Raw genomic sequence first — 57,671 nt, 5'->3', positions numbered from 1 at the left:
AAGCGGAACGCATTCCTGCTGCGCAAGGAGCGCTATGACGGAAAGTTCCAAGTCCGCCGCTTCCTGGCCAAGAAGGGCTTCGTCTGCCAGTTCACCAAGGGAATGAAACCGGGATCCTTCGGAAACCCCGCAACAGAAATCAGTCCTCCGAAGCCCGGGAAAGACCACGCCGCTTACATGGCGCTCCTCGACCTGTACCGCTCACTCGGGATCATCGACCAGCGCCTCGCACGGGCCATCGCGAAGGACAGGAAGGGCCACGAAGCGGGGAAACTCGTCTACTGCGGGATCCACGCCCGCCGACAGGCCAAGACCGCCGACGGCAAGCACACCAAACGCATCATCGTTGCCACCGCCCTGTTTCCGCCGGAGGAGGAGGGCGACGCCTGGACGATGCGAGCGTGGACACCCCAAATCGGGGCCTGGGTGCCCTACCGGGAGGCAATCGCCGCCTTCCACGCCAGTGACTACGCACTCCACGTCGACGGCAAGGGCGAGACGGACAAGGAACGCTGGGCGGAAGCAGCAGCACACGTCGAAGACGCCCTCTCCAGCCTCGTCCGCGACGAGCTGGAACCCGGCATGGGCTATGTCGTCATGGTCGACGGGCACGCCTGCCGACGGATGTGGACGGGCCTGCACAACGAGAATCAGAGCTACCAGGAAGAGGACATCACCGATCCGCGCACCTGGCTGCCGGGATACGGCAAAGGCAGGAACGCACCTCGCAAGAAGCCGAGCGCGGTCATCCGGATGAACGTCGCCGCAGACGAGGTGCCCCAGTACGTTCCCGTCCCTCGCGAGAGCGATCCGGACACCGAGAAGGAATCCATCCTGTTTGCATCGGCCAAACTACACCGCGCCGACGTGGACTTCGGAAATCCCTTCTGGATCCTGTTCAACATCCCGCGCAACTATCAAGCCAAGGGCGGCGACCTGGGCAAGACCATCACTCGCTGGGACGCCGACCCGGGCAAGGGCGGAGAGGAGGGGGAGCGGGAGACGAATGAGCTCAAGGCTCCGTGGTGGGCCGTCACGGCGACCGAGATCTACCCAGTCGGTGTGGCCGATGGGGTCGACCGGACGATGCTCGCACGGGCGACCGCGCGCTTGTGTCACCAGACCATCGCCTGGTCCGACCGCTCCCGCTACCCCGTCCCGTTGCACGCAGCCAAACAGCTCGACCTCGACCATCCCCAGTACCGGCGGTCGGCGCCGCCCGAGGAACAGGGAGATGAAGCCACCGACGAGTAGCCGAAGATGCGTTTTCGGGAGTGATGCAGAGGAGGGGCGGCGGATCGCCTCCTGGGCCGGCTGATGGTGATAAGCGATGGCGCACTTATTCACTCGCCCAGGTCGTGTGACTGGGCGGAGGCGCTGTGAGCCGCCGCTGCTCGCGGCTGATGCCAGGGCCAGACCGGCTGATCACCAGCACCGCAAAGTGGGGGAACATAGCGCGGGATCGCCGGTTGGCCAAACCGGCAATCCCGCGCACCATTGATAGTCCACCGCCACGCCCTGTCCCTACGTCGAAAGGCGCCTCCCGACGACCACAGACCAGCCACGAAGCGCGCACGGCCGAGGGACCGTCCAGCGATCACGCCGCCGCGTAGCTCGCCCGGAACAGATCCTGCGCCCGCTCCACGTCCCTCGGCGTACGAAGCTGCACCTCCAGATCACCCGTCCCGTGGTGACCAAGACCGGACACATCCCGGGTAAAGCCCGGAACGAGGTCGGTGTCCCTCGGGTCGACCTTCAGGTAGACGAGGAGCTTGCTCCGCTGAGGCGGACAGACGCAGGCGAAGTTCCGCAGACGCTGATACGCCCAGTACTGCTTGCGTTCAACGCGGTTCACCCCGTCCCCGAGCCCAAGCAGTGCCTCGTCGACCGCGCTCGCCAGCTCCATCATCGACGCGCCCTGGACGTCGGCTGCCGCCCGGGCAACCGCCTGTCGGCGCATTCGGCGGGTGACCCGCATACCGCCGCTGACGGATGCCACACTCTCAAGCCCGAGCAGAGCGCTGCCGAAGAGTCGGTAGCGGACCAGGTCGATCGAGCGCCGGTACTCGCGCACGGCGTGAACGTCGTAACGGGTGAAGTCGCCGGCGATACAGATCAGACGCGGGCCGCTCCACAGGACCTGGCCCGCGGCTGTCACCCCGAGGCAGTCGTGGACCAGGCGCTCAAACTCCGCGCGATGGTCCATCAACCACGCCAGATAGAAAAGGCCCTGGTTGATGACGCCGGCGTCGACGCCGCGCTTGTACTCGATAATGACCGGCGAGCCATTCTCGTCCAGCCCGAGCGAGTCGATCCGGCCCCCGTGGACCGGCCCGGTGCCGTACTCGCTCGCCAGGAACCGGACGCCCAGCAGCGTCTCCATGTGTGCTTCGATGAGGCCCTGCACGTCTGCCTCAACCTCAGCAAGACGCGGCGCGACCTCGCTCATACCTTCATTCGTCGTGTGAAACAGCTTCAGGCTCGACACCTTCCCCTCCTCGGCTCGAAGATCGAGAACACCGGGCGGGTCAGGATTGTTTCCGTCAGGGGCTTCGGCGCCGTGAAGAGGATGTGAGATTCCGGATTAGTAGCCCACCCCTGGCCACCATGTCCACACACATCTACTACTGCCGCAAGCAACACAGAATCGAAAGGCACCGCCGACAAGAATGCCCAGCCAGAACAGCGCAATGCAGCACGGGCAGTTCAGCCCGGCACATATACGAGCCACCTGGAGCGGAACCGCGAGCGTCGAAGAGGCTGCCCAAGCGTTTGGGCTGTCCAGGTCGAAGAGCTACGACCTCGTCCGCCGCGGCGAGTTTCCCTGCCGCGTGCTCCGGATCGGCCGCGCCACCCGGATTGTCACCGCATCACTGCTCCGAGTCCTGGAAAGCGGCGAACCGGAATACAACACCGTCGACACCAGGCACCTCACGGGCTCCTGACCCAACGTGTCCATGCCCTCGATGGCCTATTGCCCCTCGCCCCGTGACCAGTGCGTGTTCCCAAGGCGAGCCGGTGCCGTCGCCTCAGTGAGGTCAGAAACCGAACGATGGTCTGGGCCGCTCTACGTCGTGCTGTAGGGAACGCCCTTGACATCGAGTATCGCAGCAACTCGACTCGTGTGCTTACGATGCAGGGCGCAGACGAGCAGTTCCTGCGCTCGGGAGCCAGCCACGTAGAGGACACGCCGGGCCTCGGTGTTGTGGGCGCCTTCCCAGTCGTCCAAGACCGTCCGCCCAGTCACCGGGTCTACCCGCAACCTGTCTGGCAGGACAAGTACGACTCCGGGGAATTCCATGCCCTTGACGCCGTGGACAGTGGAGTGGCGGATGGACGGGCTGTTACCGAAGCTGGAGACGCTGGCCCAAGCGGCCTCCGGTGGTGCTTTGAACAGCTTGCCCAGATCGCTGCAGGCCGGGGCTGGCCCGTCTCCCCAGCTGGCTTGTTTCAAGAACTCACGCACCTCGGCTGCGAATTCGAGCCTGGTCTTGCCTTGAGCGTCGAGCCCCAGAGCCATCCGTACCGCGAAGCTCTCCAGCCACCGAGGGTCGACGCTGATCTCTTCGCAGGCCGCTGCAAAGCTGTGATGCTGTGTGTCCCGCCCAGCGGTGAGCGTCGCCAGGATGGCTCGCTGCACCTGTTCGACGGCCTTCCGACGGGCCTTCGGGTCCGTCTCCCGCGACCGGAGCGTAGATCCGGCGTTGGCGATGGCCATCACGCGGTAGCTCCCAGCGGCTTCTTGGCTAGCAACGCCGGCCGCCTTCATCCCGTGAGCCTCGGCGTGGGACAGGACGACGAGATCGTCTGCTGCGAGCTTGTATCGCTCAGCGACTTCCAGCGCCGCAGGCACGATCTGGTCGAGAGCCGAGAACTCGATCAGGTGGACCGGGGTCTGGACGACGGAGTTCTCGCCGCGAGCCGTCTCTACCAGTTGCCCGGACCTCAGGGCACTGTTGAAGGCACAAATGGCCGGCGAGCTGCGCCAGTTGTCGTCGAGTTCGAGTTGGACAGGGAGGTCGGCGGCGAACTCCTGGACCGCGGCGGGAGTCGCGTTGCGGAACTCGTAGATCGATTGGTCGAGGTCTCCCACCATGACCACGCGGACGCCGCTGTCTCGAAGGAAGCGGAGGATGTCGAGCTCTTCTCGGCCACAGTCTTGCGCTTCGTCCACGATGACCTCGGCGAAACGAGCCCGCAGCAGCCCTGCAAGGATCGCCCGCTCATTGGAGCTGTTGAGCCAGAACGCGGCCAGCAGACGGGCAGCCTCGCAGGTGATGGTCCCGACCTTGAGCAGTTGGCCAAAGATGTGCGACGCCTTGGCTTCCGCCTCGTGTTTGCGTCGCGCCAACTGATGGTGCACCGCGGCATCGCCGAACGCCTTCGGCACTCGGCTCAGGTCCAGATGAGCGCGCCCGTCCGGGTCGAAGTCGAACCAGCGGAACTCCAGGTCTTTGGCCCTTCCTAGATCAGGGACGAGGCGAAAGCTCGTACTGGTCACGTCCTGCCAGGACTGTACGTAGTGGGGCCTCCGGTTGTACGCCTTCACGTACAGAGGGGTGACGATGAAGCGGTGGATGAACGTGTCGAACGTGCCGACGAAGTGGGGTGCCCGCAGGGCCTCCGTCTGGCTGCCACACCTGTGTCGGACCTCGTCCACCGCGGCGTTGGTGAAGGAGATTAGGGCGATCCCGCGTCGGGGTTCCTCGGCGGTCCGCTGGAGGAAGCGGGCGACCATGGCCCGGGTCTTGCCGGCCCCAGGGCAGGCCGCCGCGAACAGGCTGTCTGTGGCGTCGACGAGAGCCTGCTGGCCGTCGGTGAGCTTCACCTCGTTCAACGTGCCTCACCCGAGGTGTCCGCCAGGACGCCGCGGATGGCGTCGGCGAGGTACTGCGGGGCTTCGAAGGTCTCCCCGTTCTCGATCGCCAAGGCCACGTCGTGCGCGAACTCGCCCTTGCCGATGAACTTCTTATGCTTGCGGAGTTTGAGGTAGAAACCCCAAGCACGCCCCCGCTCATTGTCGAGGATCTCCTGCCACTTCTTCTTGGAGCGCGTCTTCTGCTTAAGGAAGGCCGCTTTGAGTACGGGCTCGTTGACCTCGGGCGTCAGGAGGTCGGCTTCCAGGGTGTGGGGAGCCTCGGCCACGTGCAGGTGGCCCTTGGCCCCGATCAACTCGGCGTGGGCTGTCAGCCGGTCCTTGCGGTTGTTCACCGCGCTGTCGTCATCGTCGTCGTCCGGCTCGTCCTCATCGGTTTCAGCGTCCGCTTCAGGATCGTTTCCGGTCGGGGCAGCGGCTGCCGGTTCCTGGACCTCGCCCTGGCCGTCCTCGCTCTCCCCTTCCTCTGTCTTCTTCTCCTTGGGGATGTCCGGGTCGCCGTCGGTGATGACGGTCAGCTTGTCCAGGAGCCGGCACCCGTTGACCTCCGACAGCAGCAGCGTGATGTAGGGGGCGAAGTCGACGCTGCCGACGTTGATGATCGTGACGCCGTGGAAGTCCCGGCGCTGCTTGGCCTGGGCCTCGCCGCCGAAGACGCAGTGACGGGCGATCACCGGCAGCAGGACGGCCTCGGCGATCCCTTCGACGAGGATGACCCGACGGGCAAAGAGCAAGCCGGCCCGGGTGGCATCCAGGTACTGGTTGATCTTCCGCCGCTCGGCCTCAGAAAGCTCGATCTTGGCCAGCGGGAGTGCCTGGCTCTTCCGGCGCAGCACGTCCTTGTCCTGGCCCTGGCCGTCCTGGACAGTCTCCTGGTCCACTCGTGTGCGCAGCGCGACAACGTTCTCGATTCCGACGCTGCTGGCCAGGTTGGGCGAGTGTGTGCTGGCGATGACCTGGATCCGGCCGGCCGGGCCCTGCGTGTCGTCCTTGAGAGAAGCCTCGGCCTGTTCCTGCAGGTAATCCAATAGGACTGCCTGAAGCTGCGGGTGGAGGTGCGCCTCGGGCTCCTCGACGAGGAAAAGCGTCAGCTCCATGTGCTGGGCCTTGCGTAGTTCCAAGATGACGGTCGCGATGAACAGCAAGTTGGCGTAGCCCAGACCCGACTCGGTGAGGTCGGCCGGCGGGATGCCGGCCTCGGCCATCTTCACTCGCAAGCTGCGCGCCAGGCGGTGCAGTTCGTACTCGGCGAAGGTGACCTCGACCGTCTGTCCGCGGACGGAGTCGGTCAGCTCGCGCAGGTGGCCCTGGATCTCCTTGGTCGTGGAGGTCAGGACGGGATGTTCCTTGAGCTGCGTGAACGAGTCGTTGGCCTGCGCGCGAAAGGCTTCCTGTTCGTCTTCCTCGGTGAGGTAGCGGATGATCCTCAGCAGCCGGTTCCCATCCGAGGAGTCCAGCTCGCGCTGCGCATCTCTCAGCGGTGCCAGGTAGACGTGCGCGATCTGGTCGCGCTTGTCGGGTTCAGCGTCTGGACCGTCCACCGGACCCACAGTCACGGTCGGACGCATTTGCTGCCGGGCTTCGTCCCGCTTGTACGTCGTCGTGTAGGTGGCCTGGTTTGATCCCACGTCGAGGGCAGCTATGTAGTGGGCCCGCTGGGCTGCCGTCAGTCCGTCGTACGTCGCACGGAACTGAACCTCCTGGCCTTCGCGTCCGTGGGACAGGTCGACCTCATCGAACCAGCGCGTCGAACGACGGTTCAAGGGCGTCGTGGCCAGCCTCAGCGCTTCGATCACGTTAGACTTGCCGGAATTGTTCTCGCCAACGAGGAGCGTGATGCCGGGTTGAAAATCGAGTTCGAGGTCATAACACGACCGGAAGTTCTTGATACCGAGCTGCCGCAGATACATTCCGGCCTTCGGTCCGTCCTGGCTCACTAACGCGCCCCCGCTAATCCATAAAGCCATTCTGCAAAATCGGCCACCTGCACCATGCGTCACATAGAGCAGCCATTGCGTACTTTGGCACATGATCCACAAGGGGATCATGCGAACCGGCCGGTAACACAGAGTGGCTTCGGTCACGTTGCGTTGCCGCCGGGCTGCTCGCGACCGGCCATCCTGCGCATCCTTGCCAGGGCCCCTGCGCCGCCCCGCACTCGGGCGGCGCAATGGTCGTTTCCGGCAGGCCCATAAATGTCAGTGGCACGAGATAGCGTTCCCCCACGGTGAGTTGGGAGGGGACCCATGGCAGGTGTCGACCGTGCGGAGCAGCTACGCAGATTCGGGCGATTCGTGTTGGAGGGGGCGCGGTCGGAGCAGGTGCGGCGGCTGGCACGGCAGGTGAATGCCGTGTCTTACACGAGTGCGCGGGAGTACGCCGGGCGTTCGCTCTTCGAGCTGCTGCAGAACGGTTATGACGCACACCCAAGGGGCCGGTGTGACGGCCAGGTGCATGTGCTGCTGGATGAGGAAGAGGGCGAGTGGGGGACGTTGTACGTCGCCAATGGCGGCACGCCCTTCACGTGGAGGAACGTCGAGAGGGTCTGCGAGCTGGCGCAGAGCTCCAAGGCGGTTGGGGAGGGGATCGGGAACAAGGGCGTCGGGTTCCGAAGCGTCCTGTTGATCAGCGACGCGCCCGAGATCTTTAGCGCCGATCCTGACGGCCCCAACGGTCGTGAACTGGACGGCTATTGCTTCCGGTTCGCGCACAGGGGCAATGTTGAGGCGTTCCTGGGCGATGAACCAAACGCCCACGAGGTGGCCGCTGAGTTTCCGCCGCTTCAGGTGCCCTTGCCGCTGGACGAGGTGCCGACGATCTGTCGGGAGCTCGCCGCCGAGGGGCATGTGACCGTTGTGCGACTGCCTCTTCTGAATGAGGCGGCCCGGGCCGAGGTCCGGCTGCGGCTTCGCGAGCTCGCGGAGGCGAAGGCGCCCGTGATGCTGTTCCTCGACCGACTCGCGAGCCTGACGCTGGAGCGACGGGCCACCGGCGGCGAGGCCGCTGAGCGGTGGGAACTGACCCGGTCCGAGGAGCGATTCGCCACGACGGGCACGGCGGGAGAGCAGCTTGCCGTCTCCTTCGCGACTGTGGATCTGGGGCTCTCTGGAACGTTTCTCGTGGCCCGGGGCAGCGTGGAGAAGAAGCGTCTGAACAGCGCGCTCGACGAGGCCGTGGGCCTAGGGCTCCTCGACGACACCTGGCAGCGGTGGACTTCGTCCGCAGCAGTGGAGATTGCCGTTCCGCTGCCCGCCGTGCGACGGCCGCGACGGGGGCAGATCTATACCTTCTTGCCGATGGGCGAGGATCTGACGGCGCCGTTCCCCGGTCATGTGAACGCCCCGTTCTTCACCAAGATCGACCGCACCGGCCTGCCCTCTGAACACCCGCTCAATACGCTGCTGTTCGACTCCGTCGCCGAGACCTGCCTCGCGGCTGCAGCGATGTTGCGCGCGGTGCCGCAGGCCGAATTGGGGCGGCTGGCCGTGGATCTCGTGAGCTGGGAGAGCGGCAAAGGCTCAGCCGGGCTGCTGCGCGCGGCAGCCCGGCGAGTACACGGCAGCGATCTCGCCGACGTGCCACTCGTACCTGTTCACGCCGCCGATGACGCCAAGCGGGATGCGGCCTGGGCATCCCCCCGGGTCGCGATCCTGTGGCCTGACCTTGAGTTGACCGTCCTCACAACACACCGCGCCCACGCATCGGGAGTCGTGGTGGCGGACCCGGCCGTGGGCGGCGAACGCCTTCATCGGCTGGCGGCCACGTGCAAGTCCCTCGCCTGCCCATTGGAGCCGGACCGGGAGACACTAGCTGGGCATGTGGAGCGGATCGTCGCAACCCTCCCCCGTCCGGCCTCCCGCCCCGCTCCTTCATCCCCTGCCGCACCCCGTCCGCGTTCCGCGCCCCGTCCCGACGCGGTCCTCGACCAGTGGAGCGAACTGTACGAGGATCTGGCCGTGCTCTTCCAAGACGACGGGCACGTCCTGCGCGGCAGGAAGCTGCTGCTTGCGGAGGACGAAACGCTGCGCCACGCCAACCACCCTGCGGCCAGGTCGAGTTTCCCGCGCAAGGTGAGTGGTCGCGGAGCCCGGCGCGAGGCATTCTTCCAACCGGTGCGCGCGGACATGAACCTCGCAGAGGCACCCTCCGTCCCTGCCCTCCTCGGCAAGCGTCTCTTCTCCCTGCATCCCGGGCTGGTCTGGAACGACCACAGCAAGCGTGGGCGGAGGCTACCCGCCCGCGCGTTCCTCGAGGACGCGGGGATTGTCCGGCCGTTCGACATGAGGGGCCTGCTGGACCACGTCCGGCAGGCGCTCGGTGCGAGCACCGACCACCGGCTCCGGCTGCAGACCCTGCGGTTCGTCTTCCGGCTGTGGCAGCCGCGGCGTTCGTTGGGCGGCACGACGGTCTCGTCGCTGGGGCTGTACGTACCGTCCGTGGACGGCAGGCTGATCAAGGCGAGCGACGGTGTGTTCGGCAAGGGCTGGGGCCGTGGCTCCGTTGGCGAGGACCTGGCAACGGTGGTCGCTGCTGGGCAGGACGTGTCAAAGAACCTCAAGGTGATCGCTGAGCACCTCATCGCCGCGCCGGATGAGTTCGTGAAGCGGGGCGATACCTCGGACGAGTGGCGGGCATTCCTTTCGGAGTCAGGGGTGGCCGACGGACTCGTGCCAGTTTCCTCCCCCGACGCCCAAAGGTGGGCGGACGGCCAGGATCTCACCACCCGGCAGTTGGTCCGCATGGCCAAGGTGGCCTTGACGGTGCGGGAGCAGTGGGAACCGTATATCGACCGCCCTTGGTCCCATGCTTCCTACCCTCGGACGTCCTACCAAGGTTCCCCCGCCTATCAGCTTCCCGGTCAGGACGTCGTCGAACGGCTCGGCCACAGTGCCCGGCTGGCCTACGCGCGCCTGGTTCTGCATGGCCTGGCGCACTGGGAAGACATGTATTTCACCAGCACCTGGACCAGTGCGGGGAGCCGAAGCACGGACAGGGAACGGGCGCTGACCCCTCTCGCCGCCTTCGTTCGGGAGCAGCCATGGCTTCCGGTGCGGGGGCGTGACCGCGCCGTCAGATTCGTACGGCCGGCCGACGCGTGGCACTGCCCGCCCGGGCTGGAAGAGGAGCCCGCCTATGCGCCAACCGTCGACCACCGAGTGCGCCATCTGCTAGAGCTGGACAAGGCCCGTGACCGGCTGCGTGAGATGAGGATGCCGACCTGGGACGACCCCCGCGACAGCGCTCGCGCCCTTGCCGCGCTGGGTCTGCTCGCGTCGCAGGGCGCGCTGGGGGCCGAGGACCGGCCTGCCGTGCAACGCGCCAACGAACGCGCCTGGAAGCACCTGGTACAGCACCCACGCCCGGCACTGCCCAGCGACACGACTCTGCTCGTCGAGTCCCGGGAACAGCTCATCGGCATGCCGTTGCCCGGCCTGGACGACGGGCAGACCGTGCTCTACATCAGCGACCAGCGCGATGGCCTGACCGCGCTGCTGGTACGCGAAATGGCGCGCCCCTTGCTCGTCGTTCCCGGTGTCGCAGCGAAGGCTGCCGGACTGCTGGCACCTGGCCATCCCGAGACTGTCCGTCACACCGACGATGTGACGTTCACCGTGACCGTGGACGGCCAGCAGGTAGACCCCGTCACCATGGGAGAGCCCCTGGTCGATCAACTGCCCTGGCTCGCCCTGGCGGTGGGTGTCCTCGCCGATCACCTGGCCCGCGGCCCCCGGGCGAGTGAGGCGGAACTGAACGAGCTGACCTCTGCAGTGAAGAGCGTGCGCCTGCACCGCTACCGCTCCTGGAAAATCGAGCTGGACGGCCAGCCCGTGACCTTGCCGACCCGTCTCGGCGGAGTGCTGCCGCTGCCGGATCCGAAGTACCCCCTTCTCCTCGCCCCGGAGTCCGAACCGAGCTGGCACGAGACGACCCGCATAGTGGAGGCAACGGCCGAGTTGTTGAAAAGGCGGGAGTTCGGCATCCGGCTCCGCCTGGCCACCCACGTCCTCGCCGCCCGCCACGCCAACCTCACCGACCCCGGCCAGGACGAGCTCGCCGATGCCCTGGAAGTCACCGTCCACCAGATCGAGGAGACGAGGCGACGCATCGACGGGGCCATCGGCGTGGTTGTGGAGCGCTGCCGCCCCTTCCTCGTCCACCTGCTCGGCGCGACGACAGCTGACACGCTGCTCGTGCCGCCACCGGCCGACACGCGGGAGCTCCAGGCCGGCCTGGAGAAGCATGCCACTCAACTCCCGCTTGATGCATCGGAGTTCATAGCCCAAGCCCGTGCGGCGCGCAGCACGGACGAGCTGCGGCACGCTCTGGGCGTCGGCTTCGCCGAGCTGAACGACACCCTGCGCTCCATGACACCGCCCATGGAACCGATCAGCCACGCGGACGAGCACCAGGAAGCGCTCCACGCCTACCTGGACCTCCACAGGAAGGATCTCGTGAACCGGCTGCGCTGGGCGGCACTGAACGATTTCGACGCCCGGCGCCCGATGCCCCACTGGCCGTTGCTGAGCGCCCTGAAGTGGATCAGCGTACCTGCGGCATGGGCCTGCACCGTGGATACGGCCGGCTCCGAGCGCCTGGAGAGGCACATCGAGGAGGAGCTGACACGGAAGCTGGGCCGCCCGGCGCCCCACGCGGGTGAACGCCTGCCCGCCCTCGACCAGGTCCGCAGCGCGAACCTCCGTACGATCACCGACCTGGCCGCCGACCTCGCGGTCCTGGTCAATGCCGCCCGGCACCCATTGCCACCGGCGCTGGCCGGCTCCGAGCCCGCCACCGAGGTCACTGCACGGCTGGAAGCGGCGGGCGCACTGGACTTCCGCCCGCTGGCTGCCGCAGATGTCGTCGCCTGGCTGGCCGTGCTCGGCCAGTGGCCCGCCGGGATGCCTCCGACAACGGATCTCGACCGGCATGGGTTGACCGAGACTGACCTGGACCGCGTACGCAACGCGGCCGAACACGCCCGCCGCGAACAGGAGCGTCGACGGCGGTCGATCTCCGTCGGCGGCCGAGCCTTCGACGTGTATGACGGCGACTTCACAACCCTGACCCGCGAACTCCAGCGCGTCTTCGAAAACGGGGCCATACCGGGAGTCGCCGCCGGGCCGCTCCGCTTCACCGATCCCCAGACGCTGACCGGCGCCCGGCGGGCATCCTCCACCGGTCGTTCGCGCGGCGGGCGATACGGCGGCAGCCCGGACAGCGGACTGACCGCGGCTCAGCGGGAGGCCATCGGATACCTAGGTGAGTGGTACGCCTACCAGTGGCTGTGCGCGCCTACCCGGACAGCATGGACGAGACCAGCTGGGTGTCGACGAACCGCCGAAAGGCTTTCCCCGGCCCGCCCGGTGACAACGGTCTCGGCTACGACTTCCGGATCGGTTCCGGCCGGCGACCCTACATGTTCGAAGTCAAGGCGACCCAGGGCGACGGCGGGCGCTTCGAGCTGGGAGAGAGCGAGGTACGCGCAGCCCAGCAACACGCGGGCAACGACCGCTGGCGCCTCCTCATGGTCACCCACGCCCTTACCCCGGACCGGATGAACATCCGCATGCTCCCCAATCCCTACGCGAAACGCGGACGCGGACGCTACCGGGAGGAAGGCGGCTCGCTGCGCTTCTCGTACCGGCTTTGAGCTTTATAGCCCCGCCGGAGTACACGTCCCCCGACCGGCATCGGGCACTGGCCCGTTTGTCACACGCGACCCCTCCAAGCCTGAGTCGTTACATAGCCAGCTGGGCTAACAGACGTTGTCATTTGTACCGGTACAGCTGGTGAAGGTGGAGGACGTCGGCTTGCCACTGCGAGCGCGCGTCCTGGGCATTGCCGGACACGTACCCGCCCAGCCGGCCTCCAGTGCAAGCGCTACCGGGCACGAATCAATCATGATCGGTTCGGCCGACTTCACCGACCTCGCCGCCGCATTCGCACGCCAGCACCGCATCACCGTTCTCGGCCGCGCCGAGATCAAGAAGTAGGCCCACGGCACCCACCTGTACCGAGCCGTCGACATCCTGATCTGACCTGTCTCCACCCGGCCGTCACGGATGTTGAGGGTTCAGACCTGTACGCCAGCCCAAGTCCAGGCCCGTCGAGTCCTTAAGGACCTTGTTCAGCGCCCCGACCTCGGCGCGGTCCTCGAAGAGGGCACGGGGAAGGTGATCCGAGGCGAGAGGGCCGGTGCCGTGCAGTACGTCGTCGTACGCGGACGCCACGGCGGCGCTGATCAGCAGGTCCGTGGCCTCGTTGAGGTTCACGTGCTCCGCCGGCCATCGGTACTCACCCTGGCTCACCCGGAACATGGGGAACAGCCACCACATGTCCGGGTCGGGGTCGATGAACCTGAGTGCCCGGTCATTGAGGAAGTTGACGCCGTAGTGGGTGAGCGCGCAGGCATCCTGCTCGCGGAGATCGAGCAGGCGTGAGGCGCACAGGAAGGAGACGGCCGGGGTGCGTCGGGCCAGGTGCATGGGGATGGTGGCGGCCTCCCGCAGCGTGGAGAGTCCGGACAGGCGGGAAGCCACGCGCCCCATCCGGAGCCCGCTGCGTTGGGCCAGCATGTGCTGGAAGTGAACCGTCATCTCATGACTCGGGTACTGGAATTCCAGGTCGCTTTTCCAGTCCGCCATCGCCTTTGCCGCCGCCGCGAAGCGGTAGGGAGGGTACAGCTCCCTCCAGTCGACGGACGGGTCGGCAGAAGTCAGGCCCGGGACCACCGGGTTCAGCGCGAAGTCGATGAGCGCCAGGACAACGCTCCCACCAAGCTCCCTTCCCGCCAGGGCGCTCGCCAGGCGCCACGGAAGCCCGTACTCGCCACTCATCTCCTCAAGCAGCAACTCCCGCAGTGTCGGGTCGGCCATCCGCAAGAAGGCGCCCTCGAACTGGAAGAGCTCGTCGATCACCGCCGCGCACTCGAACAAGGTGCGTGTGCTGAGCGGGCCTTCGGAGGTGTCTATGAGCTTCAAGGCCCCTGTAATACTGACGGGCGTGTCCTCAGGGCGCTCCACCATCTCCGCGCCCGCGCTCTGGCGCCACGCGTCTTCCAGGGAGTGCTCGAACGCCGCCTGGGTGTCCCAGGACGTGGCATCGGACTCCCTCAGGCCCTCCGGGTCCAGCAGAACGTAGTAGGCATGGTAGAGATTGAGCCAGTCCAGCTCGTTGTATCTCAGCTCTCCGCTTGTGTACTGGGGATAGCGCTTGAAGGAGAGGAAGGGCAGCCCGTTACTCCGGGCCCCATGGAGGAGCTCGGTTTGCTGCCGGCTCATCCGGGAGATCGTGTAAGCGGCCAGTTGGTCTCTCGTTCGCCGTAACAGGCTCAGCAGGACGCCGACGGTTGATCCGTGATAGCGCGCCCAGTGGCTGCTCTCGTGCACGTAGGTCTTGTGCCAGGAGGCGACTGAGGTGACGAGGCCCTTGGTGCGCGTGCGGGTCGGGTCCTGGAAGAGGATTTGGCTGCGCAAGTTCAACTCGGCGCCGCTGGAGTTCTGCAGGCGGGGGGAATGGACGGTCATTGGGCTGCGCCTTCCGGGCTTTCCGGGTCCTCGTCGGCGCTTTCGGGACGAGGACCCAACTCGTCCACTGGTCCGCGGTCACGTGCGCGCTCGACCAGGGCCTTGAGAGCGTCGTGCAGCGTGTTCGTAGCCAGTCCGGCAACGACGGAGACGGCGATCTCCGCCCACTGCCCGTGACGCAAGGAATCGCGTCTGTCCTGGCGCAGGGGTGTGAGTGTGAGGGTGCATTTTCCTGCGAGGTGCGGATCTGCCTCGATCTCCCGCGCGAGCACCTTCAAGTTCGCGGTCTCGCCCCGGTATTCAAAGATCAGCATGGCGGGAGCCTACATCGGCCCCCAACCCTTGGGACGCCCGGACATCGCGGCGCCTATGACCGGGGCGTGCGGGTGTGGTGCAGATCGCTGCCTGGCGGGTGGTGGAGGGGCGTGAAGTTCGAGACGTCCCAAGTCACGCTGGGCTCGCAGTAGCATCCGGGCAAGACACGGCGTGCCCGCCACTCACGGCTCGGTGACCTCGTCACTAGAGCTGCCGTCAGGTGCTCGGCCAGTAATCCGCCCCGGCTGATTCCGATCGCAGCACGAAGCGCCAGCCTGTTTCCTAAGGGACCATTGCGGCAAGCTGAAGCCATGGGGGAATCTACCAGTCGCGTGTCGTTCCGCATCAGCTTCACCGAGTTCATATCCGACCCAGACGACGATGACTGCCGACGCCGTGCAGTGACCATCCCGGCCGACCGGATCACGTTCGATAACGACCACCTGATCCTGTGGGTCGGCGACACGGAGCGCGTGCGCTTCCCCATGGGCACCGTCAAATCCATCGAAGTCGTCCACGCCCCCAGCACCAGCCAGCGCGTGGATCCGGATCAACTCCGCGCCCGCTACCCGAACTTCGGCAAGGCGTGGAGCAGCGCCGACGAAGAGAGACTCCTCTCCCTGTACCGAGCGGGGCAGCGCGACTACGACGTACTGGCCACCGAATTCGGACGACAGCCCTCCGCAATACGCTCCCGTCTCGGCCGGCTCGGCCTGGAACAGCTATGACCGAAGCGGGACCAGAAGCCGCGATCCGCAACGTGGCAGAACTCGCCCACCACGTCCATTGGATCCACGCGTGGCCCGAGAAACCGACATGGCGCGACCGACTCCGCCGATGGGCATATCCCGAGATCTATCGCTTCGACCCAACCGCCACCCCACCGAGGCCGTGGCTGGACCGGCCTGCCGGGGCGTACGAACGGACAGGCTGGCGTATCCGAGTCGCCTACGTGGGGGACGAAGTCGCGTTCGAGGTCGAATACGTGGTGTGCCGGCCTTGCGCGATCGGCTGGGTGGAATCACCCGTCTCCTATCCTGGCTACAAGCGGTTCGGACTCGCCTCAGCCGCGCTTCGATCTCTACGCCACCAATACCCCGGACTGGAGTGGCACACGGGCGGCGGGCACTTCCGCGATTCCGAACCCTTCTGGATCTCCGTCGGCGCGGACGTCCCCGGCGGTTACACCCAGCAGGAAAGGTGTCACCACGTGGAGCCAAGGCGAGTGAAACGCACCTAAGAAGGCTGGGAGAGCTACCTCCATCGCCCGGGAGGAGCGTGCCGATGGTTCATGCAGGGCGGAGGGTGCCTGTGGTCATCACCCACGGGCGGCCGGGACGCAGCGTGCCTTGGCATGCTCGGATGGCCCCGGCTCGTCTACCAGTCCGCCACGGGACGGAATGCTTGTGCATCCGAGGTCCGGGCAAGCAAGGAGGCACTGACAACGCACGCCAGGAATACATAAACTCCTCTCCCAACGAGTGCAATCGCAAAGTATGCGCACCCTGGAAGCGTCACAGGAACACGGACCGCATGAAGCGCCAGCCGCATCGTGCGCGCCAGCGCAGCCGATCTCAGACGAAGCCGCACCGGAGCGCTCCGATGACTTCGTCGTCTCACGGCTCGACTCAAAGTCCCGTCAGGACGGACCCCGGCGGGGCCTCGCCGTATCACTCGCCTATCACGCAGCCATCACCAACTGTGCGGCCTCTCCCGGACCAGAAGGCCCTGACCTGGTACTTCGTGCCCGCGCTGGACCGGCATAGACGCCCCCGGACGGTCTTTACAACCTGTGCCATGTAGCACCGAGGGACGGCCCCATGACGAGGACCGGGGCCTGTTCCGGCCCGTCAAAGCGGTATTGCATGGTGTCGACGTTCTTCTCACTCACCCGTTCACGCTCCCACATCTCACATTCTCTTCGTGAACGGGGGCGGAGCCACTCGCCAGACCTCCCCACGTGTCCGCCGTCGGCCGCAGGTCCTCCACATCCGGCTTCACGTACCAGCGTTTCGTGGTCCGGACGTCGGCGTGGCCGGCCCACCGGGCGAGGAGATGGTCGGGGACCCCGTGGTTCGCCAGGTACGTCAGGCAGCTCGCACGGGCGTCGTACAGACGGACCCGACGCAGCCCGCTGCGGTCCATGACCTTGTAGGCCCGCTCACGCAGCTGACGTCCGTTGAGCGCCCTGCCCCGAGCGTCTACGAGAACGTAGCCGCTGCCTTCGTACCCCTGCCCCGCCGCCGTCATTTCGTCTGCCTGAACATCCCGGAACGCGGTCAAGGCAGCCGCCACCGGAGCCGGCAGAGGAAGCTGCCGCTCACCGGCGAGCGACTTGGCGTCCTTCTCCACCACGATGTCGTTCCCCATGACCGTCCGGGTGTTGGTGATGAACACCGTGGCTTCGTCCAGGTCAACGTCCGCCCAGCGCAAGCCACAGATCTCCGCTGGCCGAAGACCCATCAGAGCGAGAAAGAACGGTGCCTGCAGGCGGTCACCTGCGATCGCACGAACGAAAGCGCGCACTTCCGCGACGCTCCACGGCGGCACTGCCGCCCTGGCCCTGCGCTCTGCCTTGCGTGCCATACGGGGAACGGTCACCTCCCGAGCGACGTTCACCCGGACCAAGCCCCGTGTCACTGCCCGGTCAAGCGCCTCCTTCAGCCGAGCCAGCGACATCTCGACCGAGGTCACCCCCAGACCGGTGCCCGGCTTCCCTCCCCGCCCACGCCCCTCCTGGAGCGCCCATCGCATCCATGCCTCGACATGGTCCTCGGTGAGGTCCTGGAGCCTGATATGCCCGAGCCTTCCGCGGACCCGGGCCAGGGTCATGGTGTAGCTGTAGGCAGTGCTCTCCTCCAGATCCTCCGCCTTCATGGATAGCCACTGCTCGAGCCACTCGCCCACCGTGACCTGACTGAACGGTGCTCGCGCCGCCTCGTAGCGACGATGCACGATGCTCGCGTACTCCGCCTTCGCCTCCCTCAGCGTCCCGAACGTACGCGTCACCTGCTTGCGTTTCCCGGTAACCGGATCGGGGCCTGCATCGACCACAAACCGGTACCGAACCTTCCCCTTGGCATCCGGGGCGAGCTTCTTGATCGGATAAGACAGGACTACTCGCTTTCCTTGGAGTGTGGGAGCCCCAGCGCAGCCTTCTGTGTTCATGTCGAACACCAAGCCCGGGGGGCTGACGAGCTCCTCCAAGGATTGCCGTGATCGCCGGTTTGGCCAACCGGCGATCACGGTCTATGTTCCGCTCGTCACCAACCAGGACCGGGCCTCAGCACTCTCATGAGAGTGGGCATCCCATCGACGCTGTGCGGGTGCGGGCCCTCCCGGTGGGCTTGGTGTGGTCCACCCGCCACCTCCGGCTTCGCACCCGCTGCTCCGCGCTCCGGCGTCCGAGCTGACGCGGCGTCGCGACAGCCGGTGGACCGGGAGCTCAGGCGCTTGTCAGACCTCGTCGTTCCCGTCCAGGGTTTCCGTGTCGCACACCTCGCCATGTCCGCAAGGCCAGTGGCGTTCCAGCAGGTACCGGGCCGGTGCCGATGTCCCGCCGCAGTCAGCGTGCGCCCTCTCCTGGTCGTTTCGGCTGTCGTACGTCTTCGCGTGCCGTTGTCATTCGGTTCCGGGCCGGACGACCACGGCCAGGGCTTCCACCCGTCCGCTGTGCTCGAAGTGAAGGGTGAAGGGCACGAGGTCTCCGGCCTCCCAGCGTGCCGTGGCCGGGACGGTCACGTCGCTGGTGAACGGGGACATGTCGAGGGTACCGCCCGCGGGAATCGGCAGGGAGTCGGTGGGCCAGCGGTAGGCGGCGCCGGTCGCGGTCATGCGGTGGCTGCTGAGGGAGATGTCCTCGGCCACCTCCGGCGAGGTCACCTCGACCAGGCGGTCCCGCGCGCCCCCTGTGTTGGTGATTCTGAAGAACGCTGCGGTTTCCGGAACTCCCTGGGACGGGAGGTAGAGCTGCGCGTCAGCGACGCCGATGCGCGCGGGGGTACCGGCGTTGCCCGTGGCGGTCCAGACCGCGAGGCCGCCCAGAGCCAGCACACAGGCGCAGACCGGGGCCAGGGCGGTCAGGGCGGTGTCCGCGAGTCGGCGGCGGGTGGGTGCCCAGGCGGGGGATGTCATCGAGAGGTCTCCCCACTCGGTGTCGGGTGGCGGGCAGGGGACACAGGTCCGGGCTCGGGCGGTTCGGGCGTCACCGTGCGGTCCGGGCCGGCGATGCGGACGGACGGCTGCCGGCCGGTGACGGCCGCCAGGCACGCAGCCGCAGGCTGTTGCCGACCACGAGGAGTGAGCTGACGGACATCGCGGCGGCGGCCAGCATCGGGTTGAGCAGGCCGACCATGGCCAGGGGCACGGTCACGACGTTGTAGCCGAAGGCCCACAGCAGGTTGACGCGGATTGCGGCCAGCGTGCTGCGGGAGAGGCGGACGGCGTCCGCGAGGGCGTCGATGTCTCCGCGGACCAGGGTGACGTCGGCGGCTCCGATCGCCACGTCGGTGCCGGTGCCCATGGCGATGCCGAGGTCGGCCCCGGCCAGGGCGGCGGCGTCGTTGACTCCGTCGCCGACGACGGCGACCCGGTAGCCCCCTTCCCGTAGTTCGCGGACGAGCCGGGCCTTGTCCTCGGGGGCGCAGCGGGCACGTACGTCGTCGATGCGCAGGGCGGTGGCGACGGCGCGGGCGGGTGCCTCACGGTCTCCGGTGGCCAGCACCGGCCGTACCCCCAGACGCCGTAGCCGGTCCACGGCCCGGTAGCTGCCCGGCCGCAATACGTCTCCGATCTCGACGAGCGCCTCGGTCACACCGTCGACGCGGACCACGACGGGCGTGTGGGCGGCCGTCTCGGCGGCGGACAGCGCCTTGTCCAAGGGGGCGGGCAGCTCGTCGTCCGGGGCCAGCACCTCCACCAGCCGGCCGTCGACGTTCCCGCGCACGCCGCGTCCCGGCAGTGCCGCGAAGCCGGTCACGTCCGGCAGCGTGCCGTCCGGTGCGGTGCGTCGGGCGTGGGCCGTGACGGCCTGGCCCAGCGGGTGCTCGGAGCCCTGCTCGACCGCGCCCGCGAGCCTGATCGCCCGTTCCTCGCCGATGCCGCCGGGGGCGGCCGTGACCCGGGCGACGCTCATGTGCCCGGAGGTCAGGGTGCCGGTCTTGTCGAGGACCACGGCGTCGATGTGCTGCAGTCCTTCCAGAGCCTGTGGGCCGCTGACCAGGACGCCCAGTTGAGCACCACGGCCGGTGGCGGCCATCAGGGCGGTCGGGGTGGCGAGGCCGAGGGCGCAGGGGCAGGCGACGACCAGGACGGCCACGGAGGCGGTGATCGCGGCCTGCGGGTCGGCGCCCGCGCCGAGCCAGAAGCCGAGGACGGTGGCGGCCAGGGTGAGTACGACCGGTACGAAGACGCCGGCGACCTTGTCGGCGAGGCGCTGTGCCCGCGCCTTGCCGGCCTGCGCCTCGGTGACCAGGTGGGTGATGCGGGCCAGCCGGGTGTCGGCGCCGACCGCGGTGGCCCGCACCGCCAGCAGGCCGCCGACGTTCACGCTGCCGCCGATCACGGCCGTGCCGGGACCGACCTCGGCCGGCTCGCTCTCCCCGGTGACCAGGGAGAGGTCGACGGCCGAACTGCCTTCGACGACGGTGCCGTCGGTGGCCACGCGTTCCCCGGGCCGTACGACGAAGATCTGGCCCGCCCGGAGGTCCTCGATCGCGATGCGGCGCTCGCCCGTGTCGTCGCGTACGGCGACCTCCTTGGCGGCCAGTTCCGCCAGTGAGCGCAGGGCCGCTCCGGTGCCGCGCCGGGCCCTCGCCTCCAGGTACCGGCCCGCCAGGACGAACAGGGGGACGCCGACGGCGGCCTCCAGGTAGATGTGGGCGACGCCGTCCGATGCCGTCGGCACCAGGCTGAAGGGCATCCGCATGCCCGGGGCGCCGGCGCCGCCGAGGAACAGGGCATAGGAGGACCAGGCGAAGGAGGCCACGACGCCCAGCGACACCAGGGTGTCCATGGTCGAGGTGGAGTGCCGCAGTGCCCGCGCCGCCCGCTGGTGGAAGGGCCAGGCGCCCCAGACCACGACGGGCGTGGCGAGTACGAAGCACAGCCACTGCCAGTTGCGGAACTGCCAGGCGGGCACCATCGACAGAACGAGCACGGGGACGGCGAGCAGGACGGTGACCCTCAGCCGGTGGCGTTCCTGCTCCGTCTCCGTATCCTCGTCGTCACCGTCCTCGGGGCGCCGCGCTTCGGGCGGTTCGGGCAGCGTTGCGGTGTATCCGGCCTGTTCGACGGCGGCGACGAGCTGTTCCGGGAGCACGTCGGGCGGATGGTGCACGCGGGCCCGTCCGGTGGCCAGGTTCACGCTCGCGGTGACGCCGTCCAGCTTGGCCAGTTTCTTCTCCACCCGCTTCACGCAGGCCGCGCAGGTCATGCCGCCGACCACGAGGTCGGTCGCCTCCACCACGGACGCCGGTTCGCCGGCCATCAGTGTCCGCTCCCGTGGTTCATGTCGCCCATGTCGTCGTCTTCCGTGTCCGTGCCGCCGCCCTCATGGTCGTCCTGGGTGATCCTGGGGCCGTGCATCCCGGGCGCGACGGGGCCGACGCTCCGGCCGACGGCGTAGGAGACGGCGAAGACCAGCACCAGCAGCACGAGGAACCCGCACAGGGCGGGAGGGGGCAGGACACGGCGCAGCAGGCCGGCCGGCGTACCGGAAGCGGGTTGCCGTGTCTGGGCCATCTGTCGACTCTCCCGATCGCGTCGCACGCCGCACGGCCTCCACTGGACCGAGCCGCACCGGTACAGGAGTCGGTGCCGCAGGCGCTCCAGTTCCTCAGGGCAAGTGTGACGCCCGTCACTGGAGAGACCCGAGAGGCTCCAGGAAGGCCGGCAGCCGTCGGCCGCTGCCCTGGAGCGGCGGCCGACGGCCGGAACGGCGCCCGGTCGTGTCGTCAGGCCACGGCGGGTTCCGCCAGGTGGCGGGTGACGGACCCGTCCGCCGCCCACTCGGCCAGGGCCGTCCGGGCGCGGGACACCCGGGAGCGCACCGTGCCGACCGGGCACCGGCTCAGCTCGGCGGCCTCGGCGTACGGCAGCCCGAGGAGCTGAGTCAGCACGAACGCCTCACGACGGTCGCCGGGCAGGGAGTCGATCAGCTCCATGAGGGCGACGCCCTCGTCGAAGCCCGGCAGTCCCGTCGGCTGGGCGCGTTCGGCCGCGGCCTGCCAGTCGTCGGTCCATGCCGTAAGGGGACGGCACGCGGCGCGGCGCAGGCTGTCGATGACGGCCCGGCGGGCGATCGACAGCAGCCAGGTGCGCGCCGAGGAACGCCCCTCGAACCGGGGCAGTGCCGTCAGGGCGCGCAGGAACGTGTCCTGGGTCAGGTCGTCCGCCGCCTGCGCGTCGTCGGCGAGGTACATCACGTAGCGGCGTACGTCGCGTTGCAGTGCCCGGACGAAACGGTCGACCGCTTCGCTGTCGCCGTCAGCGGCGGCGAGCGCCCAGGCGGTGACCGTCTCGTCGGTCGCGGTGGGCAGGGCAGGGGTCATGGTCCTGTGGTCCTTCCTTCAGTCCCGCGCGGACGGGCCGGGCACAGCACAGGTGCCGTCGGCGGTCGCACGGGCGATGGGGAGATCCGGCCGCGTGGAAGCGCGGACGGGAGACCGCCGCCGCGTGGAAGGCGGTGGCGGTGATCCGGCTGTCAGACGACAGCGGTCTCCCCAGGAGGCCCCCGGGTGGTGAGGGCGTGGGCGAGCAGGAGTTGCCGCAGGCGCCGCCTCGGCCGCGGAGCCGGCCGGAAGGAGGGCTGGGTGGAGGAGGGTGGGCAGAGCACGGCCAGTACCAGCCGCAGCGGTACGAACGCGCGGTCCGCGCAGGCGCGGAGCATCTTGAAGACCGCGGTTTCGCCCTGGGCCAGCCAGAGTCCGCACAGGACGGCGGCCAGCACGTGGGCGGCCAGCATGCCCCAGGAGGACGAGCCGGCCAGGTGCGTCATGTCGTGGCCCGTCGATGCCATGCTGTGGACGCCGTGAGAGGCCAGGTGATCCGTGGGGTGCAGCCCCGCCGCCACGGCGATGTCATAGGCCCGGGCAACCCGCTCGGGCGTGGGGGCCGCACCGCAGAGAAAGCGGTCGGCCCATTGCCGAAGGGACTGCGCGTCCCCCGGGGCCGCCGCCATGGCGGGCCGGTTGCCGGACTGCGCGAGCGTGAAGGCGATGTGCAGGCAGGTCTGGACGGCGACCGTCAGGCCGGCCACCGTACGGCGGCGACGCTCGTGGGCCCCGAAGGCCCAGCCGACGGCACCGACCACGACGGCGCCGGAGAGGAGCACCCACCAGGGCAGCCCCTCCCCCGACATCAGCACGTGGCCGAGGGCGGCGAGCACCACGCAGACGGCCGCGAACACCGCGGCCCGCAGCACACGCAGAAACCCACCGGCGGACATGGCGCCCCATCCTGGCACTCTGCGGACGAACCGCTGACACCAGGGATACCCACCCGACCGGACCGCGGCCGGGAGCGAGTCCCGCACGGCCCGGTTGCGAGGCTCCCGGCGGTCGGCCCGAGCCGCTCAGGACACCTTGTCAGTCCGGAGCCCCCACCGGGTCGGCTCGTTCCGCCTCGTGCAGTAACTGCGTCAGCGCGGCACGGGCCCGGGCGACCCGGGAGCGGACCGTACCGATCGGGCAGCCGCTGAACTCGGCCGCCTCCGCGTAGGGGAGGCCGACGAGTTGGGTGAGGACGAACGCCTCGCGGCGTTCGGCGGGCAGCGCGTCCAGCAGTTCGGCGAGGGCGATGCCGTCGTCGAAGCCGGGCAGACCGCGCTCCTGGGCACGCTCGGCGGCGGCCTGCCAGTCGTCGGTGTCGGCGAGACGCGGCCGGGCGGACGCGTGCCGGCAACTGTCGATCACCGCCCGGCGGGCGATGGACAGCAGCCAGACGCGGGCGGAGGAGCGGCCCTCGAAACGGTGCAGGCTGCCCAGGGCCCGCAGGAAGGTGTCCTGCGCCAGGTCGTCGGCGGCTTGGGGGTCGGCGCCGAGGTAGCCGACGAAGTGCCGGACGTCTCTTTGGAGGGCGCGAACGAACTTCTCGACCGCTTCCGGGTCACCACTGCGGGCGGTGAGCGCCCAGGCCGTTATCAGCTCGTCGGCCGACTTGCGTTCCTCAGGTGTTCTCGTGGGGTGCGAAGCCCTGTCGCATGCGGCAGGAGGAGCGGGACTGATCACCTGGTGTCCTTTTCGGGGTCCGGAGGGCCGGCACGCGGACATCCGGAGACCGGACCGGGCGGCTCGGGGCACACTGCGGATCCGGTGTGGGCAGGGGGTGGCAGGAGTACGCCTGTACTGCGGCGCACTCCTGGTGCCCGAAGCCGTTCGGGCGTGAGAGACCCGGAACGGTGTCGGGGAACCGGCTGTCTCAGAGGACAGCGGTTCTCACGGGCGGACCCCGAGAAGTGATCGCGTACACCAGGAGCAGCCGGCACGGACTGCGGTCCGTGCGGCTACGGCGCAGGACGATGCCTGGGCGGCGCGGAGGTGCCGGGAGGGCGAGAAGCAGTCGCAGCGGGGCGGCCAGCCATCCGGCGACGGTCCGCAGGATGCGGAAGGCCGCGCGTTCGCCGTGCGCGAGCCACAGGCCGCTCAGCAGCGCGGCCAGCAAGTGGGCGGCGAGCATGCCCGGGGAGGACATCTCGCCGCCCATGATGTGGCCGGTTCCCGTCACCGGGTCCATGGCACCCGTCGGCTCCAAGGCGGATCCGTCATGGGTCATGGAGTGCATGGCGTGACCGGTGTGAGCCATGGAGGCCGAGTGGTGTGCGGACGGCGTGCCATGAGCCGTACCGCCCCCGGACATCGACGACGTCGACAGTTCCTGCGCGTAGGAGAACCATTCGTGCAGTGCCGACTGGGTGGCCACCACGACGGAGGAGACGAGGAGGAGTCCGCGTTCCCGGCCGGCCAGGCACCACGCCGTCCCGCCGCACGCGACCACCGCGACGGCGAGGGCCCACCAGGGCACGGAGGCGTCCGACATCATGACGTGCCCCAGGGCGGCGAGCAGCACGCAGACGGCCGCGAACATCGCGGCCCGTGTCGTGCGGAGACACCACCCAGCACCCATGGCGGCTCATCCTTGCATTTCCGGCGCACCGTCTTGAGCGAGTACGAGAAGTTCCCGGACCTGCGACTCAACCCGCCCCCGGTGATTCATGTCACGTCAACCCACGGGAACCCAAGGGGAGTTGAACTCGACTGCCTCCCCAAGGAGGTGCGTCTGTGACGACGGGACGGACAGAACAGGCCGGGCGGAACGGAGCGGGTTCGGCGACCGGGGAAGGAGCGACAAGGGCTCTGACCGCGCTGCTGACGTGTGCCATGGCCTTCTCGATGATGCAGTTGTTCCTGCTCGGGGCGCTCGGCCCGCGGCTCGTGGCGGACCTCGGCGTCTCACCGACGGTGCTCGGGCTGACGACCACCGTCGGGTTCGCCACGGCGGCCGTGCTCTCACCAGTCGGCGGCCGGGTGGTGGACCGGGTGGGGCCCCGGCGCTGTCTGGTGGCCCTGCTCGCGGTGGCCGCGGTCGCGCTGGCGCTGATCGGAACGGCTCCGGGCTCCGGGTTCCTGCTGGCCGCCGTCGCGCTCGGCGGAGTGCCGCAGGCGCTGGCCAACCCCGCCACGAACAAGGCGATCCTCGCCGCCGTACCGCCTGCCCGGCGTGGCTCGGTGACCGGCATGAAGCAGTCGGGGGTGCAGTTGGGGGCGTTCGCGGCCGGGCTGCCGCTCGCGGCGCTGGCCGGTCTCACCGGGTGGCGGGGCGCTGTCTGGACCGCTTCGGGCGCCGCGGTGGTGGCCGCCGTGTGGGCGGCACGTACGCTGCCCGCCGACCCGCCCACGAAGTCCACGCCGGCCGTCTGGGTACCGCGCGGGATGACCGCGTGGCTGATGGTGTTCTCGCTGCTGCTCGGCTGCGGGATCGCCTCGGTCAACACCTACCTGTCGCTGTACGGCACCGAGCGTCTGGGGCTCGGTCCCACGGCTGCGGGCGCGCTGGTGGCCGTGCTGGGCGTGTCCGGGATCGCGGGCCGGCTGGGTTGGTCGAAGGTGGCGGGGCGGCCCGACCGGGCGGTCCGGCTGCCGGGCTCGCTCGCTGTGGGAGCGGTGGCGGCGGCCCTGCTGTTGGCGGGCTCGTCGTCCGCTCGCCCGCTGGTGTGGGTGGCGGCCCTGGCCGTCGGGGTGTTCGCCGTGGCGGCGAACGCGGTATCGATGGTCCTCGTCCTGCAGCGCGCGGAGCCGGGACGGGCGGGCCAGGACTCCGCGCTGGTCTCCGCGGGCTTCTTCGCCGGGTTCGCGGTCGGCCCACCGCTGTTCGGAGTACTGGCCGAGGCGGGCCGGTACGGAAGCGGGTGGCTTCTCGTGGCGGCCGAGTTCGCGGGGGCCGGGGTGGTGGCGTTGCTGTGGTCCGTGCGGGAACGCCGGTCGGACGTGCTGTCATGAAGGCACGCCCGGACGGGGACGCTCCCCCGTCCAAGGACCGGCGGGCGGGCTGCCTGAAACCGGGCCCGGCACCCGGCTGGGCCGCTCCGGCGCTCGGCTCCGTCCTCGCCAGGGTCGCCGTCACCCGCGCCGAAGTCGGCGACCGGTTCCCCCTCTACGCGGACCCGGGCACCGGCGCGTGGAGGACGACGGCGCGCGGCTCCTGGACCGGCGGCTTCTGGGCGGGGCTGCTGTGGCTGCGCGCCCGGCACACCGGCGATCCCTCGGACCGGGAGGCCGCACGGGCGTGCACGGCACGTCTGGCCGACTGGGCCGGGGCGGACACCTCCACCCGGGGGCTGATCCTCTGGTACGGCACCGTCTTCGCCGACGACGGGGAGCGGATCCGGTACCAGGGCGCGCGTGCCTGCCGGGACTCCTTCGATCCGGAACTGGGTCTCGTGCCGTGGGGTTCGGCGTTCGGCGGGCCGCGGCTGATGGCCCGTGTGGACGGCGTCCCCGGCATGGTGCCGTTGCTGGCCACGGTGGACGTGGAGGCCGCCCGCTCCCATCTGCGCCGACACCTCGACCTGCGCCTCGGGAGCCAACCGTCCTCCTGGTCGTGGCTGCACACCGAGACGACCGGCTGGACCGCCTGTGCCGACCCGCCACCGGGCTGGAGCCGTGGTCCGGCGTGGCTGCTGCTCGCCCTGGCCGAAGGCGCCTGTCTGCCGGACGGCGACTCGTACGCCGCACTCGCCGACACGTTGACGCCGGCCTCTCCCGTGCCGCTCGCCGACACCGCTCACCCCGGCGGCCCCCTCGACACCTCCGCCGCCGCCGTCACAGCGCTGGCTCTGCTGCGACTGGGACGCCGGGACCGGGCCGTCGGTGTCCTCGAAGTGCTGGTCGACCGGCACCTGACCGCCGACGGGCGCCTCCTGGATGGCTGTTACGACCTCCCGGCCGGAACAGCCGTCCGGCACGAGCTGATCTGGGGCGACTTCTTCCTGGCCTACGCCCTAGCGGAACTCACCGGCCAGGTGGCCGGTGGCACCGGCTAGGCCCGCTCCGGACGCAGCACACGCCGCGCCACGGAGGTGATGTGCAGTTCGTCGGGGCCGTCGAGGATGCGGGCCGCGCGCCCCGCGCGGAACAGCGCGGGGAGCACGGTGTCCGGGCCGAGTCCCGCCGCGCCGTGTACCTGTATCGCCGCGTCGGCCACCTGTTGGAGCGTGCGGGCCGCAGCGACCTTGGCCAGCCCCACTTCCACATGGGCGTCGGCGCCCGCGTCCAGCCGGGACACGGCCTCGTGGACCAACGGCCGGGTCGTCCGCAGGGCGAGCAGTGACTCGAAGACGTGGCGCTGGACGAGTTGCAGCTCACCGAGCGGACCACGGGAGCGGGAGCGGGTGACGGCACGTTCCCGCATGAGGTCGAAGGCTCGGCCGGCCTGGCCGAGCCAGCGCAGGCAGCGCAGGGTCCGGCCGAGCTGGAGCCGTTCGGCGGCGACGGCGAGGGCCTTGCCGCGTTCGCCGATCAGGTGGTCGGCGTCCACCGCGACCCCGTCGAGTGCGATCTCCGCCTGCCCGGCGGCGCCGAGCACGGGCAGCTCGCGCACCACCCGGAAGCCGGGAGACGCGGTCGGGACCAACAGCAAGGACAGGCCCTCCCGCTCCGGGGGCTGGCCGTCCGTGCGCGCGAGGACGGTGACGAGGTCGGCGGCGTCGCCTCCGCTGACGAACCACTTGTCTCCCGTCAGCCGCCAGCCGTCCTCGGTTTCGGCGGCGCGGGTGGCGGTGAGGAACGGGTCGGTGCCGGGGGCGTCCTGCTCGGTCATCGCATAACTGGCCCGCAACTCCCCCGCGACCAGCGGCGCGAGGTATCGCTCGCGTACGCGCGGGCTGCCGTGTCGCGCCAGCATGAGCGCGTCCAGCAGGGAAGCCGAGCCGAGGGCCGCCGGTCCGTGATCGCTGGCGCCCTCCGCCTCCGCGACATGGGCGTACGAGCGCAGTCCGAGCCCCTGACCGCCCAGTTCGACCGGAAGGGGCAGTGCCCACAGGCCCTGTTCCTTCGCCTCCCGGCGCAGCCGGTGCAGCGTCCGGGCCGCGTCCGGGCCACCGCTGTCCAGGACCCGTTCGCAGGGCACGACCCGGGCGCGGACGAAGTCCGCCACCCGGTCCTTCAACTCCCGTACCTCCGGCGGGCACTGCGGGTCACCGAGCGTCTCGTCCAGCACGTCTCCCCCACCTTTCAGGGAACTCCGGCTCTCGCCGGTCCGACTGTCTGTTCGTGGAACCGGTCGGGGGTGATCGCCCCCGGGTTCCCGCGCGTCAGGAAAGGAGAGGCATGGCACCACCAGCCACACCGGCCATCGCGCAGACGTCCCGGCCCCTTGACGGACTGAGTCTGGAAGCCTCGGGCCCCCCGGGACCGGCGGACGGACTCGTCGCGGAGCACCTGCGGCTGCTCGGCGCGGAGGAGACCGGGCGCTCCGGCGAACGCATGACACTCGTCGGACCGGAGGGCGGCGGCATCACCGCCCACGTGACGTGGGGCGACTTGGCCGTCGACGAGGCGACCGTGCAGGCGGTGACGGGCATCATGGCCGTGCACGGCCGCCGGGACGGGGCGCCTCGCGGGCTCGCCGCCGACTACGCCGCCACCGCAGCCGGTGTCCTGACCGTGCAGGGCCTGCTGGCTGGGCTCCTCGCCCGGGCGCGCGGCTCACAGGTGACGAGCACCGAGGTGAGCGTCGAGCGGGCCGGGCTGCTCGCCGTCTCGCAGTATCTCGCCGCGGCCGGGGCGGAGGAGGCCGAGGCCGCGGAGACCGCACCGGGCGGTCCGCCGTTCACCTCCGCCGACGGGGTCGTCTTCGAGCTGGAGACGCTCGATCCGGGCGCGTGGGCCGCTTTCTGGCGTGCCCTCGGCGCACCGGCGGACGCGGTACGGCGCGGCTGGCGGCCCTTCCAGTTCCGGTACGCCACGGCCTGCGCGCCCTTTCCGCAGGAGCTGCATACCTCGGCCGGCGGCCACGGCTGGGAGCGCGTCCGGGAAGCGGCCCGGTCCTCCGGAGCCGAGGTGTGCGCCCTGTACACGCTCACCGAACGGGCCGTCGAGTACGACGGGGCTCCGCCCTGGAAGCTGACGGCGCACGAGGCGTCGTACTCCGGATCCGGCGCACCACCACCGCGGACCGACGCTCCGCTGGACGGGCTGACCGTCCTGGAGGCCGGGCGCCGGATCCAGGCGCCGCTCACCGCGCATCTGCTGGGACTGCTCGGCGCCGAAGTGGTGCGGATCGAGCCGCCGGGCGGTGATCCGCTGCGCGGCATGCCACCGACCTGCTCGGGGGTCTCGGCCCGCTGGCTCGCGCTCAACCGGGGCAAGAAGGCCGTCGAGGTGGACATCAAGTCCGCCGGGGACCGCAAGCGGCTGCGCGCGATGGCGGCGGACGCCGATGTGTTCCTGCACAACTGGGCGCCCGGCAAGGCCGCCGCGCTCGGCCTGGACCACGAGGACCTGTCCGCCGGCAACCCCGCGCTCGTCTACGCGTACACCAGCGGATGGGCCGACCGGCTGCCCGGGGCTCCGATGGGCACCGACTTCATGGTGCAGGCCCGCACCGGAGTGGGGGAGGCGGTGCGGCCCGCCGACGAGCCGCCCGTGCCGTCCCTGATGACACTGCTCGACGTACTCGGGGGGCTCCTCGGGGCCGAGGCCGTCCTTGCGGGGCTGCTGCTGCGTCAGCGCACGGGAGCCGGTGTGCGGGTGGACTCGTCCCTGCTGGGGGCAGCCGACGTACTGACCGCGCCGGCCCGGATCCGCGCGGCCCGGGGCCTCGACACGCGCCGGCCGGCTGGATTCCGCCGGCCCGTGCCCACGGCCGACGGCTGGATCGCCCTGCCCGACCACGCGGCGCACCCGCACGACGTGCGTCACCTGTCCGCGGCACAGGCGCTGGAGCGGCTGCATGAAAGCGGCACGGCCGCCGTCCCGGTCGTCACCGACCTCGCCGACCTGCTCTCCTCCGGCCCGATCAGCCGCGACGCCCACGGCTCCCCCGCCGTTCCCGCCCCCTGGAGGTTCGCATGACCGTCGCCCTGCACGACCTGCTGCCCGCCACGCTGCGCCGTACTTGGGCCGTGGAGGGGACCTGCCCCGACCTGGATCTCTACAGCCTCTACCGCGCCCGTCAGATCGCCGACCCGCATCGTACGGCGGTCCTCGACGCCAAGGGGAAACTCTGTTATACCGCTCTGGACCGCAAGGCCCGATGTCTGGCCGCCGGGCTCTCCGGCCTGGGGATACACGCCGGTGACGTCGTCGGCGTCCAGTTGCCCAACGGCCGCGACGCCGTGGTCGCGGACCTGGCGCTCGCCGCTCTGGGTGCGGTGGCGCTGCCCTTCCCGGTCGGGCGGGGCGGGCGTGAGGCGGCCTCGCTGCTGCGCAGATCGGAGGCGGTCGCGGTGATCGCGGCAGCCGAGCACCGGGGCAACCATCATGCGGCCGACCTGCTGGCGCTGACGGGTGAGCTGCCCGCCCTGCGTACGGTCGTCGCCGCGGGGCCGGCGGGCGCCGCACCGGAGGGAGCCGTCCCGCTGTCGGCTCTGACGCGCACCGACCCGAAGACGTTCGTGCCGGCCCGCCCCGATCCCGACACCGCCGCCCGCATCCTCGTGTCCTCCGGGTCGGAGTCCGAGCCGAAGATGGTGGCCTACTCGCACAACGCCCTGGCCGGCGGCCGGGGCAACTTCCTCGGCTCCCTCATCCCGGACGGGCGCCCGCCGCGTTGCCTCTTCCTGGTGCCGCTGGCCTCCGCCTTCGGCAGCAACGGCACCCCGGTCACCCTCGCCCGGCACGGCGGAACCCTGGTCCTGCTCGACCACTTCACCCCCGAGGCCGCCCTGGAGGCACTCGCCGCACACGAACCGACCCATGTCCTGGGTGTACCGACCATGATCCGCATGATGCTCGACCGGATCGCGGAGGGCGGGCACCGGACGTTCACTCCACCGACGGCCGTGGTCGTCGGCGGCTCACCACTGGACGAGGCCACCGCGACCGAGGCCCGCCTGGCCTTCGGCTGCCCGGTCGTCAACCTCTACGGCTCCGCCGACGGCGTCAACTGCCACACCGGGCTGACGCACGGCTCCCCCGACGGCGACGGACGGCCCGGCATCGCCGCGGGACAACCCGACCCCCGGGTCGCCGACATACGGATCGCCGTCCCCGGCACCCGTGAGCTGCGGGAGGTCAGCGGGGGCACGGTCGGTGAGATCGTCGCTCGTGGCCCGATGACACCGCTGTGCTACGTCGCCGCCCCCGACCTCGACACCCGCTACCGCACCGAGGACGGCTGGGTGCGCACCGGGGACCTCGGTCTCATCGACGACGACGGCACGCTCCGGGTCGTCGGACGGCTGAAGGACGTGGTGATCCGCGGCGGTGTGAACATCAGCCCCGCCGAGGTCGAGGTCGAACTGGCCGCGCACCCGGCGGTCCGGGACGTGGTCTGCGTCGGCGTGCCCGACCCGCTGATGGGCGAGCGGCTCGCGGCCTGCGTCGTGCCCAGGGACGAGGCGGCGCCCACGCTGGAGGAACTGTGCGCCCACCTGGACACGCGAGGTCTGGAACGACGCAAACACCCTGAGCGCCTGCTGGTGCTGAGTGAGCTGCCCCTGACGCCGGCCGGCAAGCCGGACCGGGCGGTACTGCGGGAACGGTGCACGCCCGAAGCGGAGCGACAGCAGCAGCCCTTGGCTTCGGCCGGCTGACCCGCCGGACGACAAGGGCCGCTCGGAGTGTTCCCCGAGCGGCCCTTGTCGTCCGGTGCCTCGGCTCAGGAGGCGTTCATCGCCTTCTCCAGCGTCGTCGCCGCGTTCTTGTAGACGGTCAACAGATCCAGGTCCTTGTCCGGGTAGTTGACGATTCCCACCTGGCGCGCGCCCGAGTCGGGCAGCACGGTGCCGGTCGTCATGTGCACGTTGTCGAGCACCAGTCGCGGCTTCTTCTTGGACAGGTCGGACAACTGCTTGGCCGTCACGGCTTCCGGTCCGTACGTGCCGACCACCTCGGCCCCGGCCAGCTTCGCCGACCAGGCGGAGAAGACCTGGGCGACGACGGTGGGCGCTTTGCCGTCCGGCCAGGCGCTCTTGAGGTCCTTCTGCAGCTTGCCGTACTCGGTGTCGAACGAGGTGATCCACTCGGCGGCGGTGTCCTCGGTGCCGAACATCTTGCCCAGCCGGGTCACCTCGGCCTTGGCCTTGTCCGCGTCGTTGTCGAGATTGACCTCGACCAGTTCGGCGTCGCCTCCGGCGGCCTCCTTGAACTTCTCCGCGTACGGCTCGAAGGGCGCGTACAGCACGAAGTCGGCGTCCGCCACGGCCGCGAGATCGGAGGGTTTCGGGTCGTAGTCGGGGGCGTGCTGCACCGACTCCGGCACGATGACCGTGACGTCCTCGGCGCCGGCGGCCTTGGCGAACGCCCCTTCCCAACTGGTCGTGGCGACCACGACCGGGCCAGTGCCCTTCCCCGCCGCGTCCGCGTCGGACGAGGAGGACGACGTGTCGCTTTCCCCACCGCAGCCGGTGGCCGTCAGCAGGAGGGCCGCGCTGAAACTCAGTGCGAGGAGGGGAGTGATGCGGACGCGGGTGCGCGCCATGAGCTGATTCTCCGTTCGGGTACGAGATGGACGGCGAGGACGACCACGCCGGCCGTGAGGACGAGGACGGGACCGGGCGGCCAGTCGAACCGGAGTGCGACCAGGAACCCGGTCAGGTTCACGACCACGCCGATACCGACCGCCCACACGGTGATGGACAGCAGGGAGCGGCCCAGCCGCCGGGCGGCGAGGGCCGGAAGAAGCGTCAGCGCGTCGACGAGGAGAGCACCGGTGAGCTTGATGGCTCCGGCGACGGACACCGCGACCAGGACCAGCAGCACGAGGGTGAGCCGGTCGACCCGCACGCCCGAGGCCAGGGCGAGTTCACGGTCGTAGAGGAGGAGCGCGATGTCTCTACGACGCCACCAGAAAAGAGCCGGTACGACGACAGCCAGCGCGACGAGCAGCCACAGGTCGGCGGTACCGACCGACAGGATGGACCCCCAGAGCAGGGAGAAGGCGCCCGCCGCGTTGACGCCGGAGACGGCCAGCACGAGCAGGGCGGCGGCGATCGCCAGACTCATCAGCAGACCCATGGCACCTGACAGACCGTCCGGGGTACGGGCCAGCGGAGCGACTCCGGCGCCGGCGAGCGCGCAGGCCACCAGCGCACACAGCATGGGATCGAGCCCGGTCAGCAGAGCAACGGCGATCCCCAGGAGTGCGACATGCATCATCGCGAACCGCACCGGCATGATGTCGAGGCCGACGATGACGACACCGATCACCGGAAGTCCGACCGCGGCCACCAGCAGGGCGACACCAGCCCGTTGGACGGGCACGAGCTGCAGGAGCTGACCGACGTCGGCCGCGGCCAGGGCGCTCACCGGACCTCCCGCAGACGTCCCGCGGCCATCTCCAGCACCCGGTCGCAGCGCTCGGCCAGAGCCCGGTCGTGGGTGACGACCACGACGGTCACCGGCAAGGAGAGCAGGACGTCGGCCGCCTCCTCCTGACCGGAGAAGTCAAGGGCGGCGGTGGGCTCGTCGGCGAGCAGGACGCCCGCCCCGGCCGCCACACAGCCGACCGCCCGCGCCAGGTACATACGCTGAAGCTGACCACCGGACAGAGTGTGCAACGGCCGGTCGGCGAGATGCCCGACCCCGAGCTTGTCGGCCGCCTCCACCGCCTCGGCACGCGCACCGCCACTGGTCAGCAACTCGCTTGCCAGCAAGGGAAAACGGCCGGTCGCCGGCTTCTGCGGGATCCACGCGCACGCCCGTCGCCGCCACGCCCACTCGGCAGCACTCCCGGTGTCCCGGCCACCCACCAGGATCCGGCCCGCGACATGCCGGTGCAGCCCCAGAACAGCACGCAGCAACGTGGTCTTGCCCGACCCGTTGGTACCGGTCAGCGCCACTCGCTGCCCGCGCACGATGTCGAGATCGACGTCGCACACGGCCTCGACCCGGCCGTGCCGGCACACGACGCCCGACATCCGGACATCCAGCCCTTCCATGCCACCTCCCTGCCTCCTCACAGCAGTCGGACGGGAGAGGCGGTCGGTTCCCGGACAGGACGAAGGAGCTGCGACGGCAGCGGACTCGGTCTCCCGGGCGGGCCGCCGCGCGTTCGGCCCCGCGATGGCTGGGCACGGGAATCACGGCGCCATGGGCGCCGGCTGGTTCGAACGCATCCAGGACGTGTACCCCGGACACGCCGGAAGGGCCTCCGGCCGGGTCGTCCCGGCCCAAGGCCCTTCCTTGTGCCGCCTGCAGGTGAAGGGTGAGAAGACGATCACGAGCAGGACGTCATACGGCCCCCGCGGTCAGGGGTTCAGCAGCAGCACGTCGGCGCGGGCCTTGGCGGCCTCGTAGCGCTTCGCCACGTCCTGCCAGTTCACGACGGCCCACATGGCGTCGATGAAGTCGACCTTCTGGTTCTTGTACTGGAGGTAGAAGGCGTGTTCCCAGGCGTCGAAGACCAGGATCGGGGTGGAGCCCTGGCCGACGTTGCCCTGGTGGTCGTAGACCTGCTCCACGATCAGCCGCCCGCTCAGCGGCTCGTACGCCAGGACGCCCCAGCCCGAGCCCTGGGTGGTCGCGGCGGCCTTGGTGAGCTGCGCCTTGAAGCCGGCGAAGGAGCCGAAGGACTCGGCAATCGCGTCGGCGAGGTCACCGACACCGTCGGCGGCCAGGGGCTCGCCGCCGCCGTCACCGGTCATGTTGTGCCAGTAGATGGAGTGCAGGATGTGACCGGAGAGGTGGAAGGCCAGGTTCTTCTCCAGGCCGTTGATCGAGCCCCACTGCTCCTTGTCCCGCGCCTCGGCGAGCTGCTCCAGCGTGTCGTTGGCGCCCTTGACATACGCGGCGTGGTGCTTGTCGTGGTGCAGCTCGATGATCTGCGGGTTGATGACCGGTTCGAGCTCCGAGTAGTCGTAGGGAAGCTCCGGGAGCGTGTACACCGCCATGTCCAACATCCTCCGACGTTATTGCCACTGATGTGCAGTTGCACGCTAGCAGCAGTAGCGGCAATTATTGATCAGGCGATGGTCCTAGGACCGGTGTCACCGGGACCCCGACCGGCGCATGACGAACGACGGTGCGGCCGATCTCGCGTGCGGCGCCCGACCCCACCCCTCTGCCGCGAACTCCCTGGTGGCGGCGACCCGTTCGCCGCGTTCGGCACGGATGGCGGACGATCCCCAGCCGACACCTCCATCACCTGGACGCAGGACGCGGGCCCGCTCCTCCGCTCCGTCGGCCATGACGCGAATGGCGGCGGACTCGTCGCGGCCGAGGGCCTTGAGCGGGACGGACCGTGCGACATCCGGCGGGCCACCCCAGCCATCGGCGCCGACCCGGACGACTTTCGCCGCGATGGCCCATGGCAGCCGGGCGGGGGCACTGCTGCGCGCCTCGGGACCAGGGGTTGCATCGAAGGAGTCAAGGCCGCGTCCCCCAGGGGCGGCCATGTGCGCGGAGCCGGTTCGGTACACATCATCGGAGATCTTATTGCACACTACTTGCAACAACTTACTAATGGCAGAAAGGTCGGCCATGAGGTCTGCGATGGCGCCGGGCATCGAGTCGTCCTGCAGCAAGACGGGAGCGGACCCGGTCCGGGACCCGATCACACACCTCGAGGACACGCTGGACGACGCGGTCGCGGAGTGCTTCGACAAGGCGGCACGGGTCTTCGGGCTGCCGTATCCGGACGGTCCGGCCATCGAGGCGGTCACCGCCTGCGCCGAGCACGGCGTGAGCGCCGTGGTCGTGGTCGGCTGTGTCGCCGCGAACTCGCGGGTACGGTCGCCGGCCGAGGAGCACCGTCTGGCGGCGGGCGCCGAACTGCGGATGCCTCCGCTGCGGCTGTGCACCGACAACGGCGCGATGGCCGCCCCTGTCGGCGACCTTCTCGTACGGACGGGCGCCGCACCGGCACCGCTGGAGTACGCCGCACTGCATTCCGTCGTCATGGGGAAGGCGGTGGCCGCCTGATGACCACCGACATCCGTGTGCACCGGGACGCCGGGATACTCACGCACACCGAGTCACTGCATTCGGTGTACGTCGACGCCTTCTGCGCCCCGCCCTGGCACGAGGACGAGGCGCAGGCAACCGAGTTCGTCTCCCGGCTGCCGGCGAACGTGCGGCGTGCCGGGTTCACCGCCGCGACCGCCGTGCGCGACGGGGAGATCGTCGGCTTCGCCACCGCGTGGACCACTCCGTCTCCCCTCCCCACCGACCGCTGCTATCCCCAGGCGGCCGCCGGCCTCGGCAACGACCGCACCGCCGACTGGCTGTGCGGAGCCCGGGAGATCGACGAACTCGCCGTCCGGCCCACCGCCCGCGGCACCGGTCTCGCCACCCGCCTCCTCGAAGCGGTGACCGCAGACGCGCCCGAAGGGCGGGCATGGCTGCTCACCTCGGTCCGGAACGGGCGGGCCATGGCCTTCTACCGCCGCCACGGCTGGACGCAGGCCACCCACCCCTCCCCCGACGGCAAGGGCATCGTCGTCTTCCTCGGCCCGCGCCACCCCGCTCGTTCCCTCGCCCCGCTCCCCCTGTGAGCCTTCGGAGGCCCCGCCTTGCCCACCGCTGAAATCCGCCGCCATTTCCTCGAGATCGTCACCGAGCGCGCCACAACGTGGTCCTCAGCGCCCCACTGCGAACCCATGCCCCGACCTTGCTGTTCGTCAAGCACTGGCCCAGGGCGGCGAGGTCCTGGCACCGTTCCGGGCGCGTGACATGGGTCACCGCCCGGATCACGGACGTCCGCGTTCCTGACGGGCCGACTGCCCGTAGGCTGCCCGCAGCAGCTGGTTCGCCCCGTCAGCCAGACGAGGTGTCGCAAGAGGGAACCCGGTGGGAATCCGGGACTGCCCCGCAGCGGTGAGCGGGAACGACCGCCGTCATACGCACTGGGTCCGAAGTACCGGGCCCGGGAAGCGACGGCCAGTAGGTGTCCTCGAACGGTGAGGACGTGCCCGCGAGTCCGAAGACCTGCCAACTGCCCGCGCGCGAACCGTTCGTGCGCGGACATCCCGGTGACCTCGAGGGCGGGTCGGCGTACATATCAGGCGGACGGCCCTGCCTTGTCGCGCAGCGTCGGTCACGCCCGGTGTGTCTCCCCTTCGCGTTCTCGTCCCGTCTCCGGGATCTCAGGGATTCATCTCGCGAAGGAGATCTCCGTGACCACGAAGTCCGCAGCCGCGGCAGCACGGGCCACCGTGTACGGCTACCCCCGGCAGGGTCGGAACCGTGAACTGAAGAAGGCCGTCGAGGGCTACTGGAAGGGCCGCGTAACCGCCGAAGCCCTCCGCGCCACGGCCGCCGAACTGCGCCGTACGAACTGGCTGCAGTTGGCCGACGCGGGCATCGACGAGGTACCGACCGGCGACTTCTCGTACTACGACCACGTCCTGGACACCACGGTCATGGTCGGTGCGATCCCCGAGCGCCACCGCGCCGCCGTGGCCGGCGACGCGCTGGACGGCTACTTCGCCATGGCGCGCGGTACCCAGGAGGTGGCACCGCTGGAGATGACCAAGTGGTTCGACACCAACTACCACTACCTCGTCCCGGAACTGGGCCCCGACTCCGCGTTCACCGCCGACTCCGCCAAGCAGGTCGGTGAGCTGAAGGAGGCCCTCGCGCTCGGCCTGACCGCCCGGCCCGTCCTCGTCGGTCCCGTCACCTACCTTCTGCTCGCCAAACCCGCCCCGGGCATGCCGGCGGACTTCGAGCCGCTCACCCTGCTGGACCGGCTGCTGCCCGTGTACGCCGAGGTCCTGGCCGACCTGCGGGCGGCGGGCGCGGAGTGGGTCCAGCTGGACGAGCCCGCCCTCGTCCAGGACCGCACCCCGGCCGAGCTGAACGCCGCCGAGCGCGCCTACCGTGACCTCGGCGGTCTAGCCGACCGGCCGAAGCTCCTGGTCGCCTCGTACTTCGACCGGCTCGGCGAGGCGCTGCCGATGCTGGCCAAGGCCCCGGTCGACGGTCTCGCCCTGGACTTCACCGGGGCGGCGGCCGCCAACCTGGATGCGCTGGCCTCCGCCGGCGGGCTGCCCGGCAAGCGGCTGGTCGCCGGTGTGGTCAACGGCCGCAACGTCTGGGTCAACGACCTCGCCGCCTCCCTGTCCACGCTCGGCACGCTGCTGGGCCTGGCCGACCGCGTCGACGTGTCCGCCTCCTGCTCCCTGTTGCACGTCCCCCTGGACACCGCCGCCGAACGGGACATCGAACCGCAGATCCTGCGCTGGCTCGCCTTCGCCAGGCAGAAGAGCGCCGAGGTCGTCACCCTCGCCAGGGGTCTCGCCCGGGGCACCGACGCCATCGCCGCCGACCTGGCGGCGAACCGTGCGGACCTCGCCTCCCGTGCCGACTCCCCCGTCACCCATGATCCGGCCGTCCGCGCCCGCGCCTCCGCGGTCGCCGAGACCGACGGGCGCCGTTCCCCGTCCTACGCGGAGCGCGCCGCCGCCCAGCGCGCCCACCTCGGGCTGCCGCTGCTGCCGACCACGACCATCGGCTCCTTCCCGCAGACCGGCGACCTGCGCGCCGCCCGCGCCGACCTGCGCGCCGGGCGGATCGACACAGCCGACTACGAGGAGCGGATCAAGGCGGAGATCCAGGAGGTCATCTCCTTCCAGGAGAAGACCGGCATCGACGTCCTCGTACACGGCGAACCCGAACGCAACGACATGGTCCAGTACTTCGCCGAGCGACTCACCGGCTACCTGGCCACGCAGCACGGCTGGGTCCAGTCCTACGGCACCCGCTACGTCCGCCCGCCGATCCTGGCCGGCGACATCTCCCGCCCCGAGCCGATGACGGTGCGCTGGACGTCCTACGCCCAGTCGCTCACCGAGAAGCCGGTCAAGGGCATGCTCACCGGGCCGGTCACCATGCTCGCCTGGTCCTTCGTCCGCGACGACCAGCCACTCGCCGACACCGCCCATCAGGTCGCCCTCGCCCTGCGCGACGAGGTGCACGACCTGGAGGCCGCGGGCACGTCCGTCATCCAGGTGGACGAACCCGCCCTGCGTGAGACGCTGCCGCTACGCAGCGCCGACCGGGCCGGATACCTGGACTGGGCCACCGAAGCCTTCCGGCTCACCACGTCCGGCGTCCGCCCGGACACCCAGATCCACACCCACATGTGCTACGCCGAGTTCGGCGACATCGTCCAGGCCATCGACGACCTCGACGCCGACGTCATCAGCCTGGAGGCGGCCCGCTCCCGTATGCAGGTCGCCCACGAACTCGCCGCCCACGGCTACCCGCGCGAGGCCGGACCCGGCGTCTGGGACATCCACTCCCCGCGCGTCCCGAGCACCGACGAGGCCGCGGAACTCCTGCGCACCGGCCTCAAGGCCATCCCCGCCGAACGGCTCTGGGTCAACCCCGACTGCGGTTTGAAGACCCGCGCCTGGCCCGAGACCCGGGCCTCACTCGAACACCTGGTGACCGCCGCCCGCACCATCCGTGACGAGCTGTCCCGCTCCTGACCCCCGGCTCACCGGGCCGGACGCACGGCTTCCGGCCCGGTGAGCGGCACAGCCCGAAACGGATACACCTCATCGCAGGGCTGGGCGACGTACACCGCCGGCCAGCCCGCAGTCACCGCACTTCGAGCCGTTCGGCGCGCGGTAGTAGAGGCAGCAGCTTCGGCGGCGGAACGTGAGGTCGGGGCCGGTGAGCACGCCGGTGCCCGCCAGGCGTCCGGTGTCCAACAGCTCGGTCGTGAGGTCGGTGAGCGGCCCGCGTACGGCGGGACGGAGCGCGAGCAGGGCGTGGGCCGCCCCGGCGAGCGCCGACGCCGAGTTGCCGTCCAGCAGACGCGGGGCGACCTTGACGCGCAGTCCGTCGGCCAGTGCCGACAGGTGACGGGTCACCTGCTGGTACAGGGCGCGGGCGGTACCGTCGTCGAGCCGGTCAGCGTGCCAGCCGGCCGGGCGGGGCACCCGGAGGGCCGGCCCGTCGTCGGCCCGCTCCAGTCCTTCCAGGTCGGGGACGATTCCGTGCAGGACGACGCAAGCCAGGGCCGGTGACCAGAGACGGGCGGCGTGACCGAGGTGGGCGATGGAGACGCCGACGCGCGGCTCCACAGTGTGGTGGCGGCGTGCGACGGCTTCGGCAAGATCGGTGAAACCCGACGCGTAGGAACGGGCGACCGGATGCCAGCAGTCGTCCCGTCCGCCGATGTGCAGGGCGAAGAAGCCGCCGAGGCCCGCCACGTCGTGGAGGGCGGCGGCAACGGACGCGGCCGAGGCACGGGCGTCGTGCACGGTTCTGTCCTCCTTCCGGCTCTCCGTCCACACGGTCAGGAGGCCGAACGCCGTCGCGGCGGCGTGATGGCGTACAGGTCGAGGATGTCCGGCCGTGGTGCGACGCCCGGTCCGCCGGCGCGTGCCCAGGCGGCGATGTCCTCGGTCGCGTCCGGGTCGTTGACCAGTCCGAGCCAGACGGGCCGGGCGCCGGCGGCCCGGCCTTCCGCGGAGGGCTGGACGACGATGACGTTGGCGTGTTCGCAAACGTCGAGGCAGTCGGAGACGCGTACCGGTGCCGCGGCACGCAGGCGTTCGGTCTGGGCCGCGTGGTCGACACCGGTCACCTTCCGGGTGCCGCAGCAGCAGTCGCGGCACACGACGATGCGGCACGGCACGGGGCCGGTGACCGTCGCGGGCCTCTCGTCGTCAGTCGTTGGTCCGGTCGGCGTTACGGGCATGCGGTGCCGTCCCTCTCTCCGGGGAGATCCGCCCCGGGGTCTGTCGAGGAGGCGACCGCGTGAGTCTCCTGGCTCTCGGGTCAATGCTCGTCCCGGCCTTCCCACCCGCTACCGGGCAGTGGCCTGTCGGGACTTGCTCTCCGATCACAGTGGCGGGACCGCGCCGGATTCACACCGGCTTCTTCGTCCGCCGTCGCCCTGTCGCTGCTCATCCTCCCATCCCGGTACACCGTCCGGCCCGCTCCGAGTCGGCCGTCAGTCCGTCTCCTGAGCGTGCGGGGCCGTCGCGGGCGGATGGGTCGGACGGTCCCGCCCTCCGTCACGGCCGGACACCACCACGACGAGGAGCCCGACGACGACGGCCCCGACGGCGACCCGTCCCGCCGCCCGTAGCCACCAACCCGGCCGGCCCACGCCCCCGCCGGCCGGCCCCAGCCGTTCCGCCCGCCGGGCCGGTCTCAGCAGACGGATCAACAGCAGGGCCGCGACCGGCAGTTGCAGCAGCCACAGCATGGTGCGCGGCCATTCCCCGTACCAGACGTTGGTCCCGTACAACAGGGTGTGCCACACGCTCAGCACGTACACGACGATCACGAACCGGTGCAGCCGGCGCCAGGTGTTCGCTCCGATACGGTGCCGGACGTAGAACAGCAGCCCCAGCGGAATCGCCAGGTACAGGGCGCCCTGGCCGATCGGGATGGCGACCTGGCCGGTTCCGGAGTCGTACCAGCCCGGCACGAAGGTGTCCGCGAAGGCCACCCACAACCGTTGCGCCCAGTCCACCTTCGTCTCGTAGCGGACGAGTTCCGCCGCGAACATCAGCGCGTGCGCGAACATCAGGGCCATGGTCGTCAGGCTGGTGGTGCGGTGCCAGCGCTCCAGCACCTGCCGGGAGACCGGCAGCCTGGCGGGGCGTGGCCCCGACAGCACCAGGCCGAGCATGACCGTGCCCCACGCCCACAGCAGGGCCGACCAGCCGAACGCCTGGCTGAGCAGGTACATCCAGTAGGTGCCGGGATCGTCCATGAACGGCATGACCGCGACGGTGTCCGAAGCACCCGAATCCATGCGCGCCCACAGGAACGCGAACACGAGCGCCGTGACCACCACCGCCGCGGTGGCGTCGGGCAGGGCGGCCCGCAGATCGCCGCGCAGCGCGACGCGGTCACCGGGAGGCCGTTTCCCTCCGGGCAACGGGGTCATCGCCCCGTCTTCGTCCGGCCTCACGTCTGACGTCATCAGGGGCCTCCCGGGCACGGGCCACCGCAGCAGCGGTGCGCATGTGGCGTGAGGCAACAAGTCTGGCTGATGAGGGAGTGATCTCCGAAGGCGTTATCCGGCCAGAGCCGCCACGAGAACCGCGCGTGGAGGCACACCTTGTTCTGCGTCACCTCCACATTCAGGACAACCCGCCGAGGCTCCACTGTCGCAGGAAGCACGAGCGCCTCTACGCTGATCCTCGCAGTCGGTTCGCGCCTCCCGTCCACCCGGACGCCCGGTGGCGCGACGCAAGAGGGAACCCGGTGTGAGTCCGGGACTGTCCCGCAGCGGTGAGTGGGAACGAAAGCCGTCGGTGTCACTGGGCCCGCGTCAGGGCCGGGGAAGAGACGGCCGGTAGGTGTCCGCCCTTTCGGCAGACGTGCCCGCGAGTCCGAAGACCTGCCACTGCGCCCGCGTCCCGCGGGCTGTGCACGTGACCTCGTGGACTGGGTTGGCGGTATGGGCGGTCGTACGTCGTGCGTGTGGCCGCGCCTCCTTCCCTGTCGGTGTTCAACGCCCGGTACGGAGGAGGACGGTGTGCGGGACCCAGCCTGTTCGCGTCGGCCGTACCGACCCCGGGCCGGTGTGTCGTCCGGCAGACCGGAGCCGACGAGGCCCGGACCCGTCGCGGGCTTCCTCCGGGAACGGGACTCATCCGGAGGCGCGGTGTCCGGTGTCTGCCACGGCACTCTGGGCGAGCTGTACCAAGGCCCGTTGCGACCGGACACCGATCCCGAGATCGCGGTGGTGTCCTTCCCCGTGGACCGCCACTCATGGGTGTACTTCACACCGAGGACGACGGCCGGCCCGCCACGTCCGCCGGCACTGGGTGAGAAGTCGGCGACAGCGGCCCGGCTCTTCCTGGACCACTACGGTTTCGCCCTGCCCCCTGGCGACTGGCGCACCCACTCCGAACTTCCGGTGGGCGTGGGGATGGCCAGTTCCACGGCGGACATCGTGGCGACGCTGCGCTGTCTGTTCCGTGTCTTCTCCCTGCCGTACGACACGGACGTGGTCCTCGGCGTCCTGACGGACATCGAGCGCGCCGACAGCGTCTTCCTCGACGAGTTCGCCCTGTACCTCAGCGGCCGGCACCGGGTGGTGCGGCGGCTGGGCCAGGACATCGGCTTCCACACCGCCTACGTCACGGAACCCGGCACGGTGAACACCGCCGCCGTCACTCCCCTGCTGCTGGACCACTACCGGCGCCGCGGCGAGGAGTACCACCGGTGTCTGACCGATCTGCTGAAGGGCTTCGACTCGGGTGACCCGGCCGCCGTCGCCCGGGCCGCGACGACCAGCGCCGCGTTGTCCCAGGAGGTGCTGCCCAAGGCGACCTTCAGCAGCCTGCAGGCTCATCGTGAGCGGTTCGGCGCCGACGGCGTCTTCGTAGCCCACACCGGCTGCCTGGCCGGCTATCTCTTCGCCTCACACCCACGGGCCGAGGTCAAGTCCGAACTCTCCTCGTTCTTCCACTCGCTCGGCCACCAGTGCACCTTCACCCAAGGAGGCTACGGGTGATCCACCCCCACATCGCCGACGCCCTGAAAGTCCCGGACCTCGTCCGGCTCACCGACGGCCTGGTCCTGCTGCGGTTCGAGTCGATGAAGATCTACTCGGCCCTGGCCGCTGTCCGTCATCTGCTGGAGCGGGGCACGGTCCGTCCGGGCCAGACCCTGATCGACAGCTCCAGCGGCATCTACGCCTACGCCCTCGCGCTGGCCTGCCACCGGTACGGCATGCGGTGCCACATCGTCGCGTCCACCACCGTGGACGCCACCACCCTCGCCCAACTGGAAATCCTCGGCGCCGCGGTGGAGCAGGTCAGACCGTCGCGGAACCTCAAGCTCGACCAGGAACTGAGGGTGCGACGGGTGCGCGAGATCCTCGCCGAGGATCCCGGCCACCACTGGATGCGCCAGTACCACGACGACGTCCACTACCTCGGCTACCAGGAGGTCGCCGACCGGATCGCGGCGGAGTTCCCGGCCGCACGGCTGACCGTCGTCGGCGGGGTGGGTTCCGGAGCCTCGACCGGCGGCATCGTGGAACGCCTGCGCGTTGCGGACCCCTCGGTGCGTCTGGTCGGCGTCCAGCCCTTCGGCAGCGTCACCTTCGGCAGCCAGGACCATCACGATCCCGAGGCGATCATCGCCGGCATCGGTTCGTCGATCGTCTTCGACAACGTCCGCCACCATCTCTACGACACCGTGCACTGGCTGGACTTCACCCACGCCATGTCCGGTGCCGTCGCCCTGCTGCGCGAGCACGCGGTGTTCGCCGGGCTGTCCACCGGTGCCGGCTATCTGACGGCGACGTACGAGGCCCGCCGTCACCCCGACCGACTGCACCTGGTGGTAGGGGCCGACACCGGACACCGCTACGTGGAGCGCGTGTTCGCCCGGCACGCCGAGGCCCTGGACCCGGCCGCGCTGAAACCCCTCGAGGTCCGCACTCCGGAGGAGATGACCATGCCGTGGTCGAGGATGACGTGGCAGCGCACTCCCTGCCCGGCCCACTGGAAGGAGCGGGCGGCATGACCGTGGCCTGCCTGGAGTCACTGACCTTCGGCCTCGGCCATCTGGTCCGCGCCGCCGATCGGCTCGGCGAGCGCCTGCTGCTGCTGACCCGGGACCCCGCCTACTACGCCTACGAATTGGACCGGCTGCCCGCCGGCACCCTCGACGTCGTCGTGACCGACACCTTCGACGTGGAGCGGACCGCCGATCTGCTCCGGCGCACCCCGGGACTGCGCGGCCTGATCAGTTCCACCGACACCTGGACCCTGGCCGGCGCTGCCCTCGCCGAACGCCTCGGCCTGCCCGGTCTCGATCCAGCCGTCCTGCGGCTGACCCGGGACAAGGCCGCCGTACGCAACAGGCTGCACAACGCGGGCCTCACCCGCGGAAGGGCCGTCGAAAACGCCGGCCCGGACCGTGAGGCACGTGGGCTGCTGCTCAAGGAGGCGGGACTGCCGCTCGTGCTCAAGGACACGGCGGGCACCGGGAGCCAGAACGTGTGGCTGGTCCGGGACGAGGGCGAACTCGACGCGGCGCTCGCCGAGGCGTCCGGTCGGGACCTGAAAGGACGGTTGTTCGCTGAGCCCTATTTCAGCGGCCCGGTGTACAGCGCCGAGACGCTCACTTGGGACGGCCGCACCCGGCTGCTGGGCGTCTCCAGCCGGCTCATGTCACCGGAGCCGCGCTTCCGGGAGGAGATCACCGCCTTCCCCGTCGCCTTCCCCGACCTGCAGCGGACATCGCTGGAGCGCTGGCTCGACCGGGTGCTCGCCGCCATCGGATACACCGACCGGTTCGCCCACGTGGAGTTCGTGCTGACCACCGACGGCCCGGAGGTGGTGGAGGTCAACCCCCGGATCGGGGGCGCCCTGGTCGGGGAGGGTATGTGCCGGGCGCTCGGCGTCAACGTGTACGAGGCGATGATCGAGGCCACGCTCGGCCGTCGCCCCCAGCTCATGGACTCGGACCTGCCCGGTGGTCCGGCCGTCGCCTTCGTACTCGGCTATCCGGCCGCACCCGGCGTGTTCACCGGCGTGGCCGGGCTCGACCGGCTCACCGACATGCCGGGAAAGCCCGCCTGGTACCCGGTCAAGCGGACCGGCGATCTCATCGAGCACCTGGGCGACAGCCGCGGTTACGCGGGCATCGTGTACGCCGAGGCGGAGACCGCCGAACTCGCCACCCACCGTGCGGTGGCCGCCGCGGGCGCCCTGCGGGTCCTCACCGACCCGGCCGGCCGGGAGACGCCCGGTGGGTGAGCGCACCACCCGAGGGCCGGGTCTGCGGGTCTCGCTGTTCCCGCTCACCGGTCCGCTGCGGTTCCTCCTGCTCAGCTCGTTCCTCATTCCGCTCGGCAGCTTCATGGTCCTGCCGTTCATGTCGGTGTTCCTGCACGAACGGCTCGGGATGGGGCTCGGCACGGTCGGGGTCGTCCTGGCCGTGGCATCGCTCGTGCAGTTCTCCGGCGGCATCGTCGGCGGAGCCCTCGCGGACCGGATCGGGCTGCGCCGCACGATGCTGTGGGCACTGGTCGTGCGCACCGCCGGTTTCGCCGGGCTCCTGCTGGCCCTGCGCTGGCCGCCCCTCGCGGTCTGGGCGCTGGTCCTGACGTGCTGCGGTGCCGCGCTCTACCTGCCCGCGAACAAGGCGTATTTGGTGCACGGCGTCGACGACGAGCGCCGCCCGGCGTTCCTGTCGGCGGGCAACGCGGCACTCAACGCGGGCATGGCCGTAGGCCCGTTGATCGCCGGGCCGTTCGTCCTGTCGTCGCCCGGCTGGCTGTTCGCGGCCGTCACGGCGCTGTTCCTTGCGGTCACGGTGGGACATGCGCGGCTGCCCGGGGCCGACGGCACGCATCCCGTCGAATCGGAGGACACGGCCCGCCCAGGTCTCCTCGCTGGCGTGGCACTCCTGCCTTTCGTCGCCAACGCCCTGGCGTTCTACCTCTACTTCCACTTCCAGCACTTCCTGGCGGTGTACGCCGTCGAGCGCGCCTCCAGCGCGTTCTACAGCGTGGTGCTACTGCTCTGCTTCACGCTGGTCATCGTCGTACAGCCGCTCGCCTCCGACCTGATCCGGCGCATGCCGTACGCCCTCGCCCTCGCGGTCGGCTTCACGGGCCTGGCGGCGGGCCTGGCCGTGCTGGCATCCGGTACCCGGACGGCACTGCTGGCGGGCGGCGCGCTGATCACCTTGGGCGACATCGTGCTGTTCCTCAAGAACGACCTGGAGGCGCTGCGCCGCAGTCCTCGCTCCGACGCCGTGGTCTTCGGCCAGCAGCGGCTGGCCGCGGGCCTGGGCGCCTGCGCGAGCGGCGTACTGGGCGGGCAGTTGTACGGCCTCGGCGAACGGGCCGGGCACACCGGCTGGTTCTGGCTGCTGGCAGCCGCCCAGTGTCTGTTGCTTCCCCCTCTGCTGCTCACGCTGCGCCGTCGCACGGCGCGGCCTCCTGTCCCCGACGACGACCATGAAGGAGCACTGACGCGCGATGACACGGACGGGCGGATTCCAGGACGATGACTTCTGGACCGAGTTCCACGACTTCCTGTTCTCCGAGCAGCGCCACGAGCAGGCCGAGGAACTGCTGGACACCTCTCCCCTACTGACCTTCCCGCAGGGGTCGCGCGTGCTGGACCTGTGCTGCGGGCCGGGGGTGTTCACCGTGCCGCTCGCCCGCCGCGGCCACCGCGTGACCGGAGTGGATCTGAGCCCGGCCATGCTGGACCGGGCACACAAGCGGTCGGCCGACACCGGTGCCGAGGTGACGTACGTGCGGGCCGACGCCCGCGAGTACGAGGCACCGGGCGGCTTCGACGTCGTCCTCAACATGTTCACCTCCTTCGGGTACTTCGAGGATCCCGCAGACAACGCGCGTGTGCTGCGCACCATGTACACCTGCCTGGCTCCCGGCGGCACGCTCGTCCTGGATCTCGCCGGGAAGGAGCTCCTTGCCCGCAGGGTCACCCCACCCAAGGTGGTGCGGCGGGGCAACGATGTGATGGTGCAGACCGACACCGTGCTGGACGAGTGGGCGCGGCTGCGCAGCGAGTGGGTGCTGGTCCGGGGCGATCGGGTGACGCGGGCCACCTTGACGTGGTTCGTGTACAGCGCGGTGGAGCTGCGGCGGATGGCAGAGGAGGCGGGGTTCGGCCGCGTGGAGGTCTTCGGCGGGTTCGACGGGCGCCCCTACGACGAGAGTGCCGAGCGGCTCGTCCTTCGGGCGGTCCGCGAAGCGTGAGGGGGTGCGGGGCGTGCGGCCGGGTCCGCACGCCCTTTTGCCGTCGCCTCGGAGGAACGTAGGATCACCTGGTCATCGCCGCGACGGGAGACAGGAAGCCGGTGCGAATCCGGCACGGTCCCGCCACTGTGACCGGGGAGCGCCCCTCCGACATGCCACTGCGCACCGCGCGGGAAGGCGGAGGGAACGTCGATCCGGGAGTCAGGACACTGGTCCGTCGCGGGCCCGTCCCAAGGAGCGCGGACTCCAGGAGGCTTCACGTGTCCCAGCTGTTCACCCCTGCCCGCACACGCGGGTTCCTTCGTGCGACGGTCGCTGCCGTGGCTCTTTCGTCCATGTTGCTGGCCGCCGGCTGCGGTTCGCCCGACGAGGGCGGCGGGGACGCGAAGGCCACCGCGGCCGTGCCCGAGGGCTTCCCGGTCACCATCGACAACTGCGGCGTCAAGACGACGTACGACAAGCCGCCGTCGCGGGTGGTCACCATCCACCAGCACCCGGCGGAACTCATGCTCGCCCTCGGCCTGGAGGACCGCATGGTCGGCACGGCCTTCCCTGACTCCGCCGTTCTGCCCGAGCTGAAGAAGGACTACGAGGCGATTCCCGAACTGGCGGAGAAGGAACCGTCGTTCGAGAGGGTCCTGGACGCCGAACCCGACTTCGTCTACGGAGGCTACGGCAGCGCCTTCGCCGAGAACGAGGGCCGCTCCCGCAAGGCGTTCGCCGACGCCGGCATCGACACCTACCTCAACCGCGAGTACTGCGGCAAGAAGCAGGTGACGATGAAGGACACCTACGACGAGATCCGCACCATCGGCAAGGTCTTCGGTGTCCCGGACCGGGCCGACAAGCTGGTCGCGGACCTCGAGGGCCGCGTCGGCGAGGCCGCTGGCAAGGTCGAGGGCGAGCCCGAGGTGTCCGTCTTCGTCTACGACAGCGGCGACAAGAGCGCCTTCACCGCGGGCGGCAAGAGCCTGGGCACCGAGCTGATCCGGCTGGCCGGCGGCGAGAACGTCTTCGCCGACCTCGACGACGTCTTCGGCGACGTCTCCTGGGAGCAGGTCGTCGAGCGCAAACCGGAAGTCATCGCCATCTACGACTACGCCGGCGCCGGAAGCGTGGAGGAGAAGAAGGAGTTCCTGCTCTCCCAGCCCGCGCTCGCCGACGTACCCGCCATCAGGAACAAGCGGTTCGTCGTCCTGCCGCTGACCGCCACCCTGGTCGGCATCCGCTCGGCCTACGCGGTCGACGACCTGGCCCGCGGGCTGCACCCCGAGAGCTTCCGGTGACCCAGGCCGCCACCGACACGTCCACCGAGCGGACGGTTCAACGGCGGAGGGCCACCGGGTCAGCAACAGGCACTACGCGGTTGGCCGTCACGCTGCTGGTCCTCACCGCGTTGCTCGTCGTCTCCGCGACGGCGGGCCTCGCGATCGGATCCGTGCATGTACCGCCGGGCCAGGTGTGGGGCATAGTGACACACGCTCTGGGCGCCGACTGGCAGGATCCGGACTGGTCCCGGGCCCGGGAGACCATCGTGGTGGACGTGCGGGCGCCGCGGGTGCTGCTCGGTGCGATCATCGGCGCCGGCCTCGCGGTGATCGGCACCGCACTACAGGCCCTGGTGCGCAACCCGCTCGCCGAGCCGTACCTGCTCGGCGTCTCCTCCGGTGCGTCCCTCGGCGCGGTCTCGGTGATCGTGTTCGGGTTCACCCTCTTCGGGCCGCTCTCCCTGTCGGTGGCCGCCTTCGTGGGCGCCCTGGGCGCGCTCCTGCTCGTGTACGCCACCGCCCGCACCGGCGGACGCATCACCTCGGCACGGCTGGTGCTGTCCGGGGTGGCGATCGCGGCGGTCCTCACCGCGGTCCTCGATCTGCTGCTGCTCACCACCGACCGCGGCAACGAGACCCGCGCGGTCCTCGCCTGGACCCTCGGCGGCCTCGGCGGCGTCAACTGGGGCACCCTGTGGCTGCCGAGCACGGCCCTGCTGTTCGGTGTCGGCGTCCTCATGGTCCAGGCCCGCAATCTGAACCTGCTGCTGGCCGGCGAGGAGGCGGCGACCACGATGGGGCTGGACGTGGCCCGGTTCCGCGCCCGGCTGTTCGTCGTGCTCTCCCTCGTCACCGGGGTGCTGGTCGCGGCGGCCGGACCGATCGGCTTCGTCGGCCTGATGATGCCCCACATCGTGCGCCTGTTCGTCGGCGGCGACCACCGCCGGGTCCTGCCGACGGCGGCACTCGGCGGAGCGGTCTTCCTCATCTGGGCCGACATCGCCGCACGGACGATCGCCGCACCGATGGAGATACCCGTCGGCGTACTCACGGCCCTGTGCGGCGGGCCGTTCTTCCTGTGGTTGATGCGCCGGGACGCCCGGCGCGGCACCGACCGAGGAATGGCATGACCGCGACCGAACTGAGCGTCGACGGCGTCACGCTCACCGCTGGAGCCCGCCATCTGGTGCGCGACGTCTCCCTGACCGCCCGCCCGGGCGAGACGATCGGGCTCGTCGGCCCCAACGGCAGCGGCAAGTCCAGCCTCCTGCGCACCGTCTACCGCGTCCTGCGCCCCGACACCGGCCAGGTACGCGTCGACGGCAGCGACGCCTGGGCGCTGCCGGTGCGGCACCTGGCCCGCACCGTGGCGGCGGTGGTCCAGGACTCGGCCGCCGACTTCGATCTCGCCGTCCGTGAGGTCGTCGCCATGGGCCGCACCCCGCACAAACGGCTCCTCGCCGGCGACACCCCCGAGGACGCCGACCTCATCGACTCCGCACTCCGCGCGGTCGACGCCCTCCACCTGGCCGACCGCCCCTTCGACCGGCTCTCCGGCGGCGAGCGCCAGCGCGTCCTGATCGCGCGCGCCCTCGCCCAGCGGCCCGCCCTCCTCGTCCTCGACGAACCCACCAACCACCTCGACATCCGCCACCAACTGTCCGTGCTCAGCACCCTGCGCCGCCTGCCCGCCACCGTGCTGCTCGCCCTGCACGACCTCAACCTGGCCGCCTACTACTGCGACCGCCTCTACGTCCTGCACCACGGGGAAGTGGTCGCCTGCGGCCCGCCGGCCGAGATCCTCACCCCCCAGCTCCTGGCCGAGGTCTACGGAGTGGCGGCGGAAGTCGCCGCCCATCCGCGCACGGGCGCCCCGCAGGTGACGTTCCTCCCCGAAGAGCCGAGCAGCTGAAGGGCCCACCCACCGTTACTGGCCCACACCCATCCGCGCTGCCTGGGACGGAACGGGGAGCGTGGCCGATGCCTCCAGGACACCGAGGCTCTCAAAGAAAGGCTGGGCTTTGCGGGAGCCAATGGCATGCCCTGGTCGACCGCGACGAGTTCCGGGCGGGCCACGTGCCGGTCGTAGAGGGTCGTGTCGTCGCCCCGTCGGTGCTTCGGGTACTCGAATAATGAGGAGAACCCGAATGCAACGATGCCCACGACAGACGCAGAAACCCACCTATCCAGAAGCCCCGCCGGGCCGCACCTGCGGGGCTTCTCGTCAAACGCCGCTATCACGCACCTGTCACCAACTGCGTCGACTCCCACGGACCAAAATGCTCTGACCTGGCGTTATACGGTCACCTTGGACTAACCTGGACGCCCAAAGACAGCATCTACAACCTGTGCCATGTGGTACCCAGTGAGGGACCGAGGATCAGGACCGGTGCGTCTTCTGGCCCGTCGAAGCGGTATTGCAGGGTGTTCGGTGGCGTCTCACTCACGCCCCAGACCCTCTCACGTATCACAGACGGTCCTGAAACGCGGGGGTGCGGGGCACCGGTCTGACCAGGTTGAAGACCTCGCGGGCGGCGTATCGCTCAAGGCATCGGATGCCCTCACGTCGGGTCTGCCCTCCCGGTGCGGCATTCGTAGTACGCCTGGGTGCGCGGGTCGTGGCGCGGCCGGGGGACGACGATGCGGTGCGTGGTGCTCGACGAACCGGGTCAGGCGTTGGTTCAGCTCATTGATCTGCGCGGCGAGCTGTTCGATGCGCTCGGCCAGCATGCGCAACGTCATGTGGGTGGCCTGGGCCACTTCGTCCTCGTCTCCCCCTCTGTTGGGTGGGCCGAGGCGCGCGCAGGGGGGAACAGCTCGGCGTTACCGAGGCTCGACATTCGTTCCGGCAGGGCGGGGTCGGCGATGACCAGGACGGCCTTGAGCTGGTTGATCGCCTGGGTGCGGGCCTTGACCGCGGAGTCCTTGGCGAGCTCGGGTACCCGCCCCGGCGCACATCCCACATCTGATGGCCTCCAGCAATCCCAGGGCCGCCGCCCACCGAGCCCGGTCAGGGATTCCAGTAGACGGTGCTGAAGGTACGGTCGAAGCGACGGGCCTCCAGGTCCGCGCGCTGGATTCCCCACTGGACGTCCGCGCCTTCCCGATCACTGATGTTCGGGTTCCAGTGGGCCAGCAGGACCCAGTCCTCGACTGCGCCCGACACCGGCTCATCGCCGCCCCAATGCCCCCGGTTCGCCTGTCGGACGGCGCAGCTCGCGACGATTTCCAGCGGGTCCGGGTCGGAGTCCTCCTGGTCCGCGTATCCGCCGATCTGCAGATGCCCTCTTCTGTCAGAGGTGTCGCACCAGACGGTGACCAGCTCGTCTGCGTGCGGAAACCCGGGAAGTGAGTGGTACGGCAGGTCTGGTTCGGTTCTGGCTCTCAACTCGCCCTGCGGGTACGAATCAACGATCTTCTGGTAGTGGTCGTCGCCGGGGTAGCCGTTCCAGGTGTTCTTGTCGCGTTCCTCGACCGGTGTGCCGGCCGGGACGTAAATGGCCTGGCCGCAGTTGCCGTCGCCGTCCGTTTCATCGAGTGAGGCGAAGAGCAGCAGGCGTCCGTCGGGCGGCAGAGGGAGGTCCGTCGCGTCCTTCGGCAGGGCGGCGAAGTCGACGGAAGCGAGGTACGGGTGCTCGGGGTCCGGGATCTCGGCGGGCAGCAGCAGCGGCCCGCCGAACCTGCCCGCGACCGGTCCGTCTCCGCCGCTGGTGAGGACCGTGCAGGGCCGGACGTGGCCGATCCACCGGTCCACCTCTTCAGCCGGCAGCGGGTCTATGTCCTCCCACGGGTACCCCTGCTCAACTGCCCGCGTACGAAAGGGAAGCAGCATTCCTCGAAGCTCGTCATCCGTCACACCAGCGACTGTAGCTCCCGCCACCGACACCCCGTGGCCCCCGTGACGACGAAGGCCGCTCATCATGAGAGGAACCGCTCTGCCTGTTCATGGCACCGGAATCGGCGACGGGCTGGCAGCGGTTGACGGAATCTTCACCACGGGTACCTCCACGATGGTGGATCTGTCGCGCGGCGAGAGATGCGCTGTCGTACGCGATCGACAGCAATGGCGCCAAGGCCCCGCTGGCGGCGGGCACTTCAGCAACGGCGACCGGCCTGCTCGCCCTCCGCACCGTATGACGCGCTCGCAACCATGGCGCGGTACCGGTTGGTCGCATACACGATTCAGTGCCGGAAAATGCTGTGACACCTCCGGCTTCACGAAACTTCCACGATCGCGTTCGGTGCGTACTACAGTTTCCCGCGCGACCCGTCACTTGTGTCGCGCAAGAGACAGATGGGCTGGAATTCTTCGCATGCCCAGGGTGCGCCGGGTTCAGGGGGCTTTGTGCAGGAAATGATCATGGGTTCGAACGTGGCCCTGGCGGACCTGAGTGACGACGTCGGTTCAGTGATCGTCAGTCTGGGCTGGGCCAGCCCTACCGGTGAGGGCGACGCGGATGTGTCGGTCCTGCTACTGGACGCGAACGGCAAGGTGCGCAGCGACGGCGACTTCTACTTCTACAACCATCCGGTGGCCGCCGACGGGAGCGTGCAGCTCCTGGGCAAGACGCCGACGGCGGACGGAAGTGAGGACCGAATCAGTTTCGACCTCACCGCCGTGCCGTCCGGGATCGACCGGATCGTCGTCGCCGCGAGCAGATACGGCGAGGCCGGATTCGGTGAGCTGGACGACGTGAGGATCACGCTGGCCGACGCGGCCGGTGAGGGCCTCCTGCGGTTCGCCGTCGCCAACGTCGGCTCCGTGACGGCAGTCATCTTCGGTGAGCTGTACCGGCGGGGTGAGGGATGGAAGTTCCGTGCCGTCGGGCAAGGCTACGAAACGGGGCTTGCCGGGCTGGCCACCGACTTCGGGGTCGACATCGAGGACGACGCGGCTGCAGAATCCGAAGCGACGCTCGACGGCACGGAGGCCGGCGAGCAGGCGGATGCGACGGCTCTGGCGCCGCCCGAGAAGCCGACCGAGAAGCCGGACAGGCATGCGTCGCTGGAAGCCGTCCCCGCCCCTCGCCGACCTGAGGACGGAACCCGCGAGCCGAAGAAGCCGGCCGCCCGTCCTCGCACCGCCAAGAAGAAGGTCACCCTCCCCAAGACGGTCAAGAAGACCCTGGCGGAGAACGACTCCTGGAAGTCGGCCAGGCTCTTCCCGGTCTCGGTGCTCAAGAGCGACCGGGACCGTGAGATGCGCGCCACCTCGGTACTGCTGTCGGTTATGGCGCAGGTGCCGGAGTTCAGCAGAAGGCTCACCGCTGGGTTCGGGGCTCCGGCGGGCCGTATGGAGACGTTCACGGAGGTCTCTCTGCCGCATGGGGACAGTCCGCGGCGCCCGGACGGGGTGGTCCGGGTGGAGCGGGCCGGCAAGCTGTGGACCGCGCTGGTCGAGACGAAGACCAATGGCAACGCGCTCAAGGGCGACCAGATGCAGGCGTACATGGACATCGCCGCGCGCCGAGGTTACGAGGCCGTGATCACGCTGACGAACGACGTCGCGCTGGAAGGCAGCCCGCTCGTAGACGTCAAGATCGACAAGCGACGCAAGCACAAGGTCGCCCTCTGGCACCTGTCCTGGGCCGAAGTCGCCCACCAGGCGCAGATGCTGATCAGGCACGAGGGCGTGAGCAACGCCGCGCACGCCTGGCTTCTGCAGGAGCTGCTGCACTACCTGCAGCACGAGAATTCAGGCTGCCACGGCTTCCAGAACATGGGGCCCGCATGGGTCCCCGTGCGCAACGGGATCGACGACGAAACCCTTTGCCAGGGCGACGCCCGGGCACTGGAAGTGGTCGAGAACTGGGAGCGGCTCATCCGCCAGGTCTGCCTGAGGCTCGGCGGCGAACTCGGGCAGAAGGTCCTGCCCGTCCAGCGCGCCAAGCGCGGAACGGACCCCAAAGAGCGCCGAAACCGCCTCGCCGACCAGCTCTGCCTCAACGGGCGGCTCCAAGCGGACCTGCGCATCGACGGCACCCCCGGCGTCCTGACCGTCAGCGCCGATCTCCGCACCGGCAAGCTGCGCACAGGCATCGACATCCCGGCCTCCGAACAGGGCTACCCCCTGAGCTGGGCCAAGCGACTCATCCGGCGCCTGGCCGAGGCACCGGCGGACCTGCACGTCGAAACCCTCGTCGACAGCGAAGCCGCAGGCCCCCGCGGAACCCTGGAGCGGCTGCGCCCCGAGCCGGCGGACCTGCTCCCCAAGGACAACAACGCCAAGATCACTGGGTTCCGTCTGTCCCTGCTCAAGAGCATGGGGAGCGGCCGCGGCAACGCCGAGACCGGCTTCATCCGAAGCGTGGACGATGCCGTGCACCGCTTCTACACCACCGTCGTCCTCCACCTGGACGCCCCTACGACACGCCGGACGCCGCCCAAGGTACGCACGGCGGCCGGATGACACCCGGGTGCAGATGGCAGCAACGCCGCCTGTGCCCGCCGTGAGCGTCCTCTTGCACAGGCCCGCCCTCCGACCTCCGCAAGAGGACACTCACGGGACGTCGAGGCTCCTCAGGGCCGGCCGACGGCACTGAGCCGTGCGACTTCGCCGTCGGTCGGCGAGATGTGTCGAACGGGCCCACCTGCTGCACCTCACCCAAGCCCAGGAGGGCTCCGACGCGCTCGCCCGCCCGGCCCCGCGCGGGCGGCAAGCAGCGCGAGCCGCCCGAGAGTCTTCTGTGGACCCTGGACGCCGTCACCGCCGGGCCCGCGTTCGTCGTCGTCACGGCACCGGCACCGGCACCGACACCGACAGCAAACGCTTCCACCACTCCGTCGTCGGCGACCTCACCCTCTCCTGGCACGGCTCGGCCGTCGACGCCGAGCCCGGCCTCACCCTGCTGATCCATACCGCCGAGCCCGGCTCGCCGTCCGAGGAGGGCCTGCGCCTGCCGGCCTCCTGGGCCGCCTCGCAGGCCGCGGACTCCCTCGACGAGCGGCTCTCCAGCCGCTGAGGCGAAGCCCCCGATGCGAGCCCGTGGCCGACGAGGGGCGTGACAGCGCGGCACTGCGCCGGTACGGGGCGGTCTTCCCGCTGTGACCGGGGCCACCATTGAAACCCCGGATTAATTCATATTTAATGGCTGCGCTTGCCGCTTCCGGCTACGTCCCCGGCCTGCCCCGGGCCCAGGAAGGAACTTCGATGAGCACAGCCCCCGGCGCGCCGACGGTGTCGCGCAGCGCGCTGCCCTGGGTGGAGCGCATAGGCATCCCCCGCCCCCTGATGTGGGGATATGTCGCGGTCCTGATCTTCATGATCGGTGACGGCGTGGAGTCCAACTACCTGGAGCCGTACCTCCGCGACAGCGGCTTCACCTCCTCCGGCGCGGGTCTCGTCATCAGCGTCTACGGCGCCTTCGTCGCCCTCGGCTCCTGGCTCTCCGGCGCCCTGTCCAACGTATGGGGACCGCGCCGTGTCATGCGGATCGGCGCGGTGCTCTGGATCGTCTTCGAGGTCCTCTTCCTCACCCTGGCCCTCCCCAGCGAGAACCAGGTACTCGTCTACGTCTTCTACGGCCTGCGCGGCATCGCCTATCCGCTGTTCGCCTACGCGTTCCTGCTGTGGATCCAGCTCACCGCCCGCAGGGAACTGCGCGGTTCCGCCGCCGGCTGGTTCTGGTTCGCCTACAGCGCGGGGCTGCCCACCATCGGCTCCGCCATCGCCGCCGTCAGCATCCCCCTGGTCGGGGCCTATTCCACCTTCTGGCTGTCCCTGGGGCTGGTCGCGGTGGGCGCGGCGATCGGCTCCTTCGCCGTCAAGGAAGCCCGCGGCACCCGGCCGATGGTCGACACCACGGCACCGGACTTCTCCTTCCGGTCGGAACTGCTGCGCGGAGTCAGTGTCCTCAAGCGCCATCCGCGCATCGGGATCGCCGCGGTGGTCCGGATGATCAACACGACGCCGTACTTCGGGTTCTTCGTCTTCCTGCCGTCGTTCTTCACCGACGACATCGGCATCAGCGAATCGAAGTACCTGGCCCTGGTCACCTTCATGGGCGTCATCGGCATCCTCGCCGACCCGTTCTTCGGCCGGATCAGCGACCGGCTGGGCTGGCGCTCCACCATCGCCTGGGCCGGCGGCGTCGGCTGCGCGCTCGGCGTGGCGCTCGTCTACTGGGTGCCCCAGCTCGCCCCCGGCAACTACGCCGTCGCCCTGCTGGCCACGGTCGTCTACGGCATCATGCTCGCCGGGTACATCCCGCTGTCCGCGCTGCTCCCGTCCCTGGTACCCGAGGAGGACAAGGGCAACGCCATGGGCATCTACAGCCTCGCCGCCGGACTGTCCACCTTCGTCGGGCCCCTGACGTACTCCGTCGTCGACCCCCTCGTGGGCCACACCGGCGTCGTCAT

Annotated in this window: 43 protein-coding genes, 3 pseudogenes and 4 riboswitches (2 of these 50 running past the window's edge); of the genes and pseudogenes, 23 read left to right on the top strand and 23 right to left on the bottom strand. The window is 69.9% G+C overall.

The window, feature by feature from the left end; all coding sequences use genetic code 11:
* On the top strand, positions 1-1,254 hold the end of the coding sequence (locus ACZ6IM_RS10785) for an RNaseH domain-containing protein (protein WP_469555868.1). 1,716 nt of this gene lie to the left of the window's left edge; 1,254 of the gene's 2,970 nt are visible here — the last part of the coding sequence; the start codon falls outside the window, past its left edge; it ends in the stop codon at positions 1,252-1,254.
* A gap of 343 nt (positions 1,255-1,597) precedes the next feature.
* Here the strand turns inward: ACZ6IM_RS10785 and ACZ6IM_RS10780 are convergent, their stop codons facing one another.
* Positions 1,598-2,488 carry a DUF5655 domain-containing protein gene (locus ACZ6IM_RS10780; protein WP_469555865.1) on the bottom strand — a complete coding sequence of 297 codons (891 nt, stop codon included), beginning with the start codon at positions 2,486-2,488 and terminating at the stop codon, positions 1,598-1,600.
* A gap of 181 nt (positions 2,489-2,669) precedes the next feature.
* Between ACZ6IM_RS10780 and ACZ6IM_RS10775 the strand changes: the two genes are divergently transcribed.
* Positions 2,670-2,945, top strand: coding sequence for a helix-turn-helix domain-containing protein (locus ACZ6IM_RS10775; protein ID WP_375926769.1), 276 nt, complete (start codon positions 2,670-2,672; stop codon positions 2,943-2,945).
* Positions 2,946-3,067: 122 nt separating this feature from the next.
* On the opposite strand, the gene ACZ6IM_RS10770 is transcribed toward ACZ6IM_RS10775, so the two are convergent.
* Entirely contained in the window at positions 3,068-4,828 is a 1,761-nt protein-coding gene (locus ACZ6IM_RS10770; protein ID WP_469555861.1) for a UvrD-helicase domain-containing protein, read from the bottom strand.
* Positions 4,829-4,833: 5 nt separating this feature from the next.
* Positions 4,834-6,813: an ATP-dependent nuclease gene (locus ACZ6IM_RS10765; protein ID WP_469555858.1), complete on the bottom strand. Its 1,980-nt coding sequence runs from the start codon at positions 6,811-6,813 to the stop codon at positions 4,834-4,836.
* A 309-nt stretch (positions 6,814-7,122) separates the two neighbouring features.
* Between ACZ6IM_RS10765 and ACZ6IM_RS10760 the strand changes: the two are divergent.
* Positions 7,123-7,461 (top strand): annotated as a pseudogene (locus ACZ6IM_RS10760) (hypothetical protein); the annotation flags it as partial.
* Positions 7,462-12,182: 4,721 nt separating this feature from the next.
* Positions 12,183-12,527, top strand: coding sequence for a protein NO VEIN domain-containing protein (locus ACZ6IM_RS10755; protein ID WP_469555856.1), 345 nt, complete (start codon positions 12,183-12,185; stop codon positions 12,525-12,527).
* 406 nt (positions 12,528-12,933) lie between these two features.
* Here the strand turns inward: ACZ6IM_RS10755 and ACZ6IM_RS10750 are convergent, their stop codons facing one another.
* Both ACZ6IM_RS10750 and ACZ6IM_RS10745 read right to left on the bottom strand, forming a co-directional pair.
* A complete protein-coding gene (locus ACZ6IM_RS10750) occupies positions 12,934-14,403 on the bottom strand; it encodes a hypothetical protein (RefSeq protein ID WP_469555853.1) in 1,470 nt (489 codons plus the stop codon).
* Entirely contained in the window at positions 14,400-14,717 is a 318-nt protein-coding gene (locus ACZ6IM_RS10745) for a hypothetical protein (RefSeq protein ID WP_376170246.1), read from the bottom strand. Before ACZ6IM_RS10745 ends, ACZ6IM_RS10750 begins: the two co-directional genes overlap by 4 nt.
* Positions 14,718-15,050: 333 nt before the next feature.
* Between ACZ6IM_RS10745 and ACZ6IM_RS10740 the strand changes: the two genes are divergently transcribed.
* The gene (locus ACZ6IM_RS10740; RefSeq protein WP_469555850.1) at positions 15,051-15,446 is read left to right on the top strand and encodes a hypothetical protein; all 396 of its coding nucleotides are present in this window, start codon (positions 15,051-15,053) and stop codon (positions 15,444-15,446) included.
* A gap of 1,159 nt (positions 15,447-16,605) precedes the next feature.
* Here the strand turns inward: ACZ6IM_RS10740 and ACZ6IM_RS10735 are convergent.
* From ACZ6IM_RS10735 to ACZ6IM_RS10700, 8 genes are all read right to left on the bottom strand, one after another.
* Positions 16,606-17,925, bottom strand: a complete 1,320-nt coding sequence (locus ACZ6IM_RS10735; RefSeq protein ID WP_370405181.1) for a site-specific integrase — start codon at positions 17,923-17,925, stop codon at positions 16,606-16,608.
* A gap of 414 nt (positions 17,926-18,339) precedes the next feature.
* Positions 18,340-18,852 (bottom strand): copper chaperone PCu(A)C, encoded by a 513-nt coding sequence (locus tag ACZ6IM_RS10730; RefSeq protein ID WP_125503087.1) that lies wholly within the window; start codon positions 18,850-18,852, stop codon positions 18,340-18,342.
* A gap of 70 nt (positions 18,853-18,922) precedes the next feature.
* Positions 18,923-21,205 carry a heavy metal translocating P-type ATPase gene (locus tag ACZ6IM_RS10725; RefSeq protein ID WP_191880120.1) on the bottom strand — a complete coding sequence of 761 codons (2,283 nt, stop codon included), beginning with the start codon at positions 21,203-21,205 and terminating at the stop codon, positions 18,923-18,925.
* Positions 21,205-21,459, bottom strand: coding sequence for a hypothetical protein (locus tag ACZ6IM_RS10720; RefSeq protein WP_164555573.1), 255 nt, complete (start codon positions 21,457-21,459; stop codon positions 21,205-21,207). The genes ACZ6IM_RS10725 and ACZ6IM_RS10720 overlap by 1 nt, the downstream gene beginning before the upstream one ends.
* Before the next feature lie 212 nt (positions 21,460-21,671).
* Positions 21,672-22,268: a sigma-70 family RNA polymerase sigma factor gene (locus tag ACZ6IM_RS10715; RefSeq protein WP_406718434.1), complete on the bottom strand. Its 597-nt coding sequence runs from the start codon at positions 22,266-22,268 to the stop codon at positions 21,672-21,674.
* 152 nt (positions 22,269-22,420) lie between these two features.
* Positions 22,421-23,164 carry a hypothetical protein gene (locus ACZ6IM_RS10710; protein ID WP_125503093.1) on the bottom strand — a complete coding sequence of 248 codons (744 nt, stop codon included), beginning with the start codon at positions 23,162-23,164 and terminating at the stop codon, positions 22,421-22,423.
* A 139-nt stretch (positions 23,165-23,303) separates the two neighbouring features.
* Complete coding sequence (locus ACZ6IM_RS10705) at positions 23,304-23,945, bottom strand: sigma-70 family RNA polymerase sigma factor (RefSeq protein ID WP_191880123.1); 642 nt, start codon at positions 23,943-23,945, stop codon at positions 23,304-23,306.
* A gap of 190 nt (positions 23,946-24,135) precedes the next feature.
* Positions 24,136-24,840, bottom strand: coding sequence for a hypothetical protein (locus tag ACZ6IM_RS10700; protein ID WP_125503097.1), 705 nt, complete (start codon positions 24,838-24,840; stop codon positions 24,136-24,138).
* Positions 24,841-25,094: 254 nt separating this feature from the next.
* Between ACZ6IM_RS10700 and ACZ6IM_RS10695 the strand changes: the two genes are divergently transcribed.
* Positions 25,095-26,213 (top strand): MFS transporter, encoded by a 1,119-nt coding sequence (locus tag ACZ6IM_RS10695; RefSeq protein WP_125509961.1) that lies wholly within the window; start codon positions 25,095-25,097, stop codon positions 26,211-26,213.
* Entirely contained in the window at positions 26,210-27,256 is a 1,047-nt protein-coding gene (locus ACZ6IM_RS10690) for a sugar ABC transporter permease (protein WP_125503099.1), read from the top strand. Before ACZ6IM_RS10695 ends, ACZ6IM_RS10690 begins: the two co-directional genes overlap by 4 nt.
* Here ACZ6IM_RS10690 and ACZ6IM_RS10685 read toward each other — a convergent pair.
* Positions 27,253-28,431: an acyl-CoA dehydrogenase family protein gene (locus ACZ6IM_RS10685; protein WP_125503101.1), complete on the bottom strand. Its 1,179-nt coding sequence runs from the start codon at positions 28,429-28,431 to the stop codon at positions 27,253-27,255. The genes ACZ6IM_RS10690 and ACZ6IM_RS10685 overlap by 4 nt on opposite strands.
* 110 nt (positions 28,432-28,541) lie before the next feature.
* Here ACZ6IM_RS10685 and ACZ6IM_RS10680 point away from each other — a divergent pair, with 110 nt between their 5' ends.
* Both ACZ6IM_RS10680 and ACZ6IM_RS10675 read left to right on the top strand, forming a co-directional pair.
* A complete protein-coding gene (locus ACZ6IM_RS10680) occupies positions 28,542-30,287 on the top strand; it encodes a CoA transferase (RefSeq protein ID WP_125503103.1) in 1,746 nt (581 codons plus the stop codon).
* The gene (locus tag ACZ6IM_RS10675) at positions 30,284-31,969 is read left to right on the top strand and encodes a class I adenylate-forming enzyme family protein (RefSeq protein ID WP_191880125.1); all 1,686 of its coding nucleotides are present in this window, start codon (positions 30,284-30,286) and stop codon (positions 31,967-31,969) included. Before ACZ6IM_RS10680 ends, ACZ6IM_RS10675 begins: the two co-directional genes overlap by 4 nt.
* Positions 31,970-32,034: 65 nt before the next feature.
* Here ACZ6IM_RS10675 and ACZ6IM_RS10670 read toward each other — a convergent pair whose 3' ends face one another.
* From ACZ6IM_RS10670 to ACZ6IM_RS10655, 4 genes are all read right to left on the bottom strand, one after another.
* Complete coding sequence (locus ACZ6IM_RS10670; protein ID WP_191880126.1) at positions 32,035-32,856, bottom strand: metal ABC transporter solute-binding protein, Zn/Mn family; 822 nt, start codon at positions 32,854-32,856, stop codon at positions 32,035-32,037.
* Positions 32,814-33,683 (bottom strand): metal ABC transporter permease, encoded by an 870-nt coding sequence (locus tag ACZ6IM_RS10665; protein WP_191880127.1) that lies wholly within the window; start codon positions 33,681-33,683, stop codon positions 32,814-32,816. Before ACZ6IM_RS10665 ends, ACZ6IM_RS10670 begins: the two co-directional genes overlap by 43 nt.
* The gene (locus ACZ6IM_RS10660) at positions 33,680-34,315 is read right to left on the bottom strand and encodes a metal ABC transporter ATP-binding protein (protein ID WP_125503105.1); all 636 of its coding nucleotides are present in this window, start codon (positions 34,313-34,315) and stop codon (positions 33,680-33,682) included. The genes ACZ6IM_RS10665 and ACZ6IM_RS10660 overlap by 4 nt, the downstream gene beginning before the upstream one ends.
* Positions 34,316-34,624: 309 nt before the next feature.
* A complete protein-coding gene (locus ACZ6IM_RS10655) occupies positions 34,625-35,266 on the bottom strand; it encodes a superoxide dismutase (protein ID WP_019521412.1) in 642 nt (213 codons plus the stop codon).
* Positions 35,267-35,909: 643 nt separating this feature from the next.
* Here ACZ6IM_RS10655 and ACZ6IM_RS10650 point away from each other — a divergent pair.
* The 3 genes and pseudogenes from ACZ6IM_RS10650 to metE form a co-directional block, all read left to right on the top strand.
* Positions 35,910-36,296, top strand: a pseudogene (locus ACZ6IM_RS10650) (tRNA (adenosine(37)-N6)-threonylcarbamoyltransferase complex transferase subunit TsaD); the annotation flags it as partial.
* The gene (locus tag ACZ6IM_RS10645) at positions 36,296-36,868 is read left to right on the top strand and encodes a GNAT family N-acetyltransferase (protein ID WP_019521415.1); all 573 of its coding nucleotides are present in this window, start codon (positions 36,296-36,298) and stop codon (positions 36,866-36,868) included. The pseudogene ACZ6IM_RS10650 and the gene ACZ6IM_RS10645, both read left to right, overlap by 1 nt.
* A 246-nt stretch (positions 36,869-37,114) precedes the next feature.
* Positions 37,115-37,311, top strand: a riboswitch (cobalamin riboswitch).
* Positions 37,312-37,489: 178 nt separating this feature from the next.
* Positions 37,490-39,808 carry a 5-methyltetrahydropteroyltriglutamate--homocysteine S-methyltransferase gene (gene metE / locus ACZ6IM_RS10640; RefSeq protein WP_125503107.1) on the top strand — a complete coding sequence of 773 codons (2,319 nt, stop codon included), beginning with the start codon at positions 37,490-37,492 and terminating at the stop codon, positions 39,806-39,808.
* 69 nt (positions 39,809-39,877) lie between these two features.
* Here metE and ACZ6IM_RS10635 read toward each other — a convergent pair whose 3' ends face one another.
* From ACZ6IM_RS10635 to ACZ6IM_RS10625, 3 genes are all read right to left on the bottom strand, one after another.
* Positions 39,878-40,588, bottom strand: a complete 711-nt coding sequence (locus tag ACZ6IM_RS10635) for a (2Fe-2S)-binding protein (RefSeq protein ID WP_125503109.1) — start codon at positions 40,586-40,588, stop codon at positions 39,878-39,880.
* Between the two features lie 35 nt (positions 40,589-40,623).
* Positions 40,624-41,028, bottom strand: a complete 405-nt coding sequence (locus ACZ6IM_RS10630; protein ID WP_063823401.1) for a hypothetical protein — start codon at positions 41,026-41,028, stop codon at positions 40,624-40,626.
* A 64-nt stretch (positions 41,029-41,092) separates the two neighbouring features.
* Positions 41,093-41,210: riboswitch (cobalamin riboswitch) on the bottom strand.
* Between the two features lie 73 nt (positions 41,211-41,283).
* Entirely contained in the window at positions 41,284-42,267 is a 984-nt protein-coding gene (locus ACZ6IM_RS10625; RefSeq protein WP_125503111.1) for a ferric reductase-like transmembrane domain-containing protein, read from the bottom strand.
* A 213-nt stretch (positions 42,268-42,480) separates the two neighbouring features.
* A riboswitch (cobalamin riboswitch) is annotated at positions 42,481-42,705 on the top strand.
* 297 nt (positions 42,706-43,002) lie between these two features.
* Here ACZ6IM_RS10625 and ACZ6IM_RS10620 point away from each other — a divergent pair.
* The 8 genes from ACZ6IM_RS10620 (at position 43,003) to ACZ6IM_RS10585 (ending at position 51,225) form a co-directional block, all read left to right on the top strand.
* Positions 43,003-43,809, top strand: coding sequence for a GHMP family kinase ATP-binding protein (locus tag ACZ6IM_RS10620; protein ID WP_397722990.1), 807 nt, complete (start codon positions 43,003-43,005; stop codon positions 43,807-43,809).
* Positions 43,806-44,828, top strand: a complete 1,023-nt coding sequence (locus ACZ6IM_RS10615) for a cysteine synthase family protein (protein WP_191880128.1) — start codon at positions 43,806-43,808, stop codon at positions 44,826-44,828. The genes ACZ6IM_RS10620 and ACZ6IM_RS10615 overlap by 4 nt, the downstream gene beginning before the upstream one ends.
* Positions 44,825-46,066: an ATP-grasp domain-containing protein gene (locus ACZ6IM_RS10610; RefSeq protein WP_125503117.1), complete on the top strand. Its 1,242-nt coding sequence runs from the start codon at positions 44,825-44,827 to the stop codon at positions 46,064-46,066. The genes ACZ6IM_RS10615 and ACZ6IM_RS10610 overlap by 4 nt, the downstream gene beginning before the upstream one ends.
* The gene (locus tag ACZ6IM_RS10605) at positions 46,059-47,327 is read left to right on the top strand and encodes an MDR family MFS transporter (protein ID WP_125503119.1); all 1,269 of its coding nucleotides are present in this window, start codon (positions 46,059-46,061) and stop codon (positions 47,325-47,327) included. The genes ACZ6IM_RS10610 and ACZ6IM_RS10605 overlap by 8 nt, the downstream gene beginning before the upstream one ends.
* A complete protein-coding gene (locus ACZ6IM_RS10600) occupies positions 47,296-48,045 on the top strand; it encodes a class I SAM-dependent methyltransferase (RefSeq protein ID WP_125503121.1) in 750 nt (249 codons plus the stop codon). The genes ACZ6IM_RS10605 and ACZ6IM_RS10600 overlap by 32 nt, the downstream gene beginning before the upstream one ends.
* 91 nt (positions 48,046-48,136) lie before the next feature.
* Positions 48,137-48,257: riboswitch (cobalamin riboswitch) on the top strand.
* Between the two features lie 123 nt (positions 48,258-48,380).
* Positions 48,381-49,331 (top strand): ABC transporter substrate-binding protein, encoded by a 951-nt coding sequence (locus tag ACZ6IM_RS10595; RefSeq protein ID WP_240661440.1) that lies wholly within the window; start codon positions 48,381-48,383, stop codon positions 49,329-49,331.
* Positions 49,328-50,443 (top strand): FecCD family ABC transporter permease, encoded by a 1,116-nt coding sequence (locus ACZ6IM_RS10590; RefSeq protein ID WP_125503125.1) that lies wholly within the window; start codon positions 49,328-49,330, stop codon positions 50,441-50,443. Before ACZ6IM_RS10595 ends, ACZ6IM_RS10590 begins: the two co-directional genes overlap by 4 nt.
* Positions 50,440-51,225 carry an ABC transporter ATP-binding protein gene (locus tag ACZ6IM_RS10585; protein WP_125503127.1) on the top strand — a complete coding sequence of 262 codons (786 nt, stop codon included), beginning with the start codon at positions 50,440-50,442 and terminating at the stop codon, positions 51,223-51,225. Before ACZ6IM_RS10590 ends, ACZ6IM_RS10585 begins: the two co-directional genes overlap by 4 nt.
* Before the next feature lie 826 nt (positions 51,226-52,051).
* Here the strand turns inward: ACZ6IM_RS10585 and ACZ6IM_RS10580 are convergent.
* A complete protein-coding gene (locus ACZ6IM_RS10580) occupies positions 52,052-52,276 on the bottom strand; it encodes a hypothetical protein (RefSeq protein WP_469555830.1) in 225 nt (74 codons plus the stop codon).
* Between the two features lie 47 nt (positions 52,277-52,323).
* Positions 52,324-53,169, bottom strand: a complete 846-nt coding sequence (locus ACZ6IM_RS10575; protein ID WP_469555828.1) for a DUF1963 domain-containing protein — start codon at positions 53,167-53,169, stop codon at positions 52,324-52,326.
* Between the two features lie 498 nt (positions 53,170-53,667).
* Between ACZ6IM_RS10575 and ACZ6IM_RS10570 the strand changes: the two genes are divergently transcribed.
* The 3 genes and pseudogenes from ACZ6IM_RS10570 to ACZ6IM_RS10560 form a co-directional block, all read left to right on the top strand.
* Positions 53,668-55,722 carry a TerD family protein gene (locus ACZ6IM_RS10570; RefSeq protein WP_469555935.1) on the top strand — a complete coding sequence of 685 codons (2,055 nt, stop codon included), beginning with the start codon at positions 53,668-53,670 and terminating at the stop codon, positions 55,720-55,722.
* 316 nt (positions 55,723-56,038) lie between these two features.
* Positions 56,039-56,275 (top strand): annotated as a pseudogene (locus ACZ6IM_RS10565) (MmyB family transcriptional regulator); the annotation flags it as partial.
* 188 nt (positions 56,276-56,463) lie between these two features.
* Positions 56,464-57,671, top strand: the 5' portion of a protein-coding gene (locus ACZ6IM_RS10560) for an MFS transporter (protein ID WP_052837635.1). 139 nt of this gene lie beyond the right edge of the window; 1,208 of the gene's 1,347 nt are visible here — the first part of the coding sequence; it begins with the start codon at positions 56,464-56,466; its stop codon lies beyond the right edge, outside the window.

The organism is Streptomyces sp. NPDC042336, assembly GCF_055581985.1.
Note: the sequence above shows the minus strand (reverse complement) of the source record. Positions and strands in the feature narration are given on the sequence as shown.

Excerpts from the sequence above, each read along its gene's own strand:
- ACZ6IM_RS10755 (WP_469555856.1), top strand. The coding sequence starts at position 12,183 with ATGGACGAGACCAGCTGGGTGTCGACGAACCGCCGAAAGGCTTTCCCC.
- ACZ6IM_RS10680 (WP_125503103.1), top strand. The coding sequence starts at position 28,542 with ATGGCACCACCAGCCACACCGGCCATCGCGCAGACGTCCCGGCCCCTT.
- ACZ6IM_RS10700 (WP_125503097.1), bottom strand. The coding sequence starts at position 24,840 with ATGGGTGCTGGGTGGTGTCTCCGCACGACACGGGCCGCGATGTTCGCG.
- ACZ6IM_RS10585 (WP_125503127.1), top strand. The coding sequence starts at position 50,440 with ATGACCGCGACCGAACTGAGCGTCGACGGCGTCACGCTCACCGCTGGA.
- ACZ6IM_RS10690 (WP_125503099.1), top strand. The coding sequence starts at position 26,210 with ATGAAGGCACGCCCGGACGGGGACGCTCCCCCGTCCAAGGACCGGCGG.
- ACZ6IM_RS10595 (WP_240661440.1), top strand. The coding sequence starts at position 48,381 with ATGTTGCTGGCCGCCGGCTGCGGTTCGCCCGACGAGGGCGGCGGGGAC.
- ACZ6IM_RS10630 (WP_063823401.1), bottom strand. The coding sequence starts at position 41,028 with ATGCCCGTAACGCCGACCGGACCAACGACTGACGACGAGAGGCCCGCG.
- ACZ6IM_RS10645 (WP_019521415.1), top strand. The coding sequence starts at position 36,296 with ATGACCACCGACATCCGTGTGCACCGGGACGCCGGGATACTCACGCAC.
- ACZ6IM_RS10625 (WP_125503111.1), bottom strand. The coding sequence starts at position 42,267 with ATGACGTCAGACGTGAGGCCGGACGAAGACGGGGCGATGACCCCGTTG.
- ACZ6IM_RS10750 (WP_469555853.1), bottom strand. The coding sequence starts at position 14,403 with ATGACCGTCCATTCCCCCCGCCTGCAGAACTCCAGCGGCGCCGAGTTG.
- ACZ6IM_RS10720 (WP_164555573.1), bottom strand. The coding sequence starts at position 21,459 with ATGGCCCAGACACGGCAACCCGCTTCCGGTACGCCGGCCGGCCTGCTG.
- ACZ6IM_RS10695 (WP_125509961.1), top strand. The coding sequence starts at position 25,095 with ATGGCCTTCTCGATGATGCAGTTGTTCCTGCTCGGGGCGCTCGGCCCG.
- ACZ6IM_RS10715 (WP_406718434.1), bottom strand. The coding sequence starts at position 22,268 with ATGACCCCTGCCCTGCCCACCGCGACCGACGAGACGGTCACCGCCTGG.
- ACZ6IM_RS10675 (WP_191880125.1), top strand. The coding sequence starts at position 30,284 with ATGACCGTCGCCCTGCACGACCTGCTGCCCGCCACGCTGCGCCGTACT.
- ACZ6IM_RS10600 (WP_125503121.1), top strand. The coding sequence starts at position 47,296 with ATGACACGGACGGGCGGATTCCAGGACGATGACTTCTGGACCGAGTTC.
- ACZ6IM_RS10725 (WP_191880120.1), bottom strand. The coding sequence starts at position 21,205 with ATGGCCGGCGAACCGGCGTCCGTGGTGGAGGCGACCGACCTCGTGGTC.
- ACZ6IM_RS10660 (WP_125503105.1), bottom strand. The coding sequence starts at position 34,315 with ATGGAAGGGCTGGATGTCCGGATGTCGGGCGTCGTGTGCCGGCACGGC.
- ACZ6IM_RS10775 (WP_375926769.1), top strand. The coding sequence starts at position 2,670 with ATGCCCAGCCAGAACAGCGCAATGCAGCACGGGCAGTTCAGCCCGGCA.
- ACZ6IM_RS10730 (WP_125503087.1), bottom strand. The coding sequence starts at position 18,852 with ATGACATCCCCCGCCTGGGCACCCACCCGCCGCCGACTCGCGGACACC.
- ACZ6IM_RS10745 (WP_376170246.1), bottom strand. The coding sequence starts at position 14,717 with ATGCTGATCTTTGAATACCGGGGCGAGACCGCGAACTTGAAGGTGCTC.
- ACZ6IM_RS10655 (WP_019521412.1), bottom strand. The coding sequence starts at position 35,266 with ATGGCGGTGTACACGCTCCCGGAGCTTCCCTACGACTACTCGGAGCTC.
- ACZ6IM_RS10610 (WP_125503117.1), top strand. The coding sequence starts at position 44,825 with ATGACCGTGGCCTGCCTGGAGTCACTGACCTTCGGCCTCGGCCATCTG.
- ACZ6IM_RS10710 (WP_125503093.1), bottom strand. The coding sequence starts at position 23,164 with ATGTCCGCCGGTGGGTTTCTGCGTGTGCTGCGGGCCGCGGTGTTCGCG.
- ACZ6IM_RS10670 (WP_191880126.1), bottom strand. The coding sequence starts at position 32,856 with ATGGCGCGCACCCGCGTCCGCATCACTCCCCTCCTCGCACTGAGTTTC.
- ACZ6IM_RS10570 (WP_469555935.1), top strand. The coding sequence starts at position 53,668 with ATGATCATGGGTTCGAACGTGGCCCTGGCGGACCTGAGTGACGACGTC.